Genomic DNA, 53,749 nt, shown 5'->3' with positions numbered 1-53,749 from the left:
TTTCCTCGACCTGATGCGCTGGCTGGCCGATCGCGGCTATCCCAGCGCCAAGCCGATCGCCGATCGGGCGGGCGCCAGCCTGAAGACCATCCGCGGCAAGCCGGCCGCCCTGGTCGAGTTCCTGCCCGGCCTGTCGGCCCGCCGGCCCACCGTCGCCCATTGCCGCGAGGCGGGCGAGGGACTGGCCTGGCTGCACCTGGCCGGCGAGGGCTATCCCGGCCGTCGCGCCAACGACCTGGGCCAGCCGCACTGGGCTCCGCTGTTTTCCAAGCACCGCCAGGCGGCCGAGGCCCTCAAGCCCGGCCTGGCGGGAACCATCGACAAGGATCTGGCCGAGCTGGCCCTGGCCTGGCCGCGCGGCCTGCCGTCCGGAACCATCCACGCCGACTACTTCCCCGACAACGTGTTCTTCCGGCCCGACGGCAAGTTCGCCGCGGCGATCGACTTCTACTTCGCCTGCGACGACGCTTTGGCTTATGACGTCGCCGTGACCCTGAACGCCTGGTGCTTCGAGGCCGACGGCAGCTTCAACATCACCGCCGCCCGGGCCCTGGTCGCCGGCTACGAGCGCCGCCGGCCGCTGAGCCCGGCCGAGCGCGCGGCCATTCCGCTCCTGGCCCGCGGCGCGGCCATGCGCTTCTTCCTGACCCGCCTGGCCGACTGGGGCGCGACCCCGGCAGGGGCCCTGGTCAAGCCCAAGGACCCGCTGGAATACGAGCGCAAGCTGGCCGTCCATCGCGAGGGCCTCAGCCTGTTCGGGGCCGGCGCATGACCCCCAAGCTGGTGATCTATACCGACGGCGCCTGCCGCGGGAATCCGGGCCCCGGCGGCTGGGGCGCCCTGCTGATGTATGGCGACAAGAAGAAGGAGATCATGGGCGGCGAGTTGGCGACCACCAACAACCGCATGGAGCTGATGGCCGCCATCCAGGCCCTGGAAGCGCTGAACAAGCCGACCAAGGCCGAGCTGCATACCGACAGCCAATACGTGATGAAGGGCGTCACCCAGTGGATCCATGGCTGGAAGGCCAAGGGCTGGAAGACCGCCGACAAGAGTCCGGTCAAGAACGTCGACCTCTGGCAGCGCCTAGACGCCGCCCGGGCCCGCCATGAGGTCGACTGGCGCTGGGTCAAGGGCCACGCCGGCCACGTCCACAACGAACGGGCCGACGAGCTGGCGCGGCTGGGTATGCTGAAGGCGTTGGGTGAGAAGCGTTAAAGACCTGACGGCTACTGCGCCTCGCGTTTTGTGGTGACCTTCCCGAAGACCGGGGCCTTTACGGTGGCCAGGCGGTCGGTGGCGTCGCCCGTCAGATCGAAGAAGACAATCCGGTTAGCGCCGCGCTGCATCCACGGCGCCGGCGCGTACAGCGTATGCACGGGTCCGATCGACCAGAACCGGCCCAGATTGTGCGCGCCGAGCCAAAGCTGGCCTTTGTGAAGGCCGCGCATGTCCAGATAGGTGTCCGCCGGCTGATCCACCGTCATCTCGGCTTCGTAGAAGCAGGGGCCGACGCAGGGTTGGGCGGTCATGCGCAGCTTGGACAGATCGTCCATCGGCAAGCGGAACATGCTCCAGTCGTCCAGGAGCGCGCCGTCCAGGGTGACGGCGCCGGTCAGTCCCGTCTGCTCGGTGCGGATGGCATGCGAATAGTTGATGCGTCCGGTGTTCTCGACCAGGATGTCGAGCGTGGCGGGTCCGGCCCGCTGGGGCAGCTCCACCGTTTCCTGGCCGAGACGACGATCCAGCGTTCCGACCAGCTTCTGGTCGACATAGACCTGGGCGTAGCTGTGCATGCCCTTCAGGACCAGGGCGCCGGCCTGCCCTTTGGCGAGGCGGACCCGGTAGAGGACGTAGCCGTAGTTCTGGTCCAGTTCCTCGAAGGTCAGCGGCCGCTTGGCGCGGACCGGGTCGGGAAGGTTGCGCCATAGCGAGGCGCTGCGCCGGACCGGAGAGACCGGGAAGGTGGCGGCGACGCTCGGCGCGGGCGTCGGCGCGGCCGGCTTGCCCGTGACCTCGGCGATGACCGAGGCCAGCAGGCCGTACTTGTAGCGGGGGTTGCCGGCCTCATCGAGCGGCGCGTCATAGTCGTAGCTGGTGGTGTCCGGATGGTAGTCGGTCCCGGTGTGCGAATCCGCGCCGTTCATCCAGCCGAACGTGGTGCCGCCGTGGAACATGTACAGCGACACCGAATAGCCGCGCTTCAACATGAAGCCCAGCTCTTCGGCCTCCTTGCGGCCGTCGGTCTCGTGATGGTCCTCGCCCCATTTGTCGAACCACCCCGCCCAATATTCGCCGACCATCCGCACGCCGTCGGGCCGGAACGCCTCAAGCTTGGCGACAGCATTCTCGGCTCCGCCCGAGCCGAAGTTCACCACGGAAGGCAGATGGGGCAGGGACCCCTTGGCGAGGTCGGACGCCTGGTTGGACGTGAACAGCACGCCATTGGCCAGCCCGGCCCGGCGGTAGGTCGCCTCCAGCCCTTCCAGATAGGCCTTGTCGTCGCCGAACGCGCCGTACTCGTTCTCCAACTGCACCGCGATGATGGGGCCGCCATTGCGCAGCAGCAGCGGCTTGACCTCCTGGCCCAGCCGCAACATCCACCGCTCGACCGCGGCGGTGTACTTGGGATCAGTCGAGCGCAGGACGAGGCTGCGGTCCTTCAGCAGCCACGACGGATAGCCGCCGAGCTCCCATTCAGCGCACACATAGGGGCCCGGCCGCAGGATCACGTCGAGCCCTTCGGCCTGGGCGGCGCGGATGAACGCGGCCAGATCGTTCTGGCCGGTGAAGTCGTAGACCCCGGGACGCGGCTCATGCGCGTTCCAGAACGCATAGGTGGTGATGGTGTTCAGACCCATCGCCTTGGCCTTGCGCAGGCGGTCGCGCCAATAGGCGCGCGGAATGCGGACATAGTGCATCTCGGCCGAAATGACCTGGTAAGGCTTGCCGTCCTTCAGGAACCCCGCGCCGCTGACCACGAAGCTGTGCGTCGGCGGGCTGGGTTGCGCCCTGGCGGGCAACGACGACAGCGCCGATGCCGAGAGCGCCGCGCATAACATCAATCGAACAGCCAGCTTCACATGTCTCTCCCGCCGTGGTCGTTTGGAATCGAATTTGTCCGACAAGACGACCTTACTTTAGCGAGGGCGGGCCCGGCTAGGGCCTGCTTCTCGGCGCGTCGTCATCGGCTGCAAGCGCGGCCGAAGCTGGTCCATGGGTCCGATGTGGCGTAACGTCGTTCTTCTTGGAGGAGATCCGCGATGACGCCTTGGGAACTCAAGGGCCGGGAGCTCGTCAACTGCACCTGCGAGTACGGCTGCAACTGCCAATTCAACGCCCTGCCCGACAAGGGTCACTGCCACGCCGTGGCCGGGATCCTGGTCGAGGCCGGCCATTTCGGCGACACCCGCCTCGACGGGACGAGGATCGCGGCGATCTTCAAATGGCCGGGACCGATCCACGAGGGCCATGGCGAGGCGATCGCCTTCGTCAATGAGGAGGCCGCCCCCGCCCAGCGCGAGGGCCTGCTGCGGATCATGACCGGCCAGGACACCGCGCCGTTCGCCACCATGTTCGCGGTGTTCGCCTCGACGGTGACGAAGATGCACGAACCGGTGTTCACCCGGATCGACATCGAGGTCGACGTCGACGCCCGCAAGGGCCGGGTCTTCGTGCCCGACTACATCGAGATGACCGGTCGGCCGATCGTCAACGCCGTGACCGGCGCGGAGTCCCGGGCCCAGATCGTGCTGCCCGCCGGCTTCGAATATGAGCTGGCCGAGATTGGCAGCGCCACCAGCCGGACCGGCGGTCCGGTCCTGGTGCAGATCGATGACAAGTATGCCCAGTTCGCTCAGCTGCACATGAACAATGACGGCCTGATCCGTTCGCGGGCCGCGGCCTGAGGTGGCGGACGCGGGCCGCGCGGCGCTGCTGGAGCGCCTGCTGCGGCGCGACCGGCTGATCACCGCCGGCGGACTGGTCCTGCTTTGCGCCCTGGCCTGGCTCTATGTGCTGACCGGCGCGGGGCTGGGCATGAGCGCCTGGGACATGACCGCCCTGTCGCTGTTCCCGCACAAGGCGGCCGAGGCCTCAAGCGCCATGGCCATGGCTCCCGGCATGACCATGGATCCGCCGGCCTGGAGCCCCGGCCTCTGGATCCTGACCGCCGCCATGTGGGGAACGATGATGGTGGCGATGATGCTCCCCAGCGCCGTCCCGGCCATCTTGCTGTACGGGCAGGTGCACCGCCGGGCCGTCGCCAACGACCAGGGGACGGAGGTGGCTCCGGCCTGGATGTTCGCGGCGGGCTACCTGCTGGTGTGGTTCGCCTTCTCGCTGGCGGCGGAGGTCCTCTACTGGGGCTTGGAGCGCCCAGGCCTGATCTCGATGGCGACCATGGGCTCGCGCAGCCGCTGGCTGTCGGCGGGAGTGCTGGCGGCCGCCGGGCTCTACCAGTTGTCGCCGCTGCAGACCGTCTGCCTCAGCCATTGCCGCTCGCCCGCCGCCTTCCTGTCGCGCCATTGGCGGCCGGGCCGGTTTGGCGCCGTCCGGTTGGGCGTCGTGCATGGCGTGTACTGCCTGGGCTGCTGCTGGCTGCTGATGGCGCTGCTGTTCGTCGGCGGGGTGATGAACCTGGCCTGGATCGCCGCCCTGACCCTGCTGGTCCTGGCCGAGAAGCTGCTGCCCGGCGGCCCGTGGGTCGCCCGCGCGGCCGGCGTGACGCTGCTGGCCTGGGGCGTCGCGACGCTGCTGGTGTGAAGGGCGGCAGGGCCCGAAACCGGCCGCAAACCCCTGTCGCGCCCGCCCAACCGCAACAAGGTTGAACACCTGAAACGATTCGACCTTGAAATGACCTTGGTCGCGCCGTTGCAAAGCCCGGTTCGGATCCCAATCTCTAATTCGACGCGGACAACCCGGCTCCTTCCCCCCGGCCGGCCCCAGCGTCCATATCGCGAAAGCGCAGCGTCCGTGCCTCTCCCCCGGCACGGGCGCTGTTCTCGTTCCGCGACCGAGAAACTTCGCTCATATGGCGGTTGAGCCCTAGCCAAGCCGGCGTCCGCGCCCCATCTCGCTCGGGCGGCGGCGCTTTAACGCCCCGACGCGGCGATCCAGGGGCCCCATGGCGATCATTTCCGTATCCGGTCTGACCAAGACCTATGCTTCCGGCCACCAGGCCTTGAAGCGCGTCGATCTCGACATCCGTCCGGGCGAGATCTTCGCCCTGCTGGGTCCGAACGGGGCCGGCAAGACGACGCTGATCAGCATCATCTGCGGCATCGTCAATCCCAGCACCGGCACGGTGACGGCCGACGGCCACGACGTGGTCAGGGACTACCGCGCCGCTCGCAGCAAGATCGGTCTGGTGCCGCAGGAGCTGCACACCGACGCCTTCGAGACCGTCTGGGCCACGGTGCGTTTCAGCCGCGGCCTGTTCGGCAAGCCGCGCAACGACGCCCATATCGAGAAGATTCTGCGCGACCTGTCCCTGTGGGACAAGAAGGACAGCAAGATCATGGCGCTGTCAGGCGGCATGAAGCGACGGGTGATGATCGCCAAGGCCCTCAGCCACGAGCCGACCATCCTGTTCCTCGACGAGCCCACCGCCGGCGTCGACGTCGAGCTGCGGCGCGACATGTGGGAGATGGTCCGCAGGCTGCGTGAAAGCGGCGTCACCATCATCCTGACCACCCACTATATCGACGAGGCCGAGGAGATGGCCGACCGCATCGGGGTGATCAGCAAGGGCGAGATCATCCTGGTCGAGGACAAGGACGTCCTGATGCGCAAGCTGGGCAAGAAGCAGCTGACTCTGCAGTTGCAGAGCCCGCTGGAGGCCGTGCCCCGGGGCCTGGCGGACCTGCCGCTGGAGCTGGCGGCCGACGGCCACGAGCTGATCTACACCTTCGACGCCCAGGCCGAGGAGACCGGCATCGCCGGCCTGCTGCGGCGGCTGGGCGAGCAGGGCGTCGACTTCAAGGACCTGCACACCAGCCAGAGTTCGCTGGAAGAAATCTTCGTCAGCCTGGTGAGGGACGGACAATGAACCTTCACGCCATCAAGGCCATCTATCGCTTCGAGATGGCGCGCTGGTTCCGCACCCTGGCCCAGAGCGTGATCTCGCCGGTGCTGTCGACCTCGCTGTACTTCGTGGTGTTCGGCTCGGCGATCGGCTCGCGGATGCAGTCGATCGACGGGGTCAGCTACGGCGCCTACATCGTGCCGGGCCTGATCATGCTGTCGCTGCTGGGCGAGAGCATCTCCAACGCCTCGTTCGGCATCTACATGCCCAAATGGGCGGGCACGATCTATGAGCTGCTGTCGGCCCCGGTATCGTGGCTCGAGACGGTGATCGGCTATGTCGGGGCGGCGACGACCAAGTCGGTGTGCCTGGGCCTGCTGATCCTGGCCACCGCCCGGCTGTTCGTGCCGTTCGAGATCCTGCACCCGTTCTGGATGCTGGGCTTCCTGGTCCTGACCGCGGTGACCTTCAGCCTGTTCGGCTTCGTGATCGGGGTCTGGGCCAACGATTTCCAGAAGCTGCAGATCGTGCCGGCCCTGGTGATCACCCCCCTGACCTTCCTGGGCGGCAGCTTCTATTCGATCAGCATGCTGCCGCCGATCTGGCAGAAGATCACCCTGTTCAACCCCGTGGTCTATCTAGTCAGCGGCTTCCGCTGGGCCTTCTACGGGGTGTCGGACATCGGGGTCGTCGTCAGCTTCGGCGCGATCCTGGTCTTCCTGGCCGTCTGCCTGGCGACGGTGTGGTGGATCTTCCGGACTGGGTATCGGCTAAAGACCTAGAGGGTCATCGCACCGTCAGCACGGCCCCCTCGACGGCGACCACCAGGACCTTCTGGCCCGGCGCCGGCTGCGCGCCGTCCTCGGCGATCGCGGCCCATTCCTTGCCGTCGGCGAACACCCGGCCGCGGCCGTGCTCGAACGCCCCGACCACCTCGCCGTCGCGGCCGATCAGCCGCAGGGCCGGGTCGTTGAGGGCGGGGCTGGCCGGGCCGTCGAGGGCCGGGCGCAGGTACTTGCGGGCCAGATAGGTCGTGGCGATGGTCAGCAGCGCGAACAGGCCCACCTCGACCGGTGGGCCGGGCGGCGCGAACAGCGTCAGCAGGCCGACCAACCCAGCACTGGCGGCCGGCCACAGCAGCCAGCCGCTGCCGGTGGCCACCTCGATCGCCAGGAAGATCGCCGCCGCCGCCAGCCACACCCAGAACGGATGGGTGGCGTAGAACAGCATCAGGCCATGCATCGGCTCAGACTCCGCGCCGCGGCGTCGGCGGGACCACGGTGCGCGGGCCATCGCCCCCGCCCAGGGTCTTCACCAGTTCGGCGACCCCGGCCACCGTGCCGGTCAGGCCCGCGAAGTCGGCCGGGACGATCACGGTCTTGGCGTTGGGCGACTTGGCCAGCTCGCCGAAGGCTTCGACATATTTCTGGGCGATGAAATAGTTGATGGCGTTGACGTCGCCCTTGGAGATGGCCTCGGACACGAAGGCCGTCGCCTTGGCTTCCGCCTCGGCCGAGCGTTCGCGGGCCTCGGCCGTGCGGAACGCGGCTTCCTTGCGGCCCTCGGCCTCGAGGATGGCGGCCTGCTTCTGGCCCTCGGCCCGGGCGATCGCCGACTGCTTCTCGCCCTCGGCCTCGGTGATCACCGCCCGCTTTTCGCGCTCGGCCTTCATCTGGCGGGCCATGGCGTTGGTGATGTCCGGCGGCGGGGTCAGGTCCTTGATCTCGATGCGGGTGACCTTGACGCCCCACGGGCCGGTGGCGTGGTCGATGGTCGACAGCAGGCGGCTGTTGATCTGGTCACGCTGGCTGAGCACCTCGTCCAGCTCCATCGAGCCGACCACGGTGCGCAGATTGGTCTGCGACAGCTGGGTGATGGCGTACATCAGGTTGTCGACCCGATAGGCGGCCTGCGAGGCGTCCATCACCTGGATGAAGACGATGGCGTCGACCTTCACCGAGACGTTGTCCTTGGTGATCACCTCCTGCTGGGGCACGTCGAGGACCTGCTCCATCATGTTGACCCGCCGGCCGATGGTCTCGAAGAACGGCGTCAGGATGCTGATGCCGGGCCTGAGCGTTCGAGTGTAGCGGCCGAACCGCTCGACGGTGAATTCGCGCCCCTGGGGCACGATGATGATCACCTTCAAGACCAGGAAGATCGCCAGCGCCACCAGCGCCAGCGGTACGAGATAAGACATCACGACAGGCGCCTCCCACAACCGATGGGGGAGACTAGCGCGCCGCTTCGCCGTCCGCCATGGAATCCGGTTCGGCCGGTTCGGGGGCCGTGGTCCGCATCGACCGGGCCAGCTGGGCGGCCAGGGCCTGGCCGTGGCGGGCGCTGTCCTGCTCGGCCCGGCGGCTGGCCTCGTCGCAGGCCGGGAACTCGCCCTGGCGGGCGGCGAAACCGGTATTGAACCGGTCGCGCAGCTGGGCGTCGAAGGCCTGGTCGGCCTTTTCCACCTCGGCCAGCCGCACCATCCGCGCCCGCCAGTACTGGTCGGCCGGACCTTCGCACAGCTGCCGCAGGGCGTGGCTCTCGCCGAGGGTGAAGGCCAGGTCGAGCAACTTCTGGCGTTCGACCGGACCCCGGTCCTGGGCCAGGACGGCGGCCGTCGGGACCAGCAGGGGCAGGGCGAGAAGGGCGGCGAACAATGGGCGGTTCATGACCGCACTATCCTCATCGCGGGCGGCCTTGTCACCGCCTCGCCGCCGGGTGATTCGGAAAGGCCTTGCGATGGCGACCGATCGGAGCGACCCTGTGGATAAGCCAGCCAAAGAGCTGTGGATAACGCAGAAGCTAAAGCAGGGAGGTCGACCATGGCTGAAGTGCATTATGGAGTCGTTCGCGTCGGAACAACCTGGTCGATCATCGGCGACCAGTTGCGGGTCGGGACCTACGCCACCCGCGATCAGGCCGAGAGCGCGGCCCGGCGTCTGGCCGAACAGACCACGGGCGTCGGCCTTCCGGTGCGGATGCACCTGCAGGACGACATGGGCCAGCTGCACAGGCCGACCCTGCTGAGTTGAAGATCAGGCCGTTCGATGTCCCACAGCCAGCTGGAAAGCGGCGGGGTTCAGCTCGTCAGCAGGCGCGGCAGCTTGAAGGTCACCGTTTCCCGGGCCTCGACCAGTTCCTCGACGGTCAGGTCGTAGCGAGCGGCGATCGCGTCGATCACGCCCTGCACCAGGTCCTCCGGGGCCGAGGCTCCGGCGGTGACCCCGACGGCGGCGACGCCTTCGAACCAACTCCAATCGATGCCGCGGGCGTCGTCGATCAGGTGGGCGTCCTGGGCGCCGGCGCGTCGCCCGACCTCCATCAGCCGCACGGAATTGGACGAATTCGTCGAGCCGACCACCAGGATCAAGTCGGAAACCCCCGCCAGCATCTTCACCGCCTCCTGGCGGTTGGTGGTGGCGTAGCAGATGTCTTCCTTGTGCGGGGCGGCGATGCCCGGGAAGCGCGCCTTCAGGGTGTCGACCATCTCAGCCGTGTCGTCGACCGACAGGGTGGTCTGGGTCAGGAAGGCGACATTGCCGGCGTCTTTAGGAACCCAGGCGCGGGCGTCGTCGATGTCCTCGATCAGGGTCACCACGCCCTCGGGCAGCTGGCCCATGGTGCCGACCACCTCGGGATGGCCGGCATGGCCGATCAGCACGATCTCGCGCCCGGCGTCATAATGCTTCTGGGCCTCGACATGGACCTTGGAGACCAGCGGGCAGGTGGCGTCGAGATAGACCATCTCGCGAGCCTTGGCCGTGGCCGGCACCGACTTGGGCACGCCATGGGCCGAGAACACCACGGGGCGGTCGTCGGGGGCCTCGTCCAGTTCCTCGATGAACACCGCGCCCATGGCTTTGAGGCGATCGACCACGTGGCGGTTGTGGACGATCTCATGGCGCACATAGACGGGGGCGCCGAACTTCTCGATCGTCCGTTCGACGATCTGGATCGCCCGGTCGACGCCAGCGCAAAAGCCGCGCGGACTGGCCAGGACGACACGGAGCGGACGGCGGCCGGAGGGCGGGATCGGCGAATGGGCGTTCATGCCCCGAACCTAAGGGTTCCGCGCCCTTCGCGCCAGCGCCAGGCGCCGCCGCCTCGCCAATCGGCCGCAAGTCAGCTGCACATTGCGACGTCACGCATATGCCTTTATCAGGCTCCATGACGCCGACGGGGAATTCCCGCACAGGCTCTTCATTCTCGGACCGGACGTTTCATGCGCCGCAAGCTCTCCGTCGCCCTCAGCGCCCTGATGGCCCTTTCGATCGCCGCCACGGCGACGAGCGTCTATGCGCAACAGCGCGGCCGCGGCGACCAGGGTCAAGGCGGCGGCGACGACGACCAGGCGGCCAAGAAAAAGAAGCGCGACGATGAGTGGAACCAGCCCAAGGCCCCCCTGGCCCAGCTGCGCAACGCTGGCCCGTGCCCCTATGTGAAGGTGCTCTACGACGCCAGCCGCTATGTCGAGTTCAAGGAAGGCAAGGAGTCGGCCGCCCAGACCGGCTTCACCGGCGAGATCCAGGGCCTGTCCTCGGGCTGCGCCTACAAGAGCAGCGACCCGATCAAGATGCAGGTCCAGATCCTGTTCGAGCTGGGACGTGGCCCGCTGGCGACCGACAGCCGCAAGACCTATCGCTACTGGGTGGCGGTGACCGAGCGCAACAAGGACGTCCTGGCCAAGGAATATTTCGACCTGCCGGTGAACTTCCCGCAGGGCCAGGACCGCGTCTATGCGACCGAAACCCTGAAAACCATCACCATCCCGCGGGCCGACGAAAAGGTCAGCGGCTCCAATTTCGAAGTCCTGATCGGCTTCGACATCACCCCGGAAATGGCCGCCTTCAACCGTGACGGCAAGCGCTTCCGCGTCAACGCCGGCCAGACCCAGCAGGCCCAGACCCAGCCAGGAACCCCGGCCAAGCCATGAGTGATTTGAAGCGGTCCCTGAGCGAGGCGGCCGCGGCCGCCTTCCAGGCCGCCGGACTGTCCCCCGACTTCGGCCGCGTCACCGCGTCCGACCGGCCCGACCTGGCCGATTTCCAGTGCAATGGCGCCCTGGCGGCGGCCAAGAGCGCCAAGCGCAATCCGCGCGAGATCGCCGTCCAGGTGGTCGACCTCCTGAGGGCCGACTCGCGCCTGGCCTCGGTCGAGATCGCCGGCGCCGGCTTCATCAATATGCGCGTCAGCGACGAGGCCCTGTCGGTCCGGGCCCGAGAGATCGCCGCCGACCCGCGCGCCGGGGCCGAGCCGCTGGCGAAGCCGCGCCGGGTGCTGGTCGACTATGCCGGTCCGAATGTCGCCAAGCCGATGCACGTGGGCCATCTGCGGGCCTCGATCATCGGCGAGTCGATCAAGCGCCTCTATCGGTTCCGCGGCGACGAGGTGAAGGGCGACGCCCACTTCGGCGACTGGGGCTTCCAGATGGGGTTGCTGATCGTGTCGGTCGGCGATGAACGCGGCCTGTTCGACGGTTGGATCTCCGAAGCCACAGGCCAGTTCGTCGGCGATGAAGCGAGCGCTCAGGTCCATCTGCAATTGCGCGACCTGGGCCTTGAGGATCTGGACCGCGCCTATCCGCTGGCCGCCGCCCAAGCCAAGGCCGACGATGCGTTCCGCGACCGCGCCCGCCGGGCGACGGCCCTGCTGCAGGGCGGCGCCGGCGCCTATCGCGCTATCTGGGCCCGCTTCGTCGAGGTCAGCCGCGTGGCCCTCGAACGGGAATTCAAGGCGCTCGGCGTCGAGTTCGACCTCTGGAAGGGCGAAAGCGACGCCAACGACCTGATCCCCGGCATGATCGCCGACTTGGAGGACAAGGGGCTGCTGGTCGAGGACCAGGGTGCCCGGATCGTCCGCGTCGCCCGCCCCGGCGAGACCAAGAAGAAGAAGCTGCCTGACGGTTCGGTGGTCGAGGTCGAGAGCCCCGATCCGCTGCTGGTGGTGTCGTCGGAGGGCTCGGCCATGTACGGCACGACCGACCTGGCCACGATCCTCGACCGCCGCCAGTCGTTCGACCCGCACCTGGTCCTCTACTGCGTCGACCAGCGCCAGGCCGATCACTTCGAGCAGGTGTTCCGCGCCGCCTACCTCGCCGGCTACGCCGAACCGGGCGGCCTGGAGCACATCGGCTTCGGCACTATGAACGGCGCCGACGGCAAGCCGTTCAAGACCCGGGCCGGCGGCGTGCTGAAGCTGCACGACCTGATCGAGATGGCCCGTGAAAAGGCCCGCGAGCGGCTGCACGAGGCCGGCCTCGGTGCCGAGCTGCCGCCCGAAGCCTTCGAGGACATCGCCCACAAGGTGGGCGTGGCGGCCCTGAAGTTCGCCGACCTGCAGAACTTCCGCGGCACCTCCTATGTCTTCGACCTCGACCGCTTCACCAGCTTCGAGGGCAAGACCGGGCCGTACCTGCTGTATCAGTCGGTGCGCATCAAGAGCATCCTGCGCAAGGCGGTCGAGCAGCAGCTGGCGTCGGGGCCGATCATCGTCGGCGAGCCGGCCGAACGCGATCTGACCCTGCTGCTGGACGCTTTCGAGGGCGCCTTGTCGGAGGCCTACGACAAGAAGGCCCCCAACTTCATCGCCGAGCACGCCTACAAGCTGGCCCAGACCTTCTCCCGATTCTACGCCGCCTGCCCGATCCTCAGCGCCGAGGACTCGGCCGTGCGGGCCTCGCGCCTGGGTTTGGCCGAGACGACGCTACGACAACTGGAGCTGGCGCTGAACCTGCTGGGCATCGAAGCGCCGGCGCGGATGTAGGTTTTCAGGGTCGTTCAAGATCCTTGAGGGTCGCCAGCAGGCCTTCGACCCCGCCGGTCTCCAGATATTGCTGGGCCACCAGCACCAGGCGCAACTGCTTGGCTAGCAGGGCCAACTGGCGGTGCTGGTTTTCGGTGCGCTTCTGGGCGGTCTCGGCCTCCAGGGCGTCGGCTTCGGCCAGCAGCTTGCGGACCTCGGCGAGAGTCTTCTCGTTCTGGACGCCGGCCCGCTTCAGATATTCCTTGATGCTGCGCAGGCCCTCGGCGGCGATGGCGTGGGCCTCGTCGCGGACCGTGGCCTGGGTCTCCGGATCGGCGATGGCGTCGAGCACCCGGCCCAGGGCGCCGTTGAGCTTGCTCATCAGGCCGGTGCGGGCTTCGCTCTGCAGCGGCAGCAGTCCGCGTGCGTTGATCAGCGACGGCAGGTTGGCGCCGTCGGACACCAGGGTCCTGCGCCGCGCCTCGACGAACACCTTGATGATGAACCTCGATGCGGCGATCGCCCGTTCGGACTGCAGCACGGTGGCCGCCATGATCACGCCGTGCTCGGTGAAGACGTAGGGGCGATAGCGTGCACCGCCGTGCGACGAACTTGAGATCGCAATCTGCGATCTCAAGTTCGAGAATTCTTCTGTGGAAAGGCGGAAGGCGAAACCGTCGAACTTCGTCGCGTTGCGGCGTGCCTGTTCGTTCAGGCGGCGTGTTTCGACACCAAAAAGTCTAGCGAGATCAACGTCGAGGATGACGGACAAATCCCGAACCTCTACAACCGTCGGAGTCTGGTCGGCTTCGAATTCCGGGATGGAGGCGGGCAGGTTCATCATGCTTGCTCGTCTTTGAGGTCGCAAATTGCGACCTCAAGTTTGAAGATGTGTCGCCTGAATTGCAATCTATGCGATCTTCGTTCCAGAACCGGTCGTCTTCGTCGTTGACTCCCGCCGCCCCGTCGCCCAAACACCCCTCGACCCTCGCGGGAGACGTCGGGATTCGGATCCCGAGGCCGAAGGCGCAACCGCCCCGGAAACGCTCAGGCAAAAGGACCGCGCGGGTTTAGGAACGCTGGAAAGAGGCAGCCTGAAAGGGTCGCCCGCCGAAGGAGCAAGGCCGTCTGGTGCGGCCGGAATCTCTCAGGTCAAAGGGACAGCGGGGGCGAGACCACCTGGCGAAAGCCGGGCGGCGTCGCCGACCCCGATTGGAGCCCAAAGCGTGTCCGAGCCAGATCTCAAGAAGACGCCCCTGTACGACGCGCACGTCGCCGCCGGCGCCCGGATGGTGCCGTTCGCGGGCTATGCCATGCCGGTGCAATACAAGGACGGGGTGCTCAGGGAGCACCTGTGGACCCGCGCCCACGCCGGCCTGTTCGACGTCTCGCATATGGGCCAGGCCCGGCTACGAGGCGAGAACCCGGCCAAAAGCTTCGAGAAGCTGGCCTCGGCCGACTACCGGGGCCTCAAGCCGGGCAAGCAGCGCTACGCCGTGCTGCTGAACGATCAGGGCGGGGTGATCGACGACCTGATGACCGCCCGTCCCGACGACGACGGCCTGTTCGTGGTGGTCAACGGCGCCTGCAAGGACAACGACTACGCCATCATCGCCAAGGCGCTGGCGGGCGAGGTCACGGTCGAGCGCCTCGAAGACCGCGCTCTGCTGGCGCTGCAAGGTCCGGAGGCCGCCGCCGTGCTGGCCGCCCATGTCCCCGCCGTCGCCGACATGGTGTTCATGGACACCGCCGCCCTGACCGCCTTCGGGACCGACGCGATCATTTCGCGCTCGGGCTATACCGGCGAGGACGGCTACGAGATTTCGGTTCCTGTGCGCGAGGCCGAGCGCATCTGGAACACGCTGCTGCAAGACGAGCGGGTCAAGGCCATCGGCCTGGGCGCCCGCGACAGCCTGCGCCTCGAGGCTGGCCTGCCGCTCTACGGCCACGACATGGACGAGACGGTCTCGCCGATCGAGGCCGGCATGCCGTTCGCCGTCGGCAAGAGCCGCCGCGAGGCCCGGGACTTTCCGGGCGCCGACCGGATCCTCAGGGAACTGGCCGGCGACCTTGAGCGCGTTCGCGTCAATCTGAAGGTGCTGGAAGGCGCCCCCGCCCGCGAAGGCGCGGAGATCGCTGACGAGGCCGGCGCCGTGGTCGGCGTGGTCACCAGCGGCGGTTTCGGCCCCAGCTTCGGCGGCGCGATCGCCATCGGCTTCGTGCCGCCTGCCCTGGCGGTGGTCGGCTCCAAGCTGAAAGTCATCGTCCGCGGCAAGCCGCAGGCGGCGCAGGTCGTAACCTCGCCGTTCGTCCCGACCCGCTACGTGCGCAAGATCTAGCTCCAGACACAAAGGGCCCAGACCATGAAGTTCACCAAGGATCACGAGTGGGTCGTCGTCGACGGCGACATCGCCACCGTAGGCATCTCCGGCTACGCCGCCGAGCAACTGGGCGACGTGGTGTTCGTCGAGGTTCCGGAGGTCGGCAAAACCGTAAAACAGGGCGACGCCCTGGCGGTGGTCGAGAGCGTCAAGGCCGCCTCCGACGTCTACGCCCCGGTGTCGGGCGAGGTGGTCGAAGCCAATGGTGAACTGTCCGACAGCCCCGAAACCGTCAACGCCGTGCCGGAGGCCGGCGGCTGGTTCGCCAAGATCAAGCTGTCGAACCCCGCAGAGGTGGACGCGTTGATGGACCGCACGGCCTATGAAGCGTTCCTGAGTTCGCTTTAGGAAGAGAACCCTTCCCCCTTGATGGGGGAAGGGCAGGGTTGGGGGTGACCCCGCCGCCCGCAACACCCCCATCCCCGACCCTTCCCCCATCAAGGGGGAAGGGAGCACGCCGCGGAAGCTTTTCATGCGCTACCTTCCCCTCACACCCAAGGATCGCGCCGACATGCTCGGCGTCATCGGCGCGGAGACGATCGACGAGCTGTTCGTCGACGTGCCCGCCGTCGCCCGCCGTACCGGCCTGGTCGACCTGCCGCTCCACGCCGGCGAGCTGGAGGTCGAGCGCGAGATGCTGGCCTTGTCGCGCCGCAACCGCTCGGCTTCGGAAGGCCCGTTCTTCGTGGGGGCGGGGGCCTATCGCCACCACGTGCCGGCCACGGTCGACCACATCATCCAGCGGTCGGAATTCCTGACCAGCTACACGCCCTATCAGCCCGAGATTGCTCAAGGCACGCTGCAGGTGCTGTTCGAGTTCCAGACCCAGGTCGCGGCCCTGACCGGCATGGAGGTGGCCAACGCCTCGCTCTATGACGGCTCCACCGCCACGGCCGAGGCGGTGATGATGGCCGCCCGGATCACCCGCCGGGGCAAGGCGGTGCTGTCGGGCGGCGTTCACCCGCATTATGTCGGCACGGTCGAGACCCTGGCCCACGCCGCCGGCGTCGCCACCGAACGCCTGGCGGCCGCCATCGATGCCGAGGACGCGGTGATCGCCGCCATCGACGCCGACACCGCCTGCGTCGTCGTCCAGACCCCCAATGTGTTCGGCACGGCCACCGACGTCAGCAAGATCGCCGCCGCCGCCCAGGCCGCCGGGGCCCTGCTGATCGTGGTCACCACCGAGGCGGTGTCCTACGGCCTGCTGAAGTCGCCTGGCGAGATGGGCGCCGACATCGTCGTGGCCGAGGGCCAGTCGATCGGCAACGGCCTGAACTTCGGCGGTCCCTATGTCGGCCTGTTCGCCTGCAAGGAAAAATACGTTCGCCAGGCCCCCGGCCGTCTGTGCGGCGAGACGGTTGACGCCGACGGCCGGCGCGGCTTCGTCCTGACCCTGTCGACCCGCGAGCAGCATATTCGCCGCGACAAGGCCACCTCCAATATCTGCACCAACAGCGGCCTGTGCGCCCTGGCCTTCAGCATCCATATGAGCCTGCTGGGCGAGAAGGGTCTGCGCCAACTGGCCCTGATCAACCACCAGAAGGCGGTGAAGCTGCGCGACGCCCTCGCCGCCGTGCCCGGGATCGAGATCCTGACCCCGCGGTTCTTCAACGAGTTCGCGATCCGGCTGCCGGTCAACGCCGCCGAGGTCGTGGAGACCCTGGCCGCCAACGCCGTGATCGCCGGCGTGCCGTTCTCGCGCCTCGATCCGGCCGCCGGTCTTGACGACGTCCTGCTGGTCGCCGCCACCGAGACCACGCCCGACAGCGACATCGTCTTCTTCTCCAAGGTCCTGACCAAGGTGCTGGCCCAATGAGCATGAACTCCGTCGGACGGCCGACCCGTCCCGAAGCCGCCAATGACGCCGCCACCGGCCACGAAACCCTGACCGGGGCGCGCGGCCTGCTGCAGGACGAGGCGCTGATCTTCGAACTGAACGCCTGGGACAAGACCGGCGTCGACCTGCCGGATGCGCCGCCGGCCGACGACCTGGGCGACCTGGTCCGCACCGCGCCGATCGACCTGCCCGGCCTGTCCGAGCCCGAGGCCGTGCGCCACTATGTGCGTCTGTCGCAGAAGAACCACGCCATCGACCTGGCCCTCTATCCGCTGGGCTCGTGCACGATGAAGCACAACCCGCGCCTCAACGAGAAAGTGGCCCGCCTGCCGGGCTTTTCCGACATCCACCCCTTGCAGCCGCAATCGACGGTGCAGGGCGCGATCGAGCTGATGGATCGCCTGGCCCATTGGCTGAAGACCCTGACCGGCATGCCCGCGGTGGCCTTGAGCCCCAAGGCCGGCGCCCATGGCGAGCTGTGCGGCCTGCTGGCCATCCGCGCCGCCCACGAGGCGGCCGGCAACGGCCACCGGAAGACCGTGCTGGCTCCGACCAGCGCCCATGGCACCAACCCGGCCACGGCGGCCTTCTGCGGCTACACCGTCGTCGAGATCGCCCAGACCGATGACGGCCGGGTCGACCTGGCCGACCTGGAGGCCAAGCTGGGCGACCACGTGGCCGCCATCATGGTCACCAATCCCAACACCTGCGGCCTGTTCGAGCGCGACGTGGTCGAGATCGCCCGCCTGACCCACGCGGCCGGCGCGTACTTCTATTGCGACGGCGCCAATTTCAACGCCATTGTCGGCCGGGTGCGCCCCGGCGACCTGGGCGTCGACGCCATGCACATCAACCTGCACAAGACCTTCTCCACCCCGCATGGCGGCGGCGGGCCGGGCGCGGGTCCGGTGGTGCTGAGCGCCGCCCTAGCCCCGTTCGCGCCGACGCCATGGGTGGTCAGCCACGACCATAGCTTCAAGCTGGTCGAGGAGGCTCAGGGCCCCGCCGCCCAGGCCTTTGGCCGGATGAGCGCCTTCCACGGCCAGATGGGCATGTTCGTGCGGGCCTATGCCTACATGCTCAGCCACGGGGCCGACGGTCTGCGCCAGGTGGCCGAGGACGCCGTGCTGAACGCCAACTACATCAAGGCCCGGCTCAGCGACCTGATGAGCCCGGCCTTCCCCAATGGCCCGTGCATGCACGAGGCGCTGTTCGACGACGCCTGGCTGGAAGGCACCGGCGTCACCACCCTCGACTTCGCCAAGGCGATGATCGACGAGGGCTTCCATCCGATGACCATGTATTTCCCGCTGGTCGTGCACGGGGCGATGCTGATCGAGCCGACCGAGACGGAGTCCAAGCAGGAGCTGGACCGCTTCATCACCGCGCTGCGCGCCCTAGCCGGAGCCGCAAAAGGCGGCGACGTCGAGCGCTTCAAGGGCGCGCCGTTCCATGCGCCGCTGAAGCGCCTGGACGAGACGCAAGCGGCTCGCAAACCGCGCTTGCGCTGGAAACCTGTGGCCGCAACGCCACTGGCTGCGGAATAGAGGCCACAGTCGAACAAAAGGGGAGCAGGGCGCCTTTACGGAAGGGCGCCCTGTTCTCATATCGGTTTCTGTGAGCCGAGGAGGCCGGCCTGTCGCCGGGATCGAACGGAACACGGAACCGTTCTCTCTCGCCATGAACTTCGCCCTCGCCATGCCGCCCGTGCGCTTCTCCGCCGCCGACGAACTCGCCCGCGAGCTCCTCGGGCGGATTTCACGCGTGGTGCTCGTCACGCTGGGCCTGATCCTGATCGTCGCGGGCTTCCTGATCGCGCCGCTGCCTGGGCCGCTGGGCGTGCCGCTGACGGTGGCTGGCCTGATGCTGGTGCTGCGCAACTCGTTCCGGGCCCGCAAGCAGTTCGTCCGCTTTCAGCACGCCCATCCCAAGCTGATCTTCCCGCTGCGCCGCTTGCTGCGCCGCGAGCCCGAGGTCATGCCGGTCGCCTGGCAGCAGGTGCTGCGCGTCGAGCGTCTGGTCCTGCCGCGTCGCTGGCGGGTCGCCCAGCGCTGGCGCAAGTCGCTCAAGCGGCGGCCGTGAACTCGCCCGCCGGGGCGCTCGCCAAACTGCCCTCAAGGCTCTATCGCCGCCGTCGGCGGCTGGCCCTGGTCCTGCGCGAGACCGCCGGACGCGTGGCGCGCTGGGCGGCGCTGGCCTTCGGCGTGCTCGTGCTGGTGGCTGGGCTGGTGCTGACGCCGCTGCCGGGGCACCTGGGATTGCCGCTGCTGGTCGTCGGCCTGATGATCGTGCTGCGTAACTCGTTCCAGGCCAAGCGCCGGTTCCTCCGCTGGCAACGGCGGCACCCCAAGCTGATCTTCCCGATCCGCCGGCTGATGCGCCGCGAACCGGAGATCATGCTGGTCGCCTGGCAGCAGCTGCTGCGCAGTGAAAAGGTGTTCCTGCGCCGGGCGTCCTGGCGGGTGCTGAAGCGGGGCCGCAAGCACGCCAAGCGGTGGTTCAAGCGCAAGCGCTGAGGCGGCTATCTCCAAACAAGAAGGGCGCGCCCCTCGCGGAGCGCGCCCTCGATGTTTCGCCGTAACCGAAACCGCTATTGCAGCTTCGCGCCGATCTGGCCGATCGCCGCGTCGACCAGGCCGTCCGAACCGCCGGTCGCCAGACGGGCGACCAGGATGCGTTCGGCCGTCTGGGCGGCGAGGTCGACGGCCGCGGACTTGACGTCGGCGGCGGCCTGGGCCTCGGCCTGGGCGATCTTGCGTTCGGCCATTTCGGCGCGGCGGGTGATCTGCTCTTCCAGCTTGGCCTTGGCTTCCGACGCGATCAGGGCGGCGTCGGCCTTGGCGGCCTCGATCATGCCGGCGGCCTGACGCTCGGCTTCTTCCCGCTGGGCCTTCACTTCGGCGAGCAGGGCCTGGGCCTCTTCTCGCAGTTGCTGGGCTTCGTCGAGTTCGGCCTTGATCTTGGCCGCGTGGGCGTCGAGCGCGCCGAACAGCGCGCCCGGCAGGACCTTGAGCACGACCAGCAGGCCGATGAACAGGGACAGGCCGATCAGGACCCAGAGCTCGGGATTGGCGAGGTTGAACAGGGATTCGTGTTCCATCGTCGTCTCCTTAGGCCAGGGAAGCCTGGAGCTCGGCGGCCGAAGCCGCCTTGCCCGTCAGCTTCTCGACGATGGCCGCGGCCGTCTCCGAGGCCACCGCGCGGACGTGGCCCATGGCCTCGTCGCGGGCGACCTGGATGCGGCCTTCGGCGGCGGCCAGCTTTTCAGCCAGCACGGCCTCTTCCTTGGCCTGGCGCTCTGCGGCCTCGGCCGAAGCCTTGGCCTTGGCGTCCGCGGCGGTCTTCTGGGCCTTGGCGCGAGCCTCGGCCACCTCGGCCGCGGCCGCACGGGCCTGGACCTCGGCTTCGTCCTTCAGACGACGGGCGTCGGCGATGTCGCCGGCGATCTTGGCGCCGCGAGTCTCGATTGCGCCGCTGACCCGAGGCAGAAGCGCCTTGGACAGCACCGCGTAGAGGACGGCGAAGATGAGCAGCAGCCAGACGATCTGGCCGCCCCAGTGCTGGAACTGCAGCTGGGGAAGCCCGCCGCTTTCCTGCCCGTGGGGCGGCTCAGTCGACTCGACCGTGCCTTGATGTTCCGTCGCCATGGGCGAAGAAGCCTCTTTAGGTTGGAGCATTTCCCGACATGGAAAACGCCCGAAGAACGAGTCCGGGGCGGCGTCGGTCCGGGAGACCGGCCGCGCCCCAGGGTTTTACTTCGAGAACAGGATCAGGAAGGCGATGACCAGGGCGAAGATGCCCAGGGCTTCGGTCAGGGCCATGCCCAGGAACAGCATCGGGCGCTCTTGGGCGGCCGCGGTCGGGTTGCGCAGGGCGCCTTGGAAGTAGTTGCCGAACATGATGCCCAGGCCGATGCCCGCGCCGATCATGCCGAGCATCGCCAGGCCGGCGCCGATGAACTTAGCGGCGGAAGCGTCCATGATTGAGACTCCTTAGGATGGGTGTGTTGGTTGAAAGACTAAAGGGTGATCAGTGGCTGTCGAGGTGCACGACGTCGTTCAGATAGACGCAGGTGAGCACCGCGAACACGAAGGCCTGAAGGAAGGCCACCATGAACTCTAGGGCCGTCAGGGCGACGACGGAGGTCAGCGACAGCAGGCCCACCAGCCAGTAGGCCGGGGCCATGGCCAGCAGGATGGCCACGAAGGTCGCGAAGATCTTCAGCACCACGTGGCCGCCCAGCATGTTGCCGAACAGACGAAGGGCCAGGGTGATCGGGCGGATCAGGAACGAGATGATCTCGATCGGCACCAGAATGATGTAGAGCGGCCACGGCACGCCTGACGGGGCGAACAGCTTGAAAAACTTGAAGCCGTTCTTGACGACGCCGACGGTGATCACCGTCAGGATGACCAGCACGCCCAGAGTCAGGGTCACGGCCAGCTGCGAGGTCGAGGTGAAGCCCAGGAAACTGCCGGTCCAGCCGAACAGCATGCCCTGCAGGTTGGCGAACAGCACGAAGGAGAACAGGGCGAACACGAAGGGCAGGTACTTCTTGCCGTCGTGGCCGATGATCGAGCTCGTCAGGCCGTCGGCGATTCCATAGAGCATCTCGCCCACGGTCTGCAGGCGGCCCGGAACGACGGCGCCCTTGCCGGCGAAGGCATAGAACACAATGATCAGCGTCGCCGACAGCAGCATGGCGGCGACGGAATTGGTGATCGACAGATCGATCGCGCCCACGCCCGGGACGGTAACGGACGGCAGCGCCACGATCCTTTGGATCATGAACTGGTGCATCGGGTCGATCGGCGTGGCCAAGGCCCTAGTCTCTCTTCTGCTTGGGGGCGGTAGGCCCGCCTCCCGTGTCTCCGTCGGCCTTGTCCTGTTCGGACCGGACCGACGCCTGCGCGCTCATTTTCGTCGCCTTGCGGACGACAGTGTAGATCGAAAGCCCCATGCCGATCAGCAGACCGCCGACCATGCCCCAAGGCCCCGTGCCGGCGTAGCGGTCGAGCAGCCAGCCGAAACCGAGCCCCACCAGAACGCCCCCGATCAAATCCGCCAGAAGACGATAGCCGTCCTGGGACGATTTCTCGTGCTCGGCGCGCATCGGGACCTCCGCCGCTTTTCGCGCCTCGAAGGCGGCGATCCGAGCGTCGAGGCTTTGCGGGGCCTTGTCGTTCGGTTCGTCGGCCTTGGGCATGGGAGCGGCAGGTCCGAAAACGCCCGCGGCCGCCTCAAAAGAGGCGGTTTTCCGGCCGGCTTGATCGCGGCGGAACCTATAGGGCGCGCTGCGGTGCGTCAAGTTGGGGCGATAACAGTTCAAGTGGCCGATTTTAAACGGCTTTTGGAGATTTCCGGCCGTCGTCGCGGAATCGGCGCTTCCTTACGTGATCGGCGGTGCTTGGGGGCGTCGGTCGCTTCCGCTGGGGAAGAGATCAGGGAGCGACGCGACGGAGAGGTCGAGCGCGCGCTTCCAGCAGGCCTTGCGCCGGGGTCGCAATCGGGAACGGCGCTTCGACCGTGAAACGGCTGCCTTGCCCGAGGGCGCTCTCTACATAGATCTCGCCGTGCATCATCTCGACGATCTGGCGCGTGATGCTCAGGCCCAGGCCGGTTCCGCCACTGCATTCGGCGGCGGAACCGGCCTGCTCGAAGGGGCTGAAGATCGATTCAAGCTGATCGGCGGGGATACCGAAGCCGGTGTCCTCGACGACGAAGCGCAGCCTTGCCGCGTCGTCAGTTTGCGAGACCAGCGACACCCGCAGGCTGATCTGACCGGTCGAGGTGAACTTGACGGCGTTGCCGAGCAGATTGATCAGCACCTGCCGGACGCGTTTCTGGTCCCCGACGATCATGGGCGGAAGATCCCGCGCCACGTTGACCTCGAAATCCAGGTCTTTTTCTTCGGCCGGCAACCGGAACATCTGGCGGACGCCGTCGATGCAATCGCGCAGGTCGAACGTCGCGGGAAGCAGCGCCAGCTTGCCGGCCTCGATCTTGGCGAGGTCGAGAATGTCGGTGATGACGGCCAGCAGATGCTCGCCGCTCGATTGGATGGTTTTCACCGCTTCAAGCTGCTTGGGCGTGAGATCGCCGCGGCTGAGCCAAAAGGAATAGCCGATGATGGCGTTGAGCGGCGTCCGCAGCTCGTGGCTCATATTGCCGAGGAACCGCGATTTCGCGCTGCTGGCCGCCTCGGCCGCCGTGCGGGCGCGAGCCAGGACGCGGGTTTCATGCGCCTGACGGTGCTGCCGCGCCTCGTATTCACGACGCATGCGAAGAAAGCGGTGAACCAGGAAAGCCCCCGTGAGCACCAGCCAGACGCCAAGGATGACTAGGTACCACTGCTCCGTGGAGAGATAGGCCCCCTCGAAGGTGATATCGTCGACCGACACGTCGAGATCGCGGGGCGCCGCGCCGTTGGTGCTGATCTCGATCGCCAGGATGTTGCTCAGGTCGGGCGTCGCCTCCTGGGGCGAAAAGCTGTGGTTCGCGACCCACCATTGTTCAGGGGCAAGCTGGCTGAGCGGCAGGCGGACTTCGTTGCGGCCGTTGACGATCGGAAATTCCAACGCCAAGGGCATGTCCTCACCCCCAGCCTTGCCACGAAGACCGGCGGGCAACGCGGCCTTTACAATCAGCTTCAGGCGATCGCCGGGGCCGCGATAGGAAAAGCGCAGGGTGATCGTCTTGAAATGGGAGAAGTCCAGGCCTTCGTCCTGCTTGCCGTTATTGAGGCGCAGGCCGTAGCCGCAATAGGGATAGGTTACGCCATCGCGGATCGTGCACGACCAGGACAACGGCTTCAGGGCGTCCGTGGAAATGCTCGAATGTCCGCCGCTCGTCGCGTCTGAATAGGCGTAGGCCACGAACTGGCCGGTAAGCGGCGACAGGACCAGCTGCTGGCGCGTGATGGCGCTTTGGCCCAGAACCGCCGCGAAGGTCACGACGATCAACAGAAAGATCGCCGCTTCGATCTTCAGATTCGCATAGCGGAGCCAGCGCGCGTCCTTATCGCCAGAGTCCGTCGACTTGCCCATCGGCGGCGCCTCGTCGACGTCGGCGAGCGCCATGCGCGATGGAAGGTTCTGGCCGACAGCGCGATGATCTTTGCGATGATGCACCGCGCTTCCCCCAAAGCCCTGCATGCGCCGAAAACCCAGGAAAATTGCGCCAGCGTCGATCCGCATATCTGGCGCGTACTGATTACCATTTAATGAGAAATGCATGTGGCGTTTTGTAGCGCCCTGAGGCCCGCCCCGGCCCTTCCGCGCCTGTTCGGAAATCACAGGCGTCTCATATTTCCCTCGCCGCTTTCGCGCGGTCGCCCTTATGGTACCGCAACCAAGACCGGTCGCCTCGATGCGCCGGCGGGGGCTCCTTGAGGGAAGAAACAGGCATGATCCGTCTAACCCGTAGTTTGCTCGGCGCCGTGGCGCTGTGCGCGGCCATGGCGCCCGCCGCTCAGGCGCAAAGCGTCGAGCCGCAGCCCTTGCCGGCCTACAAGAACTTCCACGCCGCCATTTACATCGCCGTCAACGACGCCAAGGCCCTGGCCGACAAGGCCGTCTTCGATCGCCAGTTCGAGCGCGCCAGCCGCCAACTGCACTTCGACAAGGTCTATCTGGAGGTCTATCGCGACAAGAATTTCGCCAGCGACGACCAGATCGAACGGGTCAGGGGCTGGTTCGAGGCGCGCGGGATCAAGGTCGCCGGCGGGATCACATTGGCGGCCGGCGGCGAGGGCGGCCAGTTCGGCACCTTCGATTATGAAAAGCCCGCCGACCGGGCCGAGTGCGAGAAGGCCGTGCGCCTGGCGGCCAAGCATTTCGACGAGGTGATCCTCGACGACTTCTTCTTCTACACGTCCAAGAGCCCCGCCGACATCGCCGCCAAGGGCGACCGCTCCTGGAGCCAGTACCGGCTGGAGACCATGCGCAAGGTCAGCCAGGACCTGGTGCTCGGCCCCGCCAAGGCGGTCAATCCCAAGGTGCGGATGATCATCAAATATCCCAACTGGTACGAGCACTTCCAGGGCACGGGCTATGACCTGGAAAAGCAGTCGCAGATGTTCGACGGCATCTATGCCGGCACCGAGACCCGCGACCCGGTGGTCACCGACCAGCTGCTGCAGCAGTACGAGAGCTATTCGATCATCCGCTATTACAACAACATCCGTCCCGTCGGGTCGAACGGCGGACCGGGCAATGGCGGCGGCTGGGTCGACACCTTCTCGACCCTCTATGTCGACCGCTACGCCGAGCAGTTGTGGGATACCCTGCTGGCCAAGGCCCCGGAGATCACCCTGTTCAACTGGCGGCCGATGAACGAGCCCAAGGCCGTGGCCCCGGGCGAGCGTCCATGGAAGGACAAGGCGACCAGTTTCGACTGGAAGGCGATGACCGCCAGCTACAAGAGCTCAGGCCAGGCCGACGATCCCGGTCCCGGCTGGGGCCGCGCCGCCGGCTGGTCGCTGGAGAAGATCGACAAGGACCTCGGGCTGCTCGGCAAGCCGATCGGTGTCGCTTCGTACAAGCCCTACCAGTCGTCGGGCGAGGATTTCCTGCACAACTATCTGGGCAATATTGGGATACCGATCGAGCTGTCGCCCAACTTTCCCAAGAACGCCGATGTCGCCCTGCTGACCCAGGCCGCGGCCAAGGACCCGAAGATCGTCGAGGAGATCAAGGGCAACCTGCTGGCCGGCAAGACGGTGTTCATCACCTCGGGCCTGCTCGGCGCCCTGCAGGGCAAGGGGATCGAGGACATCCTGGAGGTGCGCGACACCGGCCGCAAGGTGGCCCTGCACGACTTTCTCAACGGTTACGGCGCAGGCAACGGCGAAAGCCTGAACGACCCCAAGCGCAACAACCCGCCGGTGCTGTTCCCGGAGCTGGCCTTCTACACCAACGACAGCTGGGGGATCATCCGCGGCGTGGCCAACGCCAAGGGCTTTCCGATCCTGCTGATGAACCGCTACGGCGGCGGCGTGCTCTATGTGCTGGCCATGCCCGAGAACCCGGGCGACCTCTACAACCTGCCCCAAGGGGTGACGACCGAGATCAAGCGCTATCTGCAACGCGACTTCCCGGTGCGGCTGGACGCCCCCGACCGGGTCAGCCTGTTCGCCTATGACAACGGGACCTTTGTGGTGCAGTCGTTCCGCGACGACGACACGGCGGTGAACCTGTCGCTGCTGGGCGACGGCGTGAAGCTGCGCGACATGGCCACCGGCCAATTGGTTGCGGCCAAGGCTAAGGACGGCAAGGCCGACGCCTGGCGCCGCCAGGGCGTGCCGGCCCGCACCGACTTCGCCGCCCAGGTCGCCCCGCACAGCTACACGGTGTACCGGATCGAGAACTGAGGACCGCAATCCCGGCGCGACCCTGACGGCGCGTCCATTCGCGCCGGGATGACCGATTGCTTTTTCCGGCGTTTTGACGTCTTAGAAGCGCACTTTCCACCAACCAGAAGATTCATGTCGCAACTGAAGAACACCGGCTTCGCCGATCGCATCACCGCCGCCGCCGAAGCCAAGAAGGCCATGCTGGCCAAGATGAAGGTGAAGCCCACCGTCCAGGACCCCAATTTCGAGCAGCGCCACGCCGAGCGCGAAGCCGAGTTGGAGCGGGTCCGCGCTGAGCGCGCCGCCGTCAAGGAAGCCGCACGCCTGGAGGCCCTGGCCAAGGAAGAAGCCGTCCTGGCCGAGAAGCGCGCCAATCGTAAGGAACGCAAGGCGCTGTCGGCCGCCGAGCAGAAGGCCGCCCGCGACGCCAAGTACGCCGCCCGCAAGGCGCGCCAGAAATAAATCTTCCGACGCTCGGCCGCGTGGTCCCGGCCCTTTCCGGGCGGACCCTATGAAAGGCCTGAGATGAGCGTCGATATCGGTCTGCTGGCGACGATGTTCGCCGTTGCGGCGGTCGCCGGGGCGTTCGACGCCATCGCCGGCGGCGGCGGCCTGCTGACTGTGCCGGCCCTGCTGCTGACCGGCATGAACCCGGTCGCGGCCCTGGGCACCAACAAGCTGCAGGGTGCGGTCAGCGCCATCTCCTCGACCAGCGCCTTCGCCCGCCGTGGGCTGATCGACTGGAAGACCGCCCTGCCGGTCGCCGGCTGCGCCGCCGTCGCCGGCCTGGCCGGAGCCCTGTGCGCCAGCCTGCTGTCGCCGCGCGTGCTGGCGGCCCTGGTGCCGATCCTGCTGATCGTCATCGCCCTCTATTTCGGCTTCACCCGCGGCCTCAAGGGCGAGGACGCCCGGCCGCGCCTGACGGTGGCGGTCTTCGCCTTCTGCGTCGCGCCGCTGATCGGCTTCTATGACGGGATCTTTGGCCCGGGCGCCGGCGCCTTCTACATGGTCGCCATCGTCACCCTGCTGGGCTATGGCGCGCTGAAGGCCACGGCCCACACCAAGCTGGCCAACGCCGCCTCCAACCTCGGCAGCCTGACCCTGTTCATCCTCAAGGGCGTGGTGGTCTGGCCGATCGGCCTGGCCATGGCGGCGGGGGCCTTCATCGGCGCCCAGATCGGCTCGCGCCTGGCCATGCGGTTCGGGGCCAGGCTGATCCGGCCGCTGCTGGTGATGATGTCCTGCGCCATGGCGGTGAAGCTGCTCAGCGATCCCGCCAATCCGCTCCGCCATGCGGTGGTGGGACTGTTCGGCGGTTAGGCGGCCGTATCGAACGCCGCCCGCACCAGTCGCGCGATCTCGCGACAGGCCGCGTCGGCGGCGGGCACGACGCCAGTGAAGGCGGTGAAGCCGTGGGCTAGGCTGTCATAGCAGCGATAGGTGGTCGGCACGCCGGCCGCGACCAGCCGTTTGGCGTAGGCCTCGCCCTGGTCGACCAGCGGGTCGAAGCCGGCCGTGACCACCACGGCCGGAGGCAGGCCTGAAAGATCCTGCGTCTTGTCAGGCGACAGGCGCGGATCGGCCGGATCGGCGTCGGCGCCCATATAGTGGCCCATGAACCAGTCCATCACCGGCGTGCTCAGCGGGTAGGCGTCGGCATAGGTGGTCATCGAGGCGGTCTCGCTGGCCACGTCGACGGCCGGATAGATCAGCAGCTGCAGGGCTGGCGGGGCTTCGCCGGTCCGCTTCATCTCCTGGGCGACCACCGCCGCGAAATTGCCGCCCATCGAGTCGCCGCCGATCGCCGCCGCGCCTGGCAGGGCCCCGAAACGGGCGGCGTTGTCGCGAGCCCAGCGGAAGGCGCTAAGGACGTCCTCCAGCCCGGCCGGGAAACGGTGGTCTGGCGCCAGGCGGTAGTCGACCGAGATCACCGCCGTGCGGGCGATCCGGGCCAGGATCCCGCAGAAGGCGTGGCAGGTCTCCAGGTCGCCGATCACCCCGCCGCCGAAATGGGCGAAGACGATCAGCGGCGCGCGGCTGTCCTGTTCGGCGGGACGATAGGCGCGCAGGGCAAGCGGCGCTTCGCCCGGCCGGTCGATCGTCAGGCTCTCAGTGCGCACCCCCGGCTCAGGCGGGCCGCTCATCACCGCCAGGCCCTGAGCGCTGGCGGCGCGGGCCTCGTCCGGCGACAGGCTGGTCAGGGACGGCAGGCGCCCGGCGGCGTGGGCCAGGAACTGGAAGCGCGGGTCCAGGGTGCGTCCGCCGCGATAGACCACGCCGCCGCCGGACATCGCCCGCAATATCGGCGCGGGCAGCGACAGCATAGCCTTGAGGATGAACTTCTGGGCGGCGAGATCGGCCATTGGGGCTCTTTTCTGGAAGGGAAGGGATCTTACGGGCGCGGCAGGGCCGGCAGGCCGCCGAGGATCATCCGCACCGCGAAATCGGCGGCGCCGGCCACGTCGATCGGCCGCCGCTCCAGCATCTTGTCGCCGATCTCGCGGGCCACGGCGATGCAGGCGGCGGTGAAATAGTCCAGGTCGACGGCGGGGGCGTGGTCGTGTTCCAGCACCTTGGCGAACGCCTCGCGCACCTCGCCGAACACAGCCACGATCTCCGGCGTGGCGCGGGCGTGGGGGAACACCTCGCCGGCCGGCCGGTCCAACCGCCAGCTTTCCTGTTCGCCTTCCAGGAAGTCGAAATAGGCTCGGACCGCGCCGCGCAGGAAAGACTCGAAGTCGGTCGCCCTTTCGGACTCGGCCCGCAGGATCGGCCGGAAGCGCCGAGCGCCGTCGTCGGCCAGTGCGTCGAACACCTCCTCTTTGGACTTGTAGTAGTTGTAGAAGGTGCCCGAGGCCAAGCCGGTGCGGCGGATGATGTCGCGCACCGTGGCCGCTTCGTAGCCCAGTTCGCCGAACACCGCCCGCGCCGCATCGAGGATCGCCTGACGATTGGCGACCTTGGTGCGCTCGCGCTTGCCGGGGCGGTTATCCTCGGGGGGCGGACGGGCAGGGAAATAGGCGATGTTCGACATCGAGCACGATTCGCGACGAGGCCTTGATGACGCCCCGTCACGATCTCAACCCCATTTCCGTTCCGGGGCAAGCCTCGGCGGACGCGGCGGCTTCAAACGCCCCGAACTGTCAGCTTCCCGGGCGGGAATAGGTCGCCGTGCAGCGGGCCTTGCATTGGGCCCATTGGCCTGAGCAGCTGTCGTCGTCGCCGTTCGAGCGGCAGAAATAGTAGGTGCGCGCGCAGCTGGCGCGGCACTGGTCCGGGTCGCCGCCCTGGCGCGAGGCGGCCAGGGGGATCGGGATCGGCAGGATCGGGTTGACGGCCTCGGGGGCTGGGGCCGCCGCCGGCGGGGGCGGAGCCGGCCTGCTCCGAACCCGGGCGCTGGCCGGGGCGGCCAGGGCGGCGATCGTCAGCAGAAGGGCGAGGGCGAGGCGCATAGGCGAACCTCTAGCGCGACGGACTTTAGGTTCGGTTAACCACGTTTGTCGCGCGCTTAGGGCTGCGAAGTCGCCAGGAAAGCGCCTAGCCCTTCCGCCAGGTGGTCGAACGTCGTCCGCATCCGCGGCGTGGCGCGCAGGTCCTCGTGCATGACCAGCCAGACCTCCAGTGCAAGGTCGATCTGGCCGGGGCAGATCGGGAGCAGGTCGGGATCGCGGCGGGCCACGCCGTGCTGGACGAAGCCGATCCCGAAGCCGGCCCGGATCGCGGCCAGCTGGGCGAGGTCGCTGTCGGCTCGGAAGGCGAAGCCGTGCCGGGCAAGCGGCAGGCGTTGGACCAGGCTGCGCAGGAACGGCGTCTCGCGATCGAAGCCGACCACGGCGTGGCGTTCCAGCGCGTCCAGGGTCTCGGGCCGGCCCTCGGCCTCGACATAGCGGCGATGGGCGTAGAGCCCCAGGTGGGTGTCGCCCAAGCGCCGGGCGACCAGGGCGTCCTGGCTGGGCCGGACCATGCGCACGGCGATGTCGGCCGCGCCGCGCAGCAGGTCCTGCTGCTGGTTGTCCAGCGACAACTCGACGACGACGCCGGGATGGCGCGGGCGATAGGCGGCCAGCAGCAGCGGCAGCACCTCGGCGCCGATGATCTCGCTGGCGGTCAGGCGGACCACGCCTCGGGCGCTGTCGCCGGCGCTCGAGGCGGCGCGGAGCATGGCGGTGGCGGCTCCCGCCATGGCCTGGGCGTGCGGGGCCAGGTCCAGCGCGGCGTCGGTCGGTTTCAGGCCCTGGGGCGAGCGGGTGAACAGGGCCGCGCCCAGGACGCGCTCCAGCTCGGCGATCTGCCGGCCCAGGGTCGGCTGGGTCAGGCCCAAGGTGCGGGCGGCGGCCGACAGGCTGCCCTCGGTCAGCACGGCGAGGAAGGCGCGGTAGAGGCTCCAGTCGGGATCGCTCATGCATTTATGCATAGCAGATCAACAGCATTCGCCAATTCAAGTTTATCTTGTCCGGGCCGATCCTGCGGTCATCAACCCGACGGGAGACAAGACATGACCACGACCGCATTCTCGGACCAGCGCGGCGTCGCCCTGGTGATCGGCGCCGCCGGCGGCGTCGGCGGCGAAGTCGCCACGGCCCTGGTCCGCCACGGCTGGACCGTGCGCGCCCTGACCCGCCGCCCCCAGCCGGCTCGCGTCGGCGTCGACTGGATCGCCGGCGACGCCATGGTCGCGGCGGATGTGGCCAGGGCCGCCTGCGGGGCGGCCCTGATCGTCCACGCCGCCAACCCGCCCGGCTACCGCGACTGGGACAAGCTGGTCCTGCCGATGCTCGACAACACCATCGCCGCCGCCAAGGCCGAGAGCGCCCGCGTGCTGCTGCCCGGCACGGTCTATAATTTCGGGCTGGAGACCTTGCCGCGGGTCGACGAGACCGCGCCGCAGAACCCCACCACCCGCAAGGGCAAGATTCGGGTCGAGATGGAGCGGCGGCTGCGGACGGCCTCGGCCGAGGGCGTTCCGGTGCTGATCGTCCGGGCCGGCGACTTCTTCGGCCCGCAGGCCGGCAACAACTGGTTCGGCCAGGCGATGGTCAAGCCCGGCGCGCCGCTGAGGTCGGTGACCGAGCCCGCGGCCAGGGGCGTAGGCCACGCCTGGGCCTATCTGCCGGACCTGGCCGAGACTATGGTCCGGCTGCTGGACCGCGCCGACCGCCTGGCTCCATTCGAGGTGTTCCACTTCGGCGGCCATTCGCTGGCCTGGGGCGAGATGACGGCCGCGGTGCGGCGGGCCGTTGGCAACCCGCGGCTGCCGGTGCGGCGCTTCCCCTGGCTGCTGGTCACGGCCCTGTCGCCTTTCGTGCGGCTGTTCCGCGAGATGGCCGAGATGGCCTACCTGTGGCGCGAGCCGCTGGTCCTGGACGACCGCAAGCTTCGGACCTTCCTCGGCGCGGACCTGCCGTCGACGCCGCTCGACGATGCGGTGGCGGCGAGCCTGCGGGGGCTGGGGTGTTTGGAGGCGGCGCTCACCTGACCCGTTCGATCAGCGCCATCGCCCCTTGCGGCGCGTTGACCTTGCCTTCGTGGATGATGAAGGCGAAGACGTCGCGGGGGGTCTTGGTCGGCTTGTGGTCAGGGTCGGCCTTGGGCAGGTCGGACGGCTCGCCCCCCTCGGCCCAGGCCTTCAGCCGGTCGGCCCAGGCGTCGAGCTCGTGGGGCGGATAGGCGGTCGGCACGTCGTCGGAACCGGTCTGCAGCCGGGCATAGACGAAGTCGGCGGTGACGTCGGCGATTTCCGGATAGTCGAAGTGCTTGGCGTAACAGACCGCCACATTGTGATGACGCAGCAGGGCGGCGAATTCGGGAACCACGAAGGTCGGGTTGCGCACCTCGACCACGTGGCGCAGGCGCAGGCCGTCGAGGTTCTTGGGCAGCAGGGCCAGGAAGGCCCCGAAGTCGGCGGCGTCGAACTTCTTGCTCGGGGCGAACTGCCAGAGGATCGGCCCGAGCTTGGGCCCAAGCAGGGTCAGGCCCTGGGCCAGGAACCGGTTCACCGACTCGCCGGCCTCGGCCAGCACCTTGCGGTTGGTGGTGAAGCGCAGCGCCTTGACCGCAAACACGAAGCCGTCGGGCGTGGCGTCGCGCCACTTGATCCAGCTGTCGGGCTTGAACTCGGAATAGTAGGTGCCGTTGATCTCGATGGCGGTCAGGTGGCTGGCGGCGTAGGTCAGCTCGTCCTTCTGCTTGACGCCCTTGGGATAGAACGTCCCGCGCCAGGGCTCGAACGTCCAGCCGCCGATGCCGGCCCGGATGACGCCACGACTGGTCATGCGTGTTCCCTTCCTGTTCTCGCGCCGCACCCTAGGTCAGGCGCGCGCGGCGGGGCAAGGGGGAAAACGCAGGGTTTATGGCTCGGCGACCGGCTCCGCCGCCGGCCAGGCCAGTGCGCCGCGGTCCAGCACGATGGTCTTGTCTGAATAGCCGCTGGCCATCAGCTCCGGCGGCTTGGCGGGGATCGCCGAAGCCCCGCGCGGCCAGCCGTCGCGGATCTCGATCACCGCCACCTCGACCCGGCCGGCGGCTGCGGCGGTGAAGCTGAGGGTGACGCCATTGGGATCGGGGGCGTGGTAGGACAGGCTGGTCCAGGCCCCGGCCTGGGTCGCCAGCTTGATTGGCCGACCGTTCAGCCGCGGCTCGCCCAGGGCCAGGCTGGGGCGAAGGCGCAGGGTCAGGACCTCGGCCCCCGCGGTCGGTACGGCGCGGATCAGCAGGCGCTCGCCGGCCCGGTCGATGGTCAAGGCCGGCCGCTCGACCGGCAGGACGGCGGTCGGCGCCATCCACACGGGGCCGCTATAGAGCGGCGGATAGGCCTTGCGCACCGGCGTGGCGTCGCCGTCCGACAGCACCACTCGCGACCAGGGATCCAGGCGCGGCTGGGGCGAGACGCGCCAGGCCGTGCCGGTCGACAGGTCGGCCAGGTGGCTGGCCTCGGCCAAGCGTGGGCGGGCGACCGAACCTTCAGCTAGGCCGGCATAGAGCAGCAGGCCGACGCCGGCCGCCGCAGCCATCGCGGCCGGAATCGCGGCCCACTTGGCCGCGGCGAAGTCGAAGGCCAGGGGCAGCAGGGCCGGGACTGCCAGGACGGCGAACACCGCCAGCACGGCCGGCTCCAGCAGCCCGACCCCGGCGAAGGTCCAGGCGCCCCATGCGCCCAGCTGGGCGACGACCAGGATGGCGACGACGCCGACGGCGAGCGTCAGGGCCCAGGCGACCCGGCGGTCGCGGGTTCCGCCGACCGCCATGACCAAGGCCGCCGCCAGGCTGGCGGCCAGCAGCGGCCAAGCCAGCATCACCGAGCCGCCCGGCAGCAGCACCTGGGCCGTCACCGCCAGGGCCAGCAGCACCAGCAGGGCGCCCAGCCAGGCTCCGAACACCCCGACGCCTCTGCCCAGGCTCAGCCAGGCCAAAACGATCACCGCCCCGGCCAGACCCAGGCCGACCGGATCCAAGCCGCCGACCAAGCTGCAGGCGCCGCCGGCCAGAAGGGCGATCACGCTGGTCCAGATGCGGCCGGTCCCCCGCGCCTGCAGCACCAGCACGCCCAGGCAGACGCCGATCAGCAGAACCCCCGCCCCGGCCAGCAAGGCGTTGAACTGGCCGAGCACCGCGTAATAGCGCTGGTCGTCGGCGATCTGGATCAGACGTCCGGCCAGGTGCAGGGCCAGGACAGCGCTGGCGGCCAGCAGCAGGAAGCCGCCGATCCCGCGCAGGATCTCCAGGATCGTGACCGCCCGGCCGCGCAGGGCGCGAAAGCCCGTGAACAGGATCAGCAGGCCGGCCGCCCCCAGGATCGCCCAGCCGACGCTGGCGGGATAGGCCACGAGGCCCTGGCCCAGGACGTCGGAATAGATCAGGTCGGGCGAGCGGGCCGGCAGGGCGGCGCTCCGGGCTAGGACCCGCACGACCGGCAGGGCCTGGTCGCCCAGGTTCTGCAGGCTGCCGGGGTTCAGGTGCTCGGGGGTGGCCAGGGCGGTGTGATAGGCCAGCTGGTCGTCGATGAAGGCGAAGTTCAGGCCCGGCAGGCCCTTGCGCAGCGCGTGGGTGAAGTCGGTGTCGTTGGGCATGCGCTGGTAGATCGCCGCCGCCACCGAATTGGCGGTCGGCTGGTGGGCGGCGCCGGCATAGAGGCGGATCAGCCCGCCGCTGTCGGTCCCCGTCTGGAACATCGCCGCCCGCCCGGAGTCGCCGCGCGCCTCCAGGTTGACCACGATGCCGACATGGTCGCGCAGCGGATCGCGGGCGAAGAAGGCCTCGGCCCCCAACAGGCCGGGCTCCTCGCCGTCGGTGAACAGGAAGAGGACGTCGCGAGCCGGGGGCGGGCCGGCCTTCAGCGCACGGGCGATCTCCAGGGCCGCGGCGACCCCGGCGGTGTCGTCGGCGGCGCCGGGCGAATTGTGAACGGTGTCGTAATGGCTCATCACCAGCACGGCCGAGGCGTTGCGGTCGACCCCCGGCAGGGTGGCGACGATGTTCTGCACCGCGCCGACGGCGATGGACCGGGTCGCCCCCTGGGCGGGGTCGCGGACGCCCTCGCCGGGGCGCACCAGCACCTCCAGCCCCAGTTCGGCCGCCCGAGCCAGCAGGTGGTCGCGCACCCGCACGATCTCGGCCGAGCCGGTCGGATGCGGCTTGCGGCCGATGGCCCGGACGTCGGCCATGGCGCGGCCGGCCGAGAACTGGTCGGCGGGGGCGTCGGCGGCCAGCGGAGGGGGCGTGCGCAGGGCGAAGCCGGCGATCGCCAGGCCGAGCAGCAGGCAGATCCATACGCCGAGCAGCCGGATGGTCTTCATGCGATGCGCCTCCGCGGAACCTCCGCAAGGCAGGGTGGGGCTGTTCGGGATTCGAGAAAAGCCGCGCCGACGGAAAAGGGCGACCCGGTCGCCCGGATCGCCCTTGCCGTGTCGGTTCGAGTCCTGGCCTAGAACTTCGAGCGCAGGGTCACGCCATAGGTGCGCGGCGCGCCGAGGAAGGCGTCATAGGTGATGGTGTCGGGGAAGCCTGTCGCGCCGTAGGTAGCGTTGGCGATACTCAGGCCCGAGCTGCCCTGCAGGAAGCCATTGAAGGCCACTTGGGTGTACTTTTCATTCAGCAGGTTCTGACCCCACAGTTCGACGCTCCAGTGCTCGTCCTCCGAGCCAATGGCGATGCGACCGTTCATGACCGTATAGGCCTTCTGCTCCTTCAGCGGGAACAGGTCGGAACCGGTGTTGTATTTGGACGAGTACTTGGCGCCGATATTGAAGCGCGCCTTCAGGCCTTCACCGACCGGACGCTCATAGGTGAGCGAAGCCGACGCTGAATATTTCGGCGCCAGTGACAGGCGGCTGCCGGGAAGCAGCGACAGGGCGTTGTTGGGATCGTTCGGCACCTTCTGATCGCCGTACTTGGTGTCGGCGTAGGTCAGGCCGCTCTGAACCGATAGGCCGTGAACCGGTGTGAACCAGAGGAAATCGACATCGACGCCCTTGGAAGTCACTTCCGGCACCGAGCGCACCGCGAACGAGGTGCCCAGGAAGGTATTCAGCTGAAAATCAGTGTATTTTTGATAGAAGCCGGTAACGTTGAACAGGATTGAGCGGTTGAACAGAGTGTTCTTCAAGCCCAGTTCGTAGCTGTCGACGAACTCGGCCGGGAACGAAGTGTCAAGTACCGGCAGCACGCCGTTCGCGCCCGGAGTTTGCAAGCCGTTCGACGATTGCGAACGATCCAGGTTGAAGCCGCCGCCCTTGTAGCCGCGGGCGAACGATGCATAGCCCAGCACTTCCGGCGAGAAGCGGTAGGCGCCCTTCACCGTGCCCGACCATTCCTTGTCCGAGCGCTTTTGAGTCGTGCCGCGGTTGTTGAACTGCGGGTTGGCCCAGGGCAGGCACATATTGCCGATGGCGTAGGCCACAGGGCTGACGCCGCTGGTGACCGGATTTGCCACGCCCAGGCTGGCCAGCGGCACGCCGCGGGCAGCCAGGGCCAGGGCGACGCGCTGTTGGCCGGCCGGGGTCAGCATCGAGCCGCAGCCGCGGCCTCCGTCGCTATTCGTTTGGAAGGCGTCCAATTCTTTGTCCTCGACCGAATAGCGCAGGCCGAAGGTCAGGTCGAAGGCGTCGGTGACGTGGAAGGAGTTGTTGGTGAAGCCGGCGATCGTCGTCGAGCGCTGCTTGTAGGTGTCGTGCAGGCCGCCATTGGCCGCAAAGGTCTGGCCGTAGGGCATGCCGCTGAACTGCGAGGCGAGCAACTGCGGGTTGGCGGTGTTCATCGTCGGGAACGCGCGGGCGATCTGCGCCAACACCACCGTCGACAGGAAGGCCTCGTAGTCTGAGCCGTAGCGGAAGTTGGCTTCGTTATCCAGCCGCTCGTCGGCCAGGAAGGCCCCGACCAGCCAGTCAAGCTTGCCGGTCTCGCCAGTCAGGCGCAGTTCCTGGCTGAAGGTGGTGAATTCCGAGTAGTTCGTGCCGTCCTTGGCGCGATAGGCGATGTCGGCAGTGGTGAAGTCGGAGTCCTGGCCGTTGTCGGTGCGCCAGTTGCGGATGGCGGAGATCGAGGTGAGCTTGCCGATCGGCAGGTCAATGTTAGCTTCCAGCGAGACACCCTTGTCCTCGATCGATGACGGCGCGCCGCGGTTCGAATAGGCCACCCGCTCATAGGGATTGGCCGGATTGGAGATGCCCTTGCCGCCCGCCAGAGCGTTGACGACCGCGGCGGTCGGACCGGTGCGGATCTGCACGGCGCCGCAGCAGTTCTCGTCGCGCTTGCTGTAATCGGCGATCAGCTTGAAGCTCGACTTGTCGTCCGGCACGAAAAGCAATTGGCCGCGGACGGTGTAGAAGCCCTGGTCGGCGTCCTGGTCGCGCTTGCTGGGGCCCTTGCCGGTGACGACATCATTGTAGCCGTCGCGTTCGCGGGCGGCGATGTACAGGCGACCGGCCAAGGTCTCGGCGCCGAACAGCGGGCCAGTGACGGAGGCCGACAGGCCGTGGGCGTTGTAGTTGCCGATCGTCGCCTCGGCGTTTGCCCCGAAGCCGAACTCGGGCTCCTTGGTGACGATGTTGATGACACCGGCCGAGGTGTTCTTGCCGAACAGCGTGCCCTGTGGACCTTTCAGCACTTCGATGCGTTCCATCTCGCCCAGGTCGCCGAAGCCGACGCCATTGCGCGGGCGATAGACACCGTCGATCACAACGCCGACCGAACTTTCCAGGCCAGGATTGTCGCCGACCGTGCCGACCCCGCGGATGCGGGCGGTGGTCGACGCTTCCGAGGAAGTCGAGGTCACGGTCAGGCCGGGGGTCAGGATCGTCAGGTCCTTGATGTCCTTGACGCCGGTGTCCTGCAGCAGCTTGGCGCCGACGGCGGTGACCACCACCGGCACGTCCTGCAGGCTCTGCTCGCGCTTCTGGGCGGTGACGACGATGCTGTCGACGGTGGGGATTTCGGTTTCCTGGGCCTGAGCCGCGATGGGGGTCAGACCAGCGAGCACCACGGCGGACGCCGTGCCGCAAAGCACCTGGGTGAAGCGCATTTCCTACCTCGGTTTTATGACGTGAGCGCTTGCACGCCCCGCCTTTTGATTTGGTCCGACCCGAACGACTGTTCGAATTGACACGGTAGGGTTACGGCCGCGCTATGGGCTCGGCAAGGAAAAACCTTATGGCTCAAAGCTTGCTGGACTTCTGTTGCCGGGAAGCGACAACGTTCTTTGCGCCACCCTGACGTTCGGTCCGGATCGGCTGTCGCCCGGCGGGCTTGCGTCGGCGGCCGCGTCGGCTCATCTGCGGAGGATGCCGATTTCCGCCGCCTACCGTCCCGATCCGGTCTTCATGCGCCTGGGGGCGGAGTTCGCCGATCCGGTGACCCCGGCCGACTTCCCCCAGACCCTCCTGCGCTTCCGCAACGACCGCGCCGCCGCGACGGTGGGGCTGGAGACGCTCAGCGACGCCGAATGGCTGGAGCATTTCGCCCGTTTCCGGCCGCTGCCCGACAACCAGCCCGAGCCGCTGGCCATGCGCTATCACGGCCATCAGTTCCGCAGCTACAATCCCGACCTGGGCGACGGCCGCGGCTTCCTGTTCGCTCAGCTGCGCGAGGCGGGAAGCGGCCGGCTGCTGGACCTGGCCACCAAGGGCTCGGGCCGGACGCCCTGGTCGCGGGCGGGCGACGGTCGGCTGACCCTGAAGGGCGGGGTCCGCGAAATCCTGGCGGCGACCATGCTGGAGGCCCTGGGGGTTCCGACCTCGCGCGCCTTTTCGCTGGCCGAGACCGGCGAGGAGCTGCAGCGCGGCGACGAGCCCAGCCCGACCCGCTCGGCGGTGCTGACCCGGCTGTCGCACAGCCACATCCGCTTCGGCAGCTTCCAGCGCCAGGCCTTCCTGCAGCGGCCCGACCTGATCACCGTGCTGGTCGACCACGCGGTCGAGACCTATTTCCCCCACGTCGCCGAGGCTCCCGATCGGCCGGCCGCGCTGCTGGAGCAGGTGGTCGCCGCCAGCGCTCGGCTGCTGGCCCGCTGGATGGCGGCCGGCTTCGTGCATGGGGTGCTGAACACCGACAACATGGTGGTGACCGGCGAGAGCTTCGACTACGGCCCCTGGCGCTTCCTGCCGCGCAACGATCCGAACTTCACCGCCGCCTATTTCGACCATTCGGGGCTCTACAGCTTCGGCCGTCAGCCGGAGACGGTGTTCTGGAATCTGCAGCAGCTGGCCGCCTGCCTGGCCCTGGTCACCGACCAGGCCGGGCTGATCGCGGCCCTGAACCGCTTTTCCGACCTCTACCGCGACGCCCTGCGCGCGGCGATGCTGGCCCGGCTGGGCCTGAAAAGCCGTTCGCCCGAGGCCGACGTGGCCCTGGTGCAGGCAGCGTTCACCGCCCTGGCGGTCGGCGGAACGGCGGAGGGCGAGGGGCTGCGCTGGGAGCCGCTGTTCTTCGACTGGTTCGGCGGCCTGGCGTCGGAACATCGCGCCCTGGCCGGACCGCGGGCCGGACTCTATGGCCTGGAGCCGTTCCTCGACTTCCGCCGCCAGCTGGCCGGTTTCGAGCCGGATCGCCCCGAGCGGCTCGACGACCCGGTCTTCACCCGTCCTGAACCGGAGGAGATGCTGATCGACGAGGTCGAGGCCCTCTGGGCGCCGATCGCTGAGGACGACGATTGGTCGCCGCTTTACGCCAAGCTGGCCCGGCTTGAGGCCGTCCGTGTCGCCTACGCGTTAGGAGACTGACACACGGGTGAGACATATCTGCCGCATGCTGAGCTTTTCCGACGTGGGGTAGGAACAAACGTCAAGCTTTAGCCTTATCTGGTTAAGGCACGCCCGACGGGTGATTTGGCTCGTGGAGAATTTCGCATGCGTTTCTTCCAACCCGTGATGCTGGTCTGCGCAGTGGCCATGTCGTTCATCGGCGCCCTGGGCTTGCCCGGCTGCGCCCGCGCCATCGGCGAATGCCTGAGCGACAAGCACGAGATGGCCTGATCTTTTCCACCCAGCTCACCCGGCCTTCGTTCGCCGGGACAGGGGGTGATTTAGAAGACCTCACCCCAACCACGGCGCGTTCGCCAGCCGCTTGGCCAAGAACGCGATCAGCACCTCCACCCGCGCCGGCCGGATGCTGCTCGGCGGGGTGACCAGGTGCAGGGCGACCGGCGGCGGCGACCAGTCGGCCAGGACCTCTTCCAGCAGCCCGTCCCTGACGTCCTGCCAGGCCATGAAGTCCGGCTGCATGGCCAGACCCAATCCAGCCAGCAATGATGGCCGCAGAATGTCGGCGTTGTTGACCCGCAGGGGGCTGGGCAGGCTGACGGCATATTGTCCGTGTTCCGCGTGCTCGAAGCGCCAGACGCCCTTGATCTTGCTGTTGGTGTAGAACATGCCGCTGTGGGCCGTCAGGTCCTTGGGATGGCCGGGCCGTCCGTGGCGGTCGAAATAGGCCGGCGAGCCGACCAGCATCAGCCGCACTGGGCACAGGCGGCGGGCCAGCAGGCTGGAATCCTCCAGGGCCGAGATCCGCAGCGCCAGGTCGAAGCCCTCCTCGACGATGTCGACCAGGTGGTCCGACAGCGAAAGCTCGATCGACACCTCCGGATAGAGGGCGAAGAATGCGGGCAGGGCGGGGCCCAGATGGGCGATGCCGAACGACATCGGCGCCGCCACCCGCACCAGGCCGCGCGGCACGGCCGACTGGGCCGAGGCCTCGGCCTCGAGCGCCTCGCCCTCGGCCAAGATGTGCGCGGCGCGATCAAGCGAAGCCCGGCCGGCCTCGCTCAGCGACAGCCGCCGCGAGGTGCGGTGGAAGAGGGTCGCCCCCAGACGCGCCTCCAGTCGGGTGACGGCTTTCGACACCGTGGCCTTGGACAGGTTCAACTGCTCGGCGGCGCCGACGAAGGAGCCGGTCTCGGCCACCTTGGCGAACACCGCCCAGGCCTCGAAATCTGGAAGTTTCATGAGCGCGAAATCCGAAACGGTTTGTTTCGATCATTTCCATTTCGGAGTGCGGCGCAAGGGGCCATCTTCTCCTCAACAGAGACGGCCAGGCGGCCCTCTCCTCAAGGAGAACCCCGATGATCGATGTCAGACGCTTCGACAGCCTCGGCGGTGCCAACCACGGTTGGCTCGACGCCAAGCACCACTTTTCGTTCGCCGATTATCATGATCCCAGCCGCGTCCACCACGGCGCGCTGCGGGTGTGGAACGACGACACCATCGCCGCCGGAACCGGCTTCCCGCCGCATCCCCACGCCGACATGGAGATCATCACCTATGTCCGCGAGGGCGCAATCACCCACCAGGACAACATGGGCAACAAGGGCCGCACCGAGGCCGGCGACGTCCAGGTGATGAGCGCCGGCACCGGCATCCGCCATTCGGAATACAATCTGGAAGGCGACGCGACCCGGATCTTCCAGATCTGGATCATCCCCAACAAGCGCGGGGAAGGTCCGGCCTGGGGCGCCAAGCCTTTCCCCAAGGGCGACCGCTCAGGCAAGTTCGTGGCGCTGGCCAGCGGATTCGAAGCCGACAACGACGCCCTGCCGATCCGGGCCGACGCCCGGGTGCTGGGCGCCACCCTGAAGGCCGGCGAAACCACCGACTACGCCATCGGCGCCGACCGCAAGGGCTATCTGGTGCCGTCGACCGGCAAGGTCGAGGTCAACGGCGTGATCGTGAACACTCGCGACGGCGCGGCCATCCAAGACGAGGCCGTGATCCGCGTGACAGCGCTCGAAGACGCCGAACTGGTGCTCGTCGACGCCGCCTAGGAATAGCCGACCCAACCCGCGCTTTCGCTTCCCACCAAGCCCGCCCCTCAAATCTTCAAGGAGATTCTCATGCCCAAGGTTCTCGTTCTCTACCATTCCGCCTACGGCCACATCGAGACCATGGCCAACGCCGTCGCCGAGGGCGCCCGCGCCGCCGGGGCCACGGTCGACGTCAAGCGCGTGCCCGAAACCGTCCCCGAGGCGGTCGCCAAGGCCGCCCACTTCAAGCTCGACCAGGCCGCCCCGATCGCCACCATCGACGATCTGGCCAATTACGACGCCATCGTCGTCGGCGCCGGCACCCGCTTTGGCCGCATGAACGCGCAGATGGCCGCCTTCCTCGACCAGGCCGGCGGCCTGTGGGCCCGCGGCGCGCTGCACGGCAAGGTCGGCGGGGCCTTCACCTCGTCGGCCACCCAGCACGGCGGCAACGAGACCACCCTGTTCTCGATCATCACCAACCTGCTGCATTTCGGCATGGTCATCGTCGGCCTGCCCTACAGCCATCAGGGCCAGATGAGCATCGAGGAGATCACCGGCGGCGCGCCCTATGGCGCCACCACCGTCGCCGGCGGCGACGGCTCGCGCCAGCCGAGCGAGCTGGAGCTGGCCGGGGCCCGTCACCAGGGCGAACTGGTCGCCAAGACCGCGGCCAAGCTGTTTGGCTGATGGGCTATAGGAGCGGATCGTTCAAGCCGAACGGTCCGCTTCGCCCGATCGGCGGGCTCTCCTTTGCGGGGAGCCCGCCTTTTCGTCACCCGGCGCCGGTCATCTTGAAGATGCCCTGGGCGTTGCCGCTGTCGAAGCGCAGGTCCAGCCGCTCGACACCCGTCTCGTCGATGAAGCGGTCGCGGCTGATGAATTCGTGGAACGAGCCTGGGATGGTCAGGACGACTTCGCCGGCTTCGGTGCGGAACGTCCGTTTCACCGGCTGAGCCTTGAACGCCGTCTGGCGCACACGGCCTGAGGCCGAGACCTCGACGGCGTCCTTGACGGGGCGGCCCAGGGCTTTCTGGGCCTCGGCCACCGCCTCGACGTCGGCCACCCGATCGGTGGCGTGATTGAAAGACTGGCCCTCGGTGGCGATCCAGGCGGCTTCGGCCGATTCGCCCAGCAGGGTCTGGTAGTCCGAGAGGCTCGGAACGGGGTGGGTGCGATCGAAGGCGGCGACCACCTGCGGTAGGGCGGCGATGGCGGTCTCCAGGTCGGCCGAGCCCTCGGCGGCGAAGGCGGCCAGGGCGCGGGTCGCCTGCACGTCCAGCACGTCCCGAGTGGCGTCGAACACCCGGTGCGCGGCGGCTTCGAATTCGGGCGAGAAGCGTTCGACGTGCAGCTCGCTGACGAAGAACTGCGGGACGGCTTCCGGACAATCCAGATGCGCATAGGCCCGGCCGGTCATCTTCAGCCGATCCAACGGATAGAGGCCGGCCAGGGTGTAGCCCAGCGGCTCCAGGATCCGCGCGAAGGCCCGGTGGCCGGCCGGCAGGGCGCCGGTCTGGCCGTCGCCGAAATCGATGGTCCGCAGCGCCCCGTGGTCGAACAGGATTCGCAGGCCCGCCGCCCGCCGCTCGGCGACATAGGCCGCGCCCGGCGGCACGCGGCCCATGATGTCGTGGAACAGCACGGCGTTCAGGGCCATGGCGAAGACGGCGCGCGACACGGTCCCGCCGGCCTCGCCCGAGAGCCTGGGGTCGATGTCGAGCGTGTCGAGGATTTCGGCGGCGGCCGGCCGGCCAATGGCCGAGGCGACCAGGGCGGTCAGGCAGGGGTCTTGTGGAGCGGTCATCGGGGTTTCCACGGTCAGACGTCGAAGGTCACGCCCTGCGCCAGCGGCAGGGTGGTTCCGAAGTTCACGGTGTTGGTGGCGCGGCGCATGTAGGCCTTCCAGCTGTCGGAGCCGGCCTCGCGACCGCCGCCGGTCTCCTTCTCGCCGCCAAACGCCCCGCCGATCTCGGCGCCCGAAGGGCCGATATTGACGTTGGCGATGCCGCAGTCGCTGCCCTCGCCGGACACGAACAGCTCGGCCTCCCGCAGATTCAGCGTGAAGATCGACGACGACAGGCCCTGGGCCACGTCGTTCTGGGCGGCGATGGCGTCGGCCAGCTCGGCGTAGCGCATGACGTAGAGGATCGGGGCGAAGGTCTCGGACTTGACGATGTCGGCCTGGCGGTCGATCTCGACCAGGGCCGGAGAAACATACCAGGCGTCCGGTCCGGCCACCGCGACCCGTTCGCCGCCGGTTACGCGGCCGCCGGCCGCGCGGGCCTGATCGAGCGCTGACTGCATGGCGTCGAACGCGGCCTTGTCGATCAGCGGGCCGATCAGCGCCCCGGCCTGGCGCGGGTCGCCCACCGGCGCCGAGGCGTAAGCATTCTTCAGCCGGCCCACAAAGGCCTCATAGACGCTGTCGTGCACGAACAGCCGCCGCAAGGTGGTGCAGCGTTGGCCGGCCGTGCCCATGGCGGCGAAGGCGACGCCGCGCAGGGTCAGATCGAGGTCGGCCGACGGGGCGACGATGGCGGCGTTGTTGCCGCCCAGCTCCAGCAGGGCGCGGGCGAAGCGGGCGGCGAGGCGCGGCCCGACCTGCCGGCCCATGGCGGTCGAACCGGTGGCCGAGATCAGCGGGACCTTCGGGTGGTCGACCAGGGCCTCGCCGATCGCGCGGCCGCCGATCAGCAGCGTGGACAGACCGGCTGGAGCTTCCGGACCGAAGCGCCTGACGGCGCGCTCGAACAGGGCCTGGGTCGCCAGGGCGACAAGCGGGGTCTTCTCCGACGGCTTCCAGACGACGACGTCGCCGCAGACCAGGGCCAGGGCGGCGTTCCATGACCACACCGCCACCGGGAAATTGAAGGCGCTGATCACCCCGACCACGCCCAGCGGATGCCAGGTCTCCATCATCCGGTGTGAAGGGCGCTCGGTGGCGATCGTCAGGCCGAACAGCTGCCGCGACAGGCCCACGGCGTAGTCGCAGATGTCGATCATCTCCTGGACCTCGCCCAAGCCCTCGGACGTGACCTTGCCGGCCTCCAGGGTGACCAGCGCGGCGAGGTCGGCCTTGGCGGCGCGCAGCTCCTCGCCCAGCAGGCGCACCAGCTCGCCACGGCGTGGAGCCGGAACCTTGCGCCAGTCTAGATAGGCCAAGTGGGCGGCGTCGATGGCGGCCGTGGCCTGCCCCGGCGTCGCCTCGGCCAGATGGGCCAGGATCTCGCCGGTCACCGGCGAGCGTGCGGCCAGGGTCCCGCTGTCGAGGGCGGCCGGATCGACACCGAGGCGACCGAGGATGGCGCGAGCTTCAGCGACGGCGGAGGGCAGGGGGGTCATGGACGGCTTTCGTGAATTGGGACTCATATCGGGGGAGGGGGCCTCAGTCGCACGCTGGCCGACCCCGTGCCGAACACCGCCGCCACGGCGGCGGAATAGTCCTGGACCAGCCGCGGCGTGAAGCGGTCATAGGGCGCCTGGACCGCGCGGCCCAGCCCGTGCTCGCCGCTGAAGCTGGCGCCGAAGCCATCGATCGCCAGGACCAGCACCGCCTCGCGCAGCGCCTCCAGCCGGGCGGGGTCAGCCGGTCCGGTCCGCACCAGATTGAAATGCACGCCGCCGTCGGCGACATGGCCGAAGTCACACAGGGCGTAGTCGGGGAAGTCCTGCTCCAGCATCGCCACAGCCTCGCGCCGGAAGCGGGCCAGGTCGCGGCGGCGGAACGACAGGTCGAAGCCGACCACCGGTCCACTGGCCCGCAGGCCCTCCGACAGCGCATGGCGCAAGGCCCACATCCGCTCGACCGGACCGAACAGGGCGTCGACCAGCGGGCTGTCGTCGCGTTCGAGCAGGTCGCCGGCGATCTGCTGCAGCACCTCGTCCAGCGACGCTTCGCCCGCGCGCGGCGCCCAGGTCCGGGTCAGCTCGACCAGCACGGCATAGTCGGGAACGCCGCCGGCGAACGGGTTGGAGAGCGACGGCACGTGCTCGATCGCCCGCGCCATGGCGGCCTGGGACATGCCCTCGAAGGCGGTCAGGGTCGCGCCGGCCTCGGCCTCGAAGGCCTGCAGCAATGGCAGGACGGCGTCGGCGTCAGGCGGGATCAACAGGGCGGCGGCGGTCTGGCGCGGGCGGTGGTGGACCTCGACGGTGACCTTGGTGATCACCCCGAACGCGCCGCAGCCGCCGACGAACAGCTGGCGCAGGGCGATGGCGGCGTTGTCCTTGCGCAGGCCATGCGACAGCTGCAGCACCGTGCCGGCGGCGTCGGCCAGCACCACCTCCAGCCCCAGCACGTGGCGGCGCATGTCGCCATAGCGCAGGAACCGCGCCCCGCCGGTGTTGGTGGCCGCCATGCCGCCGAGGCTGGGATCCGCCCCCAGGTCGATCGGCAGGAACAGGCCGTAGGATTCCAGCGCCGCGTTCAAACTCGAAAGCCGCACCCCGGCCCCCACCGTGGCCGTGCGATCGGCGGCGTCGATCTCCAGCGGCGCGGCCAGGCGGTCCAGCGACAGCACGATCTGCTGGCCGCCGGCGTCGGGAGTCGAGCCCTCGGCCAGACCCGTATTGGCGCCTTGCGGCACGAACGGCAGGCCCTGGCGCACGCAATAGCCGACCACGGCCGAAACTTCGCGCGTCGTCGCCGGCCGCACGACCGCCGCCGCCACGCCGGGGGCGTAGCGGGCGGGGACCTCATAAGCGGCGCGGTCGACCGGATCGAGGATCAGGCCGCCGGGACCGACCAGGGCGGCCAGGGCGTCTTGATGGGCTTGGTTCAGCACGGGCGGCTCCAGGGGCGGACATCATCCCCGCCGTTTCGTCGAATCCTAGTGGCGGTTCCGTCGATTTGACGGCAAAGTTTCGGCGAAACGCAGGTTAAAACCCACGAAATGCCCATGGATCCGATCGATCGCAAGCTGATCGCCGCCCTGAAGGACAACGGCCGAGCCTCGACCGCCGATCTGGCCCGCCGCGTCGGCCGCTCGCGCACCACGGTGCAGAGCCGGATCGAGCGCCTGGAGCGCGACGGCGTGATCCTCGGCTACGGCGCTCGCCTGGCCCCGGACCTCGAGCACGGCGCGGTGCGGGTGCACGTGATGATCAAGCTCGGCCCCAAGGAGGCCCGGGCCGTCGAAGCCGCCCTGCGGACCATCCCCGAGGTGCGGCTGCTGCACTCCGTCAGCGGCGACTACGACATGATCGCCATCGCCGCCACTGCTTCCGTGGCCCAGATGGACGAGGTGCTCGACCGGATCGGCCAGCTGCCCGGCGTGGAGCGCACAACCTCGTCGATCATCCTGTCGACGAAGTTCGACCGATAAAGTATCGCGCGAAGGAGCGGCAGCCGAGTTTCCGAAAAAATGGCGCAAAAACCTAAGGATAGGCGCCGTTGGTCATGGCTTCGCGCCAACCGCCGTTCGGCGGTCGCTCGCCTGGGTTTTGTCTGGTGGAACTGGCCACAGATCCTCCGCGCGATAGGTGTTGACCCGGCCCACCGCGTCGATCGCCGCGCGAACATCGGGCCGAGACCGCAGCTCGGCCGCGAGTTTGTCGCGATGGTCGTCGAAGTGGGTTTGGTGCGGGGGCGGTGGGAGGATCTGCAGCGTGCTGAGCGCCTGATAGCGGCGCGCCGGGTCTTTCAACCGTTCGATCAGCAGCGCTGCAGCGCCGTTCAAATCATCGCGGCAGGTCAGGGCCACATAGAGATTGGCTACGCCGTCCGCGCCCAGTGTGCGCAGTTGAGCAATGGCAGTGTCCGAGGCGGTGGTGTCGCCCAACTGAGCGTTGGCGCAGGCGATCACCCAGAGGGCCACGCTGCGGCCGTAAGGCGTGCTGTTGGACATGCTGACCGATTTGGCGGTGTTCAGCGCGGCGCGAGCACGTCCGGCCTGGATCTGGGTGGCGGCGAGGTTCAGTGTTTGGCTAACATTGGCCGCGCCGTACTCGGGCACCCGGGCCGCAATTTCCAGAGCTTCAAGGGCTTCGTCGCCGCGGCCCAGGACGCTTAGGGCGGCCTGTTGCGTATTGATGGCCCAGGCGAGGTTCTCGCGAGCGTCCTCGAAGGCGTCGGGATTGGCTCGGGCTGCGGCTGTGGCCTCATCGACAACGGCCAGGGCTTCCTCGGGGCGGTTGAGATCCAGCAGAGCCTTGGCGCGCGCGACCTGACCGGACAGGCGCTTGGGATGGAGCTTTAGCGCTGCATCAATCCGAGCAAGCCGCGTCAAGTTCGCCGCCTTCGGATCGAAGATCTCCGGGTGGGCAAGGGTGAGCGCATCGTATCGCTTGTCGGCCCGCATACCGATCAAGGCGTCTGGATCGTCGATCGCACGAGCCGAAGCGAGGGCCTGCTCCAGCCTGTTCCGCTTCAGCAGGCCCTCGACATGCACACGACGCAGGTCGGCTAGACCTCCGAAGGGATCGCGCGGCTTCCAGCCTGCGACCAAGGCGTCAGTCAGTTCGAAAGCGTCATCGTCGCCACTCGGAAGATTGGAAGCCCTGCGCCGCCATTGCAGAAGGGCTGTGTCGGTGAAGCGCTCCAATTCGCCCGGAAAACGGCGGGCGAATACGGCCAGGCTCCGGACGACCTCGGTCGTATCGCCGCTGTCGCGCGCGATAATATAGCGAGCGTACCATTCGTCCGATCCCGCGTCAGGAAGGGTGGTGGCCTGGACGATCGCGCTGCGGGCGGCGGGCCAATCCTTGGTCTCGTCAGCGCAAGCCGCCATCCAGGTCCATATGGCGCGCCGCACCTGGGTCGGGTTGTCATTGAAACGCGCCGTCTTCGTCAACCGGTCCAAAACCTTGTAGGCCGCGCCATAATCCTTCGCCGCCAAGTCGGCTTCCGCTTCTTGCAGCGCGCCGGCGGTGTCCTGATCGAGCGGCGAGGTGACCGAGGCCGGCAGGCCGCGGGCTTGAACCATCGACGGTGCTGAAAGTCCGGCGGCGAGCAAGGTTGCCGCCAAGATCAGAGATCGCAAACGTCCACCCTCAGATTGCTACCTTGGAGTGTCTTCTGCACGGTCAAGCTAGCCCAAGCAAGGCTCTTGCGATCCGATATACCATGTGGCACACAGTATGTGCCATACACTATGTGTCATACACTATGTGCCATACACTATGTGACGTACGCTATGTCCACTGATGCCGACATCTTCGAGACGCTGCGCCAGGAGCTGCGCCGCGGCACCCTGATCCTGGCCGTGCTCGCCCAGCTGCGGGTCGAGCGCTACGGCTACGGGCTGCGCCAAGCGTTGGCGCAGGTCGGCTTGGAGATCGACGAAGGGGCGCTCTATCCGATGCTGCGCCGGTTGGAGACACAGGGCCTGCTGACCAGCGAATGGCGCGAGGAAGACAAGCGCAAGAAGCGCTTCTACCGCCTGTCGCCCGAAGGCGAGGCCGTGCTGGCCCGGCTGTCGGCCGAATGGCGGGCGATGAACGACACCCTGGGAAACCTGATCTAGGAAGGAGGCCCGCCATGGACCTGCTCGATCGCTACATGGCCGCCGTCGCGGCCCTGCTGCCCAAGGCCGAGCGCCAGGACATCATCGCCGAGCTGCGCGACCTGCTGCTGAGCCAGATGGAAGAAAAGGAGGCCCAGCTGGGCCGGCCGCTGACCAGCGGCGGGCGCGAGGAGGTGCTCCGCGCCTTTGGTCATCCGATCGCCGTTGCCGGACGGTTCGGAACGCCGCGGTCAGTGATCGGGCCGGAGCTCTATCCGTTCTACATGTTCGCGGTGAAGGGCCTGCTGATCCTGTCGGCGGCGGTCACCGCCATTCCGATCGTCATCGCCATGTTCACCGGCGACGAGGGCGCCGCCGCTCCGGCTCGTTTCCTGTCCGACTTTCTGACCACGGCGATGATGATGATCGGGGCGGCCACGGTCGTCGGGATGGCGATCGAGCGCGGCTGGATCCGGCTGGGCAGGACTCTGGACTGGAAGGTCGCCGACCTGCCGCGCCTCGACCGGCGTGGCGGCAAGGTCCGGTCGCGGTTCAAGGCGTCGTTCGAGCTGGCCGCCACTCTGCTGTTCATTCTGTGGTGGACCGGCGCGGTGGAGGCGCCCTGGTCGGCCAGCACGGCCCGCAACGGGGTGTTCTTGAGCGGGGCGCCGATCTGGTCGACCCTGTACCTGCCGATCCTGGGCCTGGCGCTGGTCCAGGTCGCGTCCAGCCTCGTGGCGATGATCCGTCCCGACTGGGTGCGAGCACGGGCCGGGTTGGAGATCGCCGGCGCCCTGGGCGGGCTGGCCATGGCCGCGACCCTGTGGTCGGCCGGACGGCTGGTCGAGGTCACGGCGCAAGGCGCGACGGGGCCGCGGTCGGCGGACATCGCTGCCCTGCAACTGGTGATCGGCCAGATGTTCCAGATCGGCACGGCGGTCGCCGCGGCGATCTGCGTCGTTAAGCTTATCGTCGAGATCTGGCGGCTGTTCCGAGGCGCTCGGGCTCGTGAAGCGGCGGCCTAATGTGACTTGGCGGCGGTGTTGACCACCGCCCCGACGCCGGCCCCGACCGCGGCCCCGACCGGACCGGCGACCACCGCTCCGGTGATCGCCCCAGTGGCCGCCCGCTGCTCCATATTGTGGCCGCAGCCGGCCAAGGCGAACGCGATCGCGGTCATCCAGAAAACCGGCCGAAAAGCAGACATCATGTCCTCCAGGACATTGGCGCGAAGCTGCTTCAGTAACGGCGCCGATCAGGCGGGGTTCCGCAGAGAGCGGCCCGCCGGAAGTCTATCGGAAGGTGTGAATATTGGTCGCAGCCGCATTTTCGGGACTGTGGCGTTTTTTCGTTGGAATCAAAGCATTAACCATTGTGTCTGGCGCGCGGGCGGCCAAAATTCAGACTGCGGCGGCGCGCACGCTTGCGACTCGGTCATAGATGCGTCATAAGGCGATCCATAAGTAGGATTTCGGCCACATCGTGAACCGGTCGAACCTCCGCTTTCCAGGCTGCCCGACAGTGTTTTTCCGGGTCCCTTGAAGGCGTTTTTGTCGGGGGGCGGTCCGCCCTCGCCGCGCAGGACACGAGTTTTGAATATCAAGTCGCAGACGTGCGCAGACGCGCGCGCGCTGATCGGCGCTGTTTTGGTCGGATCCGCCACGGGTCTGGCCCTGGGCGGCGTTTACCTTGCGGGGGGCATGGCCCAGGCCGCCAGTCAGCACGCTCGCGTATCTCGCCTGGCCGACGGCGCCGAGGGGAACTTCTCCGACGCGGCGCTGTACCAGGCCGCGTCGCGGATGGACGCCGGCGCCCTGGCCATCGCCCGCCGGCACGATCCCTACACCGTCGCCGGCGCCGCCCAGCGCGACCGACAGTCGGCGCTGCTGGTCGAACGGCTCGAACAGCGTCAGCAATCGGACGCCGACTCGGCCCGTGAGCGCCAGCCGTTGCTGCTGCGCGCCAGCTTCGGCGGCCCGTTCAATCCCGCCGTCGCCCCGTTCCGCCTGACCAACGCCCTGGAAAGCTCGCGTGAACTCGAGTGCCTTTCCGAGGCGGTCTATTACGAGGCCCGGGGCGAGACCCCCAGCGGCCAGGCCGCGGTGGCCCAAGTTGTCTTAAACCGCGTACGCCACCCTTCGTTCCCCAAATCGATCTGCGGCGTGGTGTTCCAGGGCGCCTATACCCACACCGGCTGCCAGTTCAGCTTCGCCTGCGACGGCTCGATGCGCCATGGCCGCGAGACCGGAGCCTGGCGCCGCGCCCAGAAGGTCGCCGCTCGCGCCCTGTCGGGGGCGGTGATGACCGAGGTCGGCGCCGCCACCCACTTCCACACCACCGGCGTCGCTCCGGGTTGGGGCCCGCGCCTGCTGCGCGTCGCGCAGGTCGGCATGCACGTGTTCTACCGCTTCGGCGGTCGGGCCGGCGCGCCCGACGCCTTCAGCCGTTCGCCGCAGCCGTCGAGCGCCGACGACCTGCCGGACGCCACCCTGGTCAGCCTGCCGACCACGCCGTCGGCCGACGGCAAGGAGATCCCGGTCCTGCGGATCGCCAGCGCCCTGACGGTCGCGCCGTCGGCTTCCCAGGCTCCGTCCGGCGGAATGGTCGCGGGCGGCATGGGCGGCCCGGTGGGTCCGGTGTCCGAGCCCGCCTCGGCCCCGGCCATGCATCCGACCAAGACCTCGTCGGCGGCCGCGACCGATGCGGTCAAGTCGCCAGCGGCCGTCGCGACCGGAGCTGCTTCCTGACCGCGCCGGGCAGGTGGCTGCTGGCGAACCGCATCTGCCTGGCCCGCTTGCCGACGAAATAGTGCAGGGCCTTGCCGCGGACGGCCCGCCAGATCACCTCGGCGGCGTCCTCCACCGGATAGACCGGCAAGCCGCCGCCGCGCAGGACCTTGGCCATGTCGAGGTTCGAGCCCGGCTGGCCGGCCTTAAGGATCGGCGTCTCGATGAACCACGGCATCACGCAGGCGACGCTGACGCCCTGCGGCGCGAACTCGACGTCCAGCGCCTCCGACAGCCCGCGCACCGCGAACTTGGTGGCCGAATAGACCGCCAGGCCGGGCGAGCCGTAGAGGCCGGCGCAGGACGAGATGTTGATCAGCCGCGCGCCCGGCGTGGCCTTCATCCAGGGCAGGGCGGCGCGGGCCCCGTGGATCACGCCCTTGATGTTGACGTCGACCAGCAGCTCGATGTCGGCGTCGTCGTGGCTGTCGAACGGCCCGAACCGGGCGACGCCGGCATTGTTGAGCAGCACGTCCAGCCGCCCGTCGGCCAGCTTGGCGAAATCGGCCAGGGCGCGGGTCCAGGCGGCCCGGTCGCGGACATCAAGGGGATGGATCGCGCCGTTGGCGGGCCCGATGGCGGCCAGGCTCGCCTGAAGTCCCGCAGCATCGATGTCAGCCAGGCCGACGAACCAGCCCTCGGCGGCGAAGCGCTTTGCGGCCGCCAGGCCGATGCCGCTGGCCGCGCCGGTGATGAACACGGCCTTGCGGCCATCCGCGCTGACGGTCATCGCCGTCTCTCCTGGCAGCGGGGACACACCGGCGTGCGTCCCCGCGAACGGCTCTAGGCCGCCGTTTCGTCGACGATCTCGGCCTCGGGGCCGTTCTTCTTGAAGGATTCGATCGCGTTCTTGGCCGAGGCCTTGGCGCTGTAGCCCTCGGTAGCGAACATGGTCTCGCCGTTCGAGGCGACGAAGCTGACGCGGAATTCGTCCTTCTTGTCTTTTGTGATCACGAACTTGTAGGCCATGGGTGCGCTCCTCTTGCATGGACTGCGGCGTCAAGCCGGCGCGGCCAAACTCGCCTTTGACGCGCATGGCGTCAATCTCGGAGCGTGGCCTTTGGCATAGGCTTGCGCGACGCCGCGGAAGGCGCATCCTGCACCGATCTTCACCACAGGGCGCCCATGACACCGAACGACCGCCTCGACCAACTGGCCCGCGACCTGCTGGGCACGCCCTATTCGCAGCTCACCGAAATTCAGAGGAGCGTTATCGACCTGATCGCCGCCGAGGCTCCCACGGGTCTCAACAAGGCGCTGCTGGCCGACGACCGAACTTTCTGGGACCGGCTGGCCGACAAGGTGGCGGCGATCGGCGGCTCCTGGACCTTCATCGGCGGGTTCTGCGCCTGTCTGGCGCTGTGGATCGGCCTGAACCTTGGCCTAAGACCCTTCCATCTGTCGTTCGACCCCTATCCGTTCATTTTCCTAAACCTGATCCTGTCGACCGTAGCGGCGATCCAGGCCCCGGTGATCATGATGAGTCAGAACCGTCAGGCGGCGAAGGACCGGCTGAACGCCGAGCACGACTATGTCGTCAATCTGCGGGCCGAGCTGGAGATCATGCGCCTGCACGCCAAGCTCGACGCCCTGCGCGAGCGGGAGATCGTCGACATCCTGCGCTGCAACACCGAGGCGTTGGATATTCTCAAGACCCAGGTGGCGAAGATGGCCGAGGAGAGGGATTAGGCCGCCAAGCGTCGTCCATGAAAAAGGCGCGCCGGAAAGATCCGACGCGCCCCAAGTCATGTCGATTCCGGCGCGGCCTAGAAGGCGAAGCGGGCGCCGACCAGGGCGCCGCCGCCCGTCATGTTCAGGCGCGAGTCGCGCTCGCCCGACGGGCTGGTGGTCTTGATCTTGATCCGGCCGGTATATTGCAGGCGGCCCTCGGCGAACAGCGAGACGCGGGGCGATACGGCGACGCTGGCGCCGGCCATTCCCTGCAGGGTCAGG

General features: G+C 68.1%; 56 protein-coding genes and 1 riboswitch (2 of these 57 only partly in view). Of the genes, 28 read left to right on the top strand and 28 right to left on the bottom strand.

Features of this window, described 5'->3' with window-relative positions; genetic code table 11:
- Together thrB and rnhA are read left to right on the top strand one after the other, a co-directional pair.
- On the top strand, positions 1 to 772 hold the 3' portion of the coding sequence (gene thrB, locus ACIPQB_RS14160) for a homoserine kinase (RefSeq protein WP_446485880.1). The gene continues 191 nt to the left of window position 1, outside the view; 772 of the gene's 963 nt are visible here — the last part of the coding sequence; its start codon lies off the left edge, out of view; the stop codon is at positions 770 to 772.
- Positions 769 to 1,218, top strand: coding sequence for a ribonuclease HI (gene rnhA, locus ACIPQB_RS14155; protein WP_446485879.1), 450 nt, complete (start codon positions 769 to 771; stop codon positions 1,216 to 1,218). The genes thrB and rnhA overlap by 4 nt, the downstream gene beginning before the upstream one ends.
- Positions 1,219 to 1,229: 11 nt before the next feature.
- On the opposite strand, the gene ACIPQB_RS14150 is transcribed toward rnhA, so the two are convergent.
- The gene (locus ACIPQB_RS14150; RefSeq protein ID WP_446485878.1) at positions 1,230 to 3,023 is read right to left on the bottom strand and encodes a glycoside hydrolase family 35 protein; all 1,794 of its coding nucleotides are present in this window, start codon (positions 3,021 to 3,023) and stop codon (positions 1,230 to 1,232) included.
- Positions 3,024 to 3,263: 240 nt separating this feature from the next.
- On the opposite strand from ACIPQB_RS14150, the gene ACIPQB_RS14145 reads away from it, so the two are divergent.
- The 4 genes from ACIPQB_RS14145 (at position 3,264) to ACIPQB_RS14130 (ending at position 6,807) form a co-directional block, all read left to right on the top strand.
- A complete protein-coding gene (locus ACIPQB_RS14145) occupies positions 3,264 to 3,908 on the top strand; it encodes a DUF1326 domain-containing protein (RefSeq protein WP_446485877.1) in 645 nt (214 codons plus the stop codon).
- Position 3,909: 1 nt separating this feature from the next.
- Positions 3,910 to 4,764: a DUF2182 domain-containing protein gene (locus tag ACIPQB_RS14140; protein ID WP_446485876.1), complete on the top strand. Its 855-nt coding sequence runs from the start codon at positions 3,910 to 3,912 to the stop codon at positions 4,762 to 4,764.
- A 361-nt stretch (positions 4,765 to 5,125) separates the two neighbouring features.
- The gene (locus tag ACIPQB_RS14135) at positions 5,126 to 6,049 is read left to right on the top strand and encodes an ABC transporter ATP-binding protein (protein ID WP_446485875.1); all 924 of its coding nucleotides are present in this window, start codon (positions 5,126 to 5,128) and stop codon (positions 6,047 to 6,049) included.
- A complete protein-coding gene (locus ACIPQB_RS14130) occupies positions 6,046 to 6,807 on the top strand; it encodes an ABC transporter permease (protein ID WP_446485874.1) in 762 nt (253 codons plus the stop codon). Before ACIPQB_RS14135 ends, ACIPQB_RS14130 begins: the two co-directional genes overlap by 4 nt.
- 4 nt (positions 6,808 to 6,811) lie before the next feature.
- On the opposite strand, the gene ACIPQB_RS14125 is transcribed toward ACIPQB_RS14130, so the two are convergent.
- Genes ACIPQB_RS14125 through ACIPQB_RS14115 form a run of 3 tightly spaced genes read right to left on the bottom strand, consistent with a single transcriptional unit; the run spans position 6,812 to position 8,694 of the window.
- Positions 6,812 to 7,267 (bottom strand): NfeD family protein, encoded by a 456-nt coding sequence (locus tag ACIPQB_RS14125; RefSeq protein ID WP_446485873.1) that lies wholly within the window; start codon positions 7,265 to 7,267, stop codon positions 6,812 to 6,814.
- Positions 7,268 to 7,271: 4 nt separating this feature from the next.
- Entirely contained in the window at positions 7,272 to 8,225 is a 954-nt protein-coding gene (locus tag ACIPQB_RS14120) for an SPFH domain-containing protein (protein ID WP_446485872.1), read from the bottom strand.
- A gap of 34 nt (positions 8,226 to 8,259) precedes the next feature.
- A complete protein-coding gene (locus ACIPQB_RS14115) occupies positions 8,260 to 8,694 on the bottom strand; it encodes a TIGR02301 family protein (RefSeq protein ID WP_446485871.1) in 435 nt (144 codons plus the stop codon).
- Positions 8,695 to 8,847: 153 nt separating this feature from the next.
- Between ACIPQB_RS14115 and ACIPQB_RS14110 the strand changes: the two genes are divergently transcribed.
- On the top strand, positions 8,848 to 9,057 hold the full coding sequence (locus tag ACIPQB_RS14110) for a hypothetical protein (RefSeq protein ID WP_446485870.1): 210 nt from the start codon (positions 8,848 to 8,850) through the stop codon (positions 9,055 to 9,057).
- Positions 9,058 to 9,104: 47 nt separating this feature from the next.
- On the opposite strand, the gene ispH is transcribed toward ACIPQB_RS14110, so the two are convergent.
- Positions 9,105 to 10,076 (bottom strand): 4-hydroxy-3-methylbut-2-enyl diphosphate reductase, encoded by a 972-nt coding sequence (gene ispH, locus ACIPQB_RS14105; RefSeq protein WP_446485869.1) that lies wholly within the window; start codon positions 10,074 to 10,076, stop codon positions 9,105 to 9,107.
- Between the two features lie 171 nt (positions 10,077 to 10,247).
- Here ispH and ACIPQB_RS14100 point away from each other — a divergent pair, with 171 nt between their 5' ends.
- Both ACIPQB_RS14100 and argS read left to right on the top strand, forming a co-directional pair.
- A complete protein-coding gene (locus ACIPQB_RS14100) occupies positions 10,248 to 10,958 on the top strand; it encodes a Tat pathway signal sequence domain protein (RefSeq protein ID WP_446485868.1) in 711 nt (236 codons plus the stop codon).
- Complete coding sequence (gene argS, locus ACIPQB_RS14095; protein WP_446485867.1) at positions 10,955 to 12,787, top strand: arginine--tRNA ligase; 1,833 nt, start codon at positions 10,955 to 10,957, stop codon at positions 12,785 to 12,787. Before ACIPQB_RS14100 ends, argS begins: the two co-directional genes overlap by 4 nt.
- Positions 12,788 to 12,791: 4 nt before the next feature.
- Here argS and ACIPQB_RS14090 read toward each other — a convergent pair whose 3' ends face one another.
- Positions 12,792 to 13,607, bottom strand: a complete 816-nt coding sequence (locus ACIPQB_RS14090) for an ORF6N domain-containing protein (protein WP_446485960.1) — start codon at positions 13,605 to 13,607, stop codon at positions 12,792 to 12,794.
- Positions 13,608 to 13,747: 140 nt separating this feature from the next.
- A riboswitch (glycine riboswitch) is annotated at positions 13,748 to 13,839 on the top strand.
- Between the two features lie 138 nt (positions 13,840 to 13,977).
- Between ACIPQB_RS14090 and gcvT the strand changes: the two genes are divergently transcribed.
- From gcvT to ACIPQB_RS14060, 6 genes are all read left to right on the top strand, one after another.
- The gene (gene gcvT, locus ACIPQB_RS14085) at positions 13,978 to 15,105 is read left to right on the top strand and encodes a glycine cleavage system aminomethyltransferase GcvT (protein ID WP_446485959.1); all 1,128 of its coding nucleotides are present in this window, start codon (positions 13,978 to 13,980) and stop codon (positions 15,103 to 15,105) included.
- A gap of 24 nt (positions 15,106 to 15,129) precedes the next feature.
- The gene (gene gcvH / locus ACIPQB_RS14080) at positions 15,130 to 15,495 is read left to right on the top strand and encodes a glycine cleavage system protein GcvH (RefSeq protein WP_446485866.1); all 366 of its coding nucleotides are present in this window, start codon (positions 15,130 to 15,132) and stop codon (positions 15,493 to 15,495) included.
- 124 nt (positions 15,496 to 15,619) lie between these two features.
- Positions 15,620 to 16,966, top strand: a complete 1,347-nt coding sequence (gcvPA, locus tag ACIPQB_RS14075) for an aminomethyl-transferring glycine dehydrogenase subunit GcvPA (RefSeq protein ID WP_446485865.1) — start codon at positions 15,620 to 15,622, stop codon at positions 16,964 to 16,966.
- Complete coding sequence (gene gcvPB / locus ACIPQB_RS14070) at positions 16,963 to 18,534, top strand: aminomethyl-transferring glycine dehydrogenase subunit GcvPB (protein WP_446485864.1); 1,572 nt, start codon at positions 16,963 to 16,965, stop codon at positions 18,532 to 18,534. Before gcvPA ends, gcvPB begins: the two co-directional genes overlap by 4 nt.
- Before the next feature lie 133 nt (positions 18,535 to 18,667).
- Positions 18,668 to 19,069, top strand: coding sequence for a hypothetical protein (locus ACIPQB_RS14065; protein ID WP_446485863.1), 402 nt, complete (start codon positions 18,668 to 18,670; stop codon positions 19,067 to 19,069).
- A complete protein-coding gene (locus ACIPQB_RS14060) occupies positions 19,066 to 19,503 on the top strand; it encodes a hypothetical protein (RefSeq protein ID WP_446485862.1) in 438 nt (145 codons plus the stop codon). The genes ACIPQB_RS14065 and ACIPQB_RS14060 overlap by 4 nt, the downstream gene beginning before the upstream one ends.
- A 74-nt stretch (positions 19,504 to 19,577) precedes the next feature.
- Here the strand turns inward: ACIPQB_RS14060 and ACIPQB_RS14055 are convergent, their stop codons facing one another.
- The 6 genes from ACIPQB_RS14055 to ACIPQB_RS14030 all read right to left on the bottom strand — a co-directional run bounded on the left by ACIPQB_RS14055 (position 19,578) and on the right by ACIPQB_RS14030 (position 24,183).
- The gene (locus ACIPQB_RS14055; protein ID WP_446485861.1) at positions 19,578 to 20,087 is read right to left on the bottom strand and encodes a F0F1 ATP synthase subunit B; all 510 of its coding nucleotides are present in this window, start codon (positions 20,085 to 20,087) and stop codon (positions 19,578 to 19,580) included.
- A gap of 10 nt (positions 20,088 to 20,097) precedes the next feature.
- The gene (locus ACIPQB_RS14050) at positions 20,098 to 20,634 is read right to left on the bottom strand and encodes a F0F1 ATP synthase subunit B family protein (protein WP_446485860.1); all 537 of its coding nucleotides are present in this window, start codon (positions 20,632 to 20,634) and stop codon (positions 20,098 to 20,100) included.
- A gap of 105 nt (positions 20,635 to 20,739) precedes the next feature.
- A complete protein-coding gene (locus tag ACIPQB_RS14045; RefSeq protein ID WP_018061086.1) occupies positions 20,740 to 20,967 on the bottom strand; it encodes a F0F1 ATP synthase subunit C in 228 nt (75 codons plus the stop codon).
- A 49-nt stretch (positions 20,968 to 21,016) separates the two neighbouring features.
- Positions 21,017 to 21,787 (bottom strand): F0F1 ATP synthase subunit A, encoded by a 771-nt coding sequence (locus ACIPQB_RS14040; RefSeq protein WP_446485958.1) that lies wholly within the window; start codon positions 21,785 to 21,787, stop codon positions 21,017 to 21,019.
- Positions 21,788 to 21,812: 25 nt separating this feature from the next.
- Positions 21,813 to 22,193, bottom strand: coding sequence for an AtpZ/AtpI family protein (locus tag ACIPQB_RS14035; protein WP_446485859.1), 381 nt, complete (start codon positions 22,191 to 22,193; stop codon positions 21,813 to 21,815).
- 235 nt (positions 22,194 to 22,428) lie between these two features.
- Positions 22,429 to 24,183 (bottom strand): sensor histidine kinase, encoded by a 1,755-nt coding sequence (locus ACIPQB_RS14030; RefSeq protein WP_446485858.1) that lies wholly within the window; start codon positions 24,181 to 24,183, stop codon positions 22,429 to 22,431.
- A 209-nt stretch (positions 24,184 to 24,392) separates the two neighbouring features.
- On the opposite strand from ACIPQB_RS14030, the gene ACIPQB_RS14025 reads away from it, so the two are divergent.
- From ACIPQB_RS14025 to ACIPQB_RS14015, 3 genes are all read left to right on the top strand, one after another.
- Positions 24,393 to 26,357, top strand: coding sequence for a hypothetical protein (locus ACIPQB_RS14025; RefSeq protein WP_446485857.1), 1,965 nt, complete (start codon positions 24,393 to 24,395; stop codon positions 26,355 to 26,357).
- Between the two features lie 114 nt (positions 26,358 to 26,471).
- Positions 26,472 to 26,801, top strand: a complete 330-nt coding sequence (locus tag ACIPQB_RS14020) for a DUF6481 family protein (RefSeq protein WP_446485856.1) — start codon at positions 26,472 to 26,474, stop codon at positions 26,799 to 26,801.
- A 63-nt stretch (positions 26,802 to 26,864) separates the two neighbouring features.
- Positions 26,865 to 27,659, top strand: coding sequence for a TSUP family transporter (locus ACIPQB_RS14015; protein WP_446485855.1), 795 nt, complete (start codon positions 26,865 to 26,867; stop codon positions 27,657 to 27,659).
- Here the strand turns inward: ACIPQB_RS14015 and ACIPQB_RS14010 are convergent.
- From ACIPQB_RS14010 to ACIPQB_RS13995, 4 genes are all read right to left on the bottom strand, one after another.
- Positions 27,656 to 28,702, bottom strand: a complete 1,047-nt coding sequence (locus tag ACIPQB_RS14010) for an alpha/beta hydrolase (RefSeq protein WP_446485854.1) — start codon at positions 28,700 to 28,702, stop codon at positions 27,656 to 27,658. The genes ACIPQB_RS14015 and ACIPQB_RS14010 overlap by 4 nt on opposite strands.
- 29 nt (positions 28,703 to 28,731) lie before the next feature.
- Positions 28,732 to 29,373: a TetR/AcrR family transcriptional regulator gene (locus ACIPQB_RS14005; protein ID WP_446485853.1), complete on the bottom strand. Its 642-nt coding sequence runs from the start codon at positions 29,371 to 29,373 to the stop codon at positions 28,732 to 28,734.
- 109 nt (positions 29,374 to 29,482) lie between these two features.
- On the bottom strand, positions 29,483 to 29,791 hold the full coding sequence (locus ACIPQB_RS14000) for a hypothetical protein (RefSeq protein WP_446485852.1): 309 nt from the start codon (positions 29,789 to 29,791) through the stop codon (positions 29,483 to 29,485).
- Positions 29,792 to 29,847: 56 nt separating this feature from the next.
- Positions 29,848 to 30,741, bottom strand: coding sequence for a LysR family transcriptional regulator (locus ACIPQB_RS13995; protein ID WP_446485851.1), 894 nt, complete (start codon positions 30,739 to 30,741; stop codon positions 29,848 to 29,850).
- Between the two features lie 93 nt (positions 30,742 to 30,834).
- On the opposite strand from ACIPQB_RS13995, the gene ACIPQB_RS13990 reads away from it, so the two are divergent.
- Positions 30,835 to 31,815, top strand: coding sequence for an NAD-dependent epimerase/dehydratase family protein (locus ACIPQB_RS13990; RefSeq protein WP_446485850.1), 981 nt, complete (start codon positions 30,835 to 30,837; stop codon positions 31,813 to 31,815).
- Here the strand turns inward: ACIPQB_RS13990 and ACIPQB_RS13985 are convergent.
- The 3 genes from ACIPQB_RS13985 to ACIPQB_RS13975 form a co-directional block, all read right to left on the bottom strand.
- Positions 31,808 to 32,611, bottom strand: a complete 804-nt coding sequence (locus tag ACIPQB_RS13985) for a DUF72 domain-containing protein (RefSeq protein ID WP_446485849.1) — start codon at positions 32,609 to 32,611, stop codon at positions 31,808 to 31,810. The two genes, ACIPQB_RS13990 and ACIPQB_RS13985, sit on opposite strands and share 8 nt — an antisense overlap.
- 75 nt (positions 32,612 to 32,686) lie before the next feature.
- Positions 32,687 to 35,131 carry a M20/M25/M40 family metallo-hydrolase gene (locus ACIPQB_RS13980; RefSeq protein WP_446485848.1) on the bottom strand — a complete coding sequence of 815 codons (2,445 nt, stop codon included), beginning with the start codon at positions 35,129 to 35,131 and terminating at the stop codon, positions 32,687 to 32,689.
- 128 nt (positions 35,132 to 35,259) lie between these two features.
- On the bottom strand, positions 35,260 to 37,854 hold the full coding sequence (locus tag ACIPQB_RS13975) for a TonB-dependent receptor (RefSeq protein ID WP_446485847.1): 2,595 nt from the start codon (positions 37,852 to 37,854) through the stop codon (positions 35,260 to 35,262).
- Positions 37,855 to 38,113: 259 nt separating this feature from the next.
- Between ACIPQB_RS13975 and ACIPQB_RS13970 the strand changes: the two genes are divergently transcribed.
- Both ACIPQB_RS13970 and ACIPQB_RS13965 read left to right on the top strand, forming a co-directional pair.
- Positions 38,114 to 39,550: a protein adenylyltransferase SelO gene (locus tag ACIPQB_RS13970; RefSeq protein WP_446485846.1), complete on the top strand. Its 1,437-nt coding sequence runs from the start codon at positions 38,114 to 38,116 to the stop codon at positions 39,548 to 39,550.
- A 126-nt stretch (positions 39,551 to 39,676) separates the two neighbouring features.
- Positions 39,677 to 39,802, top strand: a complete 126-nt coding sequence (locus tag ACIPQB_RS13965; protein WP_007667460.1) for a hypothetical protein — start codon at positions 39,677 to 39,679, stop codon at positions 39,800 to 39,802.
- Positions 39,803 to 39,862: 60 nt separating this feature from the next.
- Here ACIPQB_RS13965 and ACIPQB_RS13960 read toward each other — a convergent pair whose 3' ends face one another.
- Positions 39,863 to 40,771: a LysR family transcriptional regulator gene (locus ACIPQB_RS13960; protein ID WP_446485845.1), complete on the bottom strand. Its 909-nt coding sequence runs from the start codon at positions 40,769 to 40,771 to the stop codon at positions 39,863 to 39,865.
- Between the two features lie 116 nt (positions 40,772 to 40,887).
- On the opposite strand from ACIPQB_RS13960, the gene ACIPQB_RS13955 reads away from it, so the two are divergent.
- Together ACIPQB_RS13955 and wrbA are read left to right on the top strand one after the other, a co-directional pair.
- On the top strand, positions 40,888 to 41,586 hold the full coding sequence (locus ACIPQB_RS13955; RefSeq protein ID WP_446485844.1) for a pirin family protein: 699 nt from the start codon (positions 40,888 to 40,890) through the stop codon (positions 41,584 to 41,586).
- Between the two features lie 69 nt (positions 41,587 to 41,655).
- Positions 41,656 to 42,255, top strand: a complete 600-nt coding sequence (gene wrbA, locus ACIPQB_RS13950) for an NAD(P)H:quinone oxidoreductase (RefSeq protein ID WP_446485843.1) — start codon at positions 41,656 to 41,658, stop codon at positions 42,253 to 42,255.
- An 85-nt stretch (positions 42,256 to 42,340) separates the two neighbouring features.
- Here wrbA and ACIPQB_RS13945 read toward each other — a convergent pair whose 3' ends face one another.
- Genes ACIPQB_RS13945 through ACIPQB_RS13935 form a run of 3 tightly spaced genes read right to left on the bottom strand, consistent with a single transcriptional unit; the run spans position 42,341 to position 46,352 of the window.
- Positions 42,341 to 43,372 carry a 2-oxoadipate dioxygenase/decarboxylase family protein gene (locus ACIPQB_RS13945; protein WP_446485842.1) on the bottom strand — a complete coding sequence of 344 codons (1,032 nt, stop codon included), beginning with the start codon at positions 43,370 to 43,372 and terminating at the stop codon, positions 42,341 to 42,343.
- Positions 43,373 to 43,386: 14 nt separating this feature from the next.
- On the bottom strand, positions 43,387 to 44,910 hold the full coding sequence (gene amaB / locus ACIPQB_RS13940) for an L-piperidine-6-carboxylate dehydrogenase (protein ID WP_446485841.1): 1,524 nt from the start codon (positions 44,908 to 44,910) through the stop codon (positions 43,387 to 43,389).
- Positions 44,911 to 44,933: 23 nt separating this feature from the next.
- The gene (locus tag ACIPQB_RS13935; protein ID WP_446485840.1) at positions 44,934 to 46,352 is read right to left on the bottom strand and encodes an FAD-binding oxidoreductase; all 1,419 of its coding nucleotides are present in this window, start codon (positions 46,350 to 46,352) and stop codon (positions 44,934 to 44,936) included.
- Between the two features lie 114 nt (positions 46,353 to 46,466).
- On the opposite strand from ACIPQB_RS13935, the gene ACIPQB_RS13930 reads away from it, so the two are divergent.
- Positions 46,467 to 46,892 carry an Lrp/AsnC family transcriptional regulator gene (locus ACIPQB_RS13930; protein ID WP_446485839.1) on the top strand — a complete coding sequence of 142 codons (426 nt, stop codon included), beginning with the start codon at positions 46,467 to 46,469 and terminating at the stop codon, positions 46,890 to 46,892.
- Between the two features lie 72 nt (positions 46,893 to 46,964).
- On the opposite strand, the gene ACIPQB_RS13925 is transcribed toward ACIPQB_RS13930, so the two are convergent.
- A complete protein-coding gene (locus ACIPQB_RS13925; protein WP_446485838.1) occupies positions 46,965 to 48,521 on the bottom strand; it encodes a hypothetical protein in 1,557 nt (518 codons plus the stop codon).
- Positions 48,522 to 48,701: 180 nt separating this feature from the next.
- Here ACIPQB_RS13925 and ACIPQB_RS13920 point away from each other — a divergent pair, with 180 nt between their 5' ends.
- On the top strand, positions 48,702 to 49,031 hold the full coding sequence (locus ACIPQB_RS13920; RefSeq protein WP_446485837.1) for a PadR family transcriptional regulator: 330 nt from the start codon (positions 48,702 to 48,704) through the stop codon (positions 49,029 to 49,031).
- Between the two features lie 14 nt (positions 49,032 to 49,045).
- The gene (locus tag ACIPQB_RS13915) at positions 49,046 to 50,035 is read left to right on the top strand and encodes an HAAS signaling domain-containing protein (protein WP_446485836.1); all 990 of its coding nucleotides are present in this window, start codon (positions 49,046 to 49,048) and stop codon (positions 50,033 to 50,035) included.
- Here ACIPQB_RS13915 and ACIPQB_RS13910 read toward each other — a convergent pair.
- The gene (locus tag ACIPQB_RS13910; RefSeq protein WP_446485835.1) at positions 50,032 to 50,190 is read right to left on the bottom strand and encodes a hypothetical protein; all 159 of its coding nucleotides are present in this window, start codon (positions 50,188 to 50,190) and stop codon (positions 50,032 to 50,034) included. The genes ACIPQB_RS13915 and ACIPQB_RS13910 overlap by 4 nt on opposite strands.
- A gap of 412 nt (positions 50,191 to 50,602) precedes the next feature.
- On the opposite strand from ACIPQB_RS13910, the gene ACIPQB_RS13905 reads away from it, so the two are divergent.
- A complete protein-coding gene (locus ACIPQB_RS13905; RefSeq protein ID WP_446485834.1) occupies positions 50,603 to 51,757 on the top strand; it encodes a cell wall hydrolase in 1,155 nt (384 codons plus the stop codon).
- Here the strand turns inward: ACIPQB_RS13905 and ACIPQB_RS13900 are convergent.
- Positions 51,717 to 52,526, bottom strand: coding sequence for an SDR family oxidoreductase (locus tag ACIPQB_RS13900; protein WP_446485833.1), 810 nt, complete (start codon positions 52,524 to 52,526; stop codon positions 51,717 to 51,719). The two genes, ACIPQB_RS13905 and ACIPQB_RS13900, sit on opposite strands and share 41 nt — an antisense overlap.
- Positions 52,527 to 52,579: 53 nt before the next feature.
- Positions 52,580 to 52,765: a YegP family protein gene (locus ACIPQB_RS13895; protein ID WP_446485832.1), complete on the bottom strand. Its 186-nt coding sequence runs from the start codon at positions 52,763 to 52,765 to the stop codon at positions 52,580 to 52,582.
- A 156-nt stretch (positions 52,766 to 52,921) separates the two neighbouring features.
- On the opposite strand from ACIPQB_RS13895, the gene ACIPQB_RS13890 reads away from it, so the two are divergent.
- A complete protein-coding gene (locus ACIPQB_RS13890; RefSeq protein ID WP_446485831.1) occupies positions 52,922 to 53,485 on the top strand; it encodes a DUF1003 domain-containing protein in 564 nt (187 codons plus the stop codon).
- Positions 53,486 to 53,562: 77 nt separating this feature from the next.
- On the opposite strand, the gene ACIPQB_RS13885 is transcribed toward ACIPQB_RS13890, so the two are convergent.
- On the bottom strand, positions 53,563 to 53,749 hold the end of the coding sequence (locus ACIPQB_RS13885) for an outer membrane protein (protein ID WP_446485830.1). 467 nt of this gene lie beyond the right edge of the window; only the last 187 of its 654 coding nucleotides appear in the window; its start codon lies off the right edge, out of view; its stop codon occupies positions 53,563 to 53,565.

This window comes from Caulobacter sp. LARHSG274 (assembly GCF_052871235.1).
Note: the sequence above shows the minus strand (reverse complement) of the source record. Positions and strands in the feature narration are given on the sequence as shown.

Coding starts and splice junctions, on each gene's coding strand:
- ACIPQB_RS14025 (WP_446485857.1), top strand. CDS start 24,393: ATGATCCGTCTAACCCGTAGTTTGCTCGGCGCCGTGGCGCTGTGCGCG.
- ACIPQB_RS14065 (WP_446485863.1), top strand. CDS start 18,668: ATGAACTTCGCCCTCGCCATGCCGCCCGTGCGCTTCTCCGCCGCCGAC.
- ACIPQB_RS13890 (WP_446485831.1), top strand. CDS start 52,922: ATGACACCGAACGACCGCCTCGACCAACTGGCCCGCGACCTGCTGGGC.
- amaB (WP_446485841.1), bottom strand. CDS start 44,910: ATGACCCCCCTGCCCTCCGCCGTCGCTGAAGCTCGCGCCATCCTCGGT.
- ACIPQB_RS14035 (WP_446485859.1), bottom strand. CDS start 22,193: ATGCCCAAGGCCGACGAACCGAACGACAAGGCCCCGCAAAGCCTCGAC.
- argS (WP_446485867.1), top strand. CDS start 10,955: ATGAGTGATTTGAAGCGGTCCCTGAGCGAGGCGGCCGCGGCCGCCTTC.
- ACIPQB_RS14100 (WP_446485868.1), top strand. CDS start 10,248: ATGCGCCGCAAGCTCTCCGTCGCCCTCAGCGCCCTGATGGCCCTTTCG.
- ispH (WP_446485869.1), bottom strand. CDS start 10,076: ATGAACGCCCATTCGCCGATCCCGCCCTCCGGCCGCCGTCCGCTCCGT.
- ACIPQB_RS13920 (WP_446485837.1), top strand. CDS start 48,702: ATGTCCACTGATGCCGACATCTTCGAGACGCTGCGCCAGGAGCTGCGC.
- ACIPQB_RS13960 (WP_446485845.1), bottom strand. CDS start 40,771: ATGAAACTTCCAGATTTCGAGGCCTGGGCGGTGTTCGCCAAGGTGGCC.
- ACIPQB_RS14145 (WP_446485877.1), top strand. CDS start 3,264: ATGACGCCTTGGGAACTCAAGGGCCGGGAGCTCGTCAACTGCACCTGC.
- ACIPQB_RS13965 (WP_007667460.1), top strand. CDS start 39,677: ATGCGTTTCTTCCAACCCGTGATGCTGGTCTGCGCAGTGGCCATGTCG.
- ACIPQB_RS13930 (WP_446485839.1), top strand. CDS start 46,467: ATGGATCCGATCGATCGCAAGCTGATCGCCGCCCTGAAGGACAACGGC.
- ACIPQB_RS14045 (WP_018061086.1), bottom strand. CDS start 20,967: ATGGACGCTTCCGCCGCTAAGTTCATCGGCGCCGGCCTGGCGATGCTC.
- ACIPQB_RS14050 (WP_446485860.1), bottom strand. CDS start 20,634: ATGGCGACGGAACATCAAGGCACGGTCGAGTCGACTGAGCCGCCCCAC.
- rnhA (WP_446485879.1), top strand. CDS start 769: ATGACCCCCAAGCTGGTGATCTATACCGACGGCGCCTGCCGCGGGAAT.
- ACIPQB_RS13980 (WP_446485848.1), bottom strand. CDS start 35,131: ATGAAGACCATCCGGCTGCTCGGCGTATGGATCTGCCTGCTGCTCGGC.
- ACIPQB_RS14030 (WP_446485858.1), bottom strand. CDS start 24,183: ATGCGGATCGACGCTGGCGCAATTTTCCTGGGTTTTCGGCGCATGCAG.
- ACIPQB_RS14015 (WP_446485855.1), top strand. CDS start 26,865: ATGAGCGTCGATATCGGTCTGCTGGCGACGATGTTCGCCGTTGCGGCG.
- ACIPQB_RS13910 (WP_446485835.1), bottom strand. CDS start 50,190: ATGACCGCGATCGCGTTCGCCTTGGCCGGCTGCGGCCACAATATGGAG.
- ACIPQB_RS13945 (WP_446485842.1), bottom strand. CDS start 43,372: ATGACCGCTCCACAAGACCCCTGCCTGACCGCCCTGGTCGCCTCGGCC.
- ACIPQB_RS13995 (WP_446485851.1), bottom strand. CDS start 30,741: ATGAGCGATCCCGACTGGAGCCTCTACCGCGCCTTCCTCGCCGTGCTG.
- gcvPA (WP_446485865.1), top strand. CDS start 15,620: ATGCGCTACCTTCCCCTCACACCCAAGGATCGCGCCGACATGCTCGGC.
- ACIPQB_RS14090 (WP_446485960.1), bottom strand. CDS start 13,607: ATGAACCTGCCCGCCTCCATCCCGGAATTCGAAGCCGACCAGACTCCG.
- ACIPQB_RS13955 (WP_446485844.1), top strand. CDS start 40,888: ATGATCGATGTCAGACGCTTCGACAGCCTCGGCGGTGCCAACCACGGT.
- ACIPQB_RS13970 (WP_446485846.1), top strand. CDS start 38,114: ATGCCGATTTCCGCCGCCTACCGTCCCGATCCGGTCTTCATGCGCCTG.
- ACIPQB_RS14130 (WP_446485874.1), top strand. CDS start 6,046: ATGAACCTTCACGCCATCAAGGCCATCTATCGCTTCGAGATGGCGCGC.
- ACIPQB_RS13975 (WP_446485847.1), bottom strand. CDS start 37,854: ATGCGCTTCACCCAGGTGCTTTGCGGCACGGCGTCCGCCGTGGTGCTC.
- ACIPQB_RS14115 (WP_446485871.1), bottom strand. CDS start 8,694: ATGAACCGCCCATTGTTCGCCGCCCTTCTCGCCCTGCCCCTGCTGGTC.
- ACIPQB_RS13895 (WP_446485832.1), bottom strand. CDS start 52,765: ATGGCCTACAAGTTCGTGATCACAAAAGACAAGAAGGACGAATTCCGC.
- ACIPQB_RS14110 (WP_446485870.1), top strand. CDS start 8,848: ATGGCTGAAGTGCATTATGGAGTCGTTCGCGTCGGAACAACCTGGTCG.
- ACIPQB_RS14120 (WP_446485872.1), bottom strand. CDS start 8,225: ATGTCTTATCTCGTACCGCTGGCGCTGGTGGCGCTGGCGATCTTCCTG.
- ACIPQB_RS13900 (WP_446485833.1), bottom strand. CDS start 52,526: ATGACCGTCAGCGCGGATGGCCGCAAGGCCGTGTTCATCACCGGCGCG.
- ACIPQB_RS14125 (WP_446485873.1), bottom strand. CDS start 7,267: ATGCATGGCCTGATGCTGTTCTACGCCACCCATCCGTTCTGGGTGTGG.
- gcvH (WP_446485866.1), top strand. CDS start 15,130: ATGAAGTTCACCAAGGATCACGAGTGGGTCGTCGTCGACGGCGACATC.
- gcvPB (WP_446485864.1), top strand. CDS start 16,963: ATGAGCATGAACTCCGTCGGACGGCCGACCCGTCCCGAAGCCGCCAAT.
- ACIPQB_RS14005 (WP_446485853.1), bottom strand. CDS start 29,373: ATGTCGAACATCGCCTATTTCCCTGCCCGTCCGCCCCCCGAGGATAAC.
- ACIPQB_RS13985 (WP_446485849.1), bottom strand. CDS start 32,611: ATGACCAGTCGTGGCGTCATCCGGGCCGGCATCGGCGGCTGGACGTTC.
- ACIPQB_RS14055 (WP_446485861.1), bottom strand. CDS start 20,087: ATGGAACACGAATCCCTGTTCAACCTCGCCAATCCCGAGCTCTGGGTC.
- ACIPQB_RS14135 (WP_446485875.1), top strand. CDS start 5,126: ATGGCGATCATTTCCGTATCCGGTCTGACCAAGACCTATGCTTCCGGC.
- wrbA (WP_446485843.1), top strand. CDS start 41,656: ATGCCCAAGGTTCTCGTTCTCTACCATTCCGCCTACGGCCACATCGAG.
- ACIPQB_RS14010 (WP_446485854.1), bottom strand. CDS start 28,702: ATGGCCGATCTCGCCGCCCAGAAGTTCATCCTCAAGGCTATGCTGTCG.
- ACIPQB_RS14040 (WP_446485958.1), bottom strand. CDS start 21,787: ATGCACCAGTTCATGATCCAAAGGATCGTGGCGCTGCCGTCCGTTACC.
- ACIPQB_RS13915 (WP_446485836.1), top strand. CDS start 49,046: ATGGACCTGCTCGATCGCTACATGGCCGCCGTCGCGGCCCTGCTGCCC.
- ACIPQB_RS14020 (WP_446485856.1), top strand. CDS start 26,472: ATGTCGCAACTGAAGAACACCGGCTTCGCCGATCGCATCACCGCCGCC.
- ACIPQB_RS14000 (WP_446485852.1), bottom strand. CDS start 29,791: ATGCGCCTCGCCCTCGCCCTTCTGCTGACGATCGCCGCCCTGGCCGCC.
- ACIPQB_RS13990 (WP_446485850.1), top strand. CDS start 30,835: ATGACCACGACCGCATTCTCGGACCAGCGCGGCGTCGCCCTGGTGATC.